At 71.0% G+C, this 55,740-nt stretch carries 50 protein-coding genes and 6 pseudogenes; 23 read left to right on the top strand and 33 right to left on the bottom strand.

The genetic code is table 11. From position 1 onward, the window contains the following. Positions 1 to 224 precede the first annotated feature (224 nt). On the bottom strand, positions 225 to 1,073 hold the full coding sequence (locus ACWDYJ_RS18625) for a helix-turn-helix transcriptional regulator (protein ID WP_451566640.1): 849 nt from the start codon (positions 1,071 to 1,073) through the stop codon (positions 225 to 227). A 138-nt stretch (positions 1,074 to 1,211) separates the two neighbouring features. Here ACWDYJ_RS18625 and ACWDYJ_RS18620 point away from each other — a divergent pair, with 138 nt between their 5' ends. Beyond that, a complete protein-coding gene (locus ACWDYJ_RS18620; RefSeq protein WP_451566639.1) occupies positions 1,212 to 1,991 on the top strand; it encodes an NAD(P)H-dependent oxidoreductase in 780 nt (259 codons plus the stop codon). A gap of 19 nt (positions 1,992 to 2,010) precedes the next feature. Here the strand turns inward: ACWDYJ_RS18620 and ACWDYJ_RS18615 are convergent. From ACWDYJ_RS18615 to ACWDYJ_RS18585, 7 genes and pseudogenes are all read right to left on the bottom strand, one after another. Next, positions 2,011 to 2,692: pseudogene (locus tag ACWDYJ_RS18615) on the bottom strand (transposase). 73 nt (positions 2,693 to 2,765) lie between these two features. Continuing rightward, complete coding sequence (locus ACWDYJ_RS18610) at positions 2,766 to 3,281, bottom strand: DinB family protein (RefSeq protein ID WP_451566638.1); 516 nt, start codon at positions 3,279 to 3,281, stop codon at positions 2,766 to 2,768. A gap of 401 nt (positions 3,282 to 3,682) precedes the next feature. Beyond that, positions 3,683 to 4,003 (bottom strand): hypothetical protein, encoded by a 321-nt coding sequence (locus ACWDYJ_RS18605; protein WP_451566637.1) that lies wholly within the window; start codon positions 4,001 to 4,003, stop codon positions 3,683 to 3,685. 11 nt (positions 4,004 to 4,014) lie between these two features. Further along, positions 4,015 to 7,986: a polymorphic toxin-type HINT domain-containing protein gene (locus ACWDYJ_RS18600; RefSeq protein ID WP_451566636.1), complete on the bottom strand. Its 3,972-nt coding sequence runs from the start codon at positions 7,984 to 7,986 to the stop codon at positions 4,015 to 4,017. 419 nt (positions 7,987 to 8,405) lie between these two features. After that, a complete protein-coding gene (locus ACWDYJ_RS18595; RefSeq protein WP_451566635.1) occupies positions 8,406 to 9,614 on the bottom strand; it encodes a trypsin-like serine protease in 1,209 nt (402 codons plus the stop codon). After that, positions 9,611 to 10,054 carry a trypsin-like serine protease gene (locus ACWDYJ_RS18590; protein WP_451566634.1) on the bottom strand — a complete coding sequence of 148 codons (444 nt, stop codon included), beginning with the start codon at positions 10,052 to 10,054 and terminating at the stop codon, positions 9,611 to 9,613. The genes ACWDYJ_RS18595 and ACWDYJ_RS18590 overlap by 4 nt, the downstream gene beginning before the upstream one ends. A gap of 46 nt (positions 10,055 to 10,100) precedes the next feature. Then, a complete protein-coding gene (locus ACWDYJ_RS18585; RefSeq protein WP_451566633.1) occupies positions 10,101 to 10,490 on the bottom strand; it encodes a hypothetical protein in 390 nt (129 codons plus the stop codon). 549 nt (positions 10,491 to 11,039) lie between these two features. On the opposite strand from ACWDYJ_RS18585, the pseudogene ACWDYJ_RS18580 reads away from it, so the two are divergent. Next, positions 11,040 to 11,783: pseudogene (locus ACWDYJ_RS18580) on the top strand (IS5 family transposase). Positions 11,784 to 11,998: 215 nt separating this feature from the next. Next, entirely contained in the window at positions 11,999 to 12,301 is a 303-nt protein-coding gene (locus tag ACWDYJ_RS18575; protein WP_451566632.1) for a hypothetical protein, read from the top strand. A 98-nt stretch (positions 12,302 to 12,399) separates the two neighbouring features. Here ACWDYJ_RS18575 and ACWDYJ_RS18570 read toward each other — a convergent pair. From ACWDYJ_RS18570 to ACWDYJ_RS18555, 4 genes and pseudogenes are all read right to left on the bottom strand, one after another. Next, positions 12,400 to 13,208 (bottom strand): IS5 family transposase gene (locus ACWDYJ_RS18570; protein WP_451566631.1). Its coding sequence is split into 2 segments (ribosomal slippage): positions 12,400 to 12,869 and positions 12,869 to 13,208, totalling 810 coding nucleotides; the frame shifts between segments, so codons are not numbered across the junction. A gap of 670 nt (positions 13,209 to 13,878) precedes the next feature. Then, positions 13,879 to 14,288 (bottom strand): annotated as a pseudogene (locus tag ACWDYJ_RS18565) (DUF4259 domain-containing protein). Continuing rightward, positions 14,285 to 15,490 (bottom strand): annotated as a pseudogene (locus tag ACWDYJ_RS18560) (IS3 family transposase). Before ACWDYJ_RS18560 ends, ACWDYJ_RS18565 begins: the two co-directional pseudogenes overlap by 4 nt. A 1,049-nt stretch (positions 15,491 to 16,539) precedes the next feature. Next, entirely contained in the window at positions 16,540 to 17,505 is a 966-nt protein-coding gene (locus tag ACWDYJ_RS18555; RefSeq protein WP_451566630.1) for a pirin family protein, read from the bottom strand. Positions 17,506 to 17,659: 154 nt separating this feature from the next. Here ACWDYJ_RS18555 and ACWDYJ_RS18550 point away from each other — a divergent pair. From ACWDYJ_RS18550 to ACWDYJ_RS18520, 7 genes and pseudogenes are all read left to right on the top strand, one after another. After that, positions 17,660 to 18,008: pseudogene (locus tag ACWDYJ_RS18550) on the top strand (tetratricopeptide repeat protein). Between the two features lie 70 nt (positions 18,009 to 18,078). Further along, positions 18,079 to 19,275, top strand: coding sequence for a methyltransferase (locus tag ACWDYJ_RS18545; protein ID WP_451566657.1), 1,197 nt, complete (start codon positions 18,079 to 18,081; stop codon positions 19,273 to 19,275). A gap of 27 nt (positions 19,276 to 19,302) precedes the next feature. Continuing rightward, positions 19,303 to 20,082, top strand: coding sequence for a MerR family transcriptional regulator (locus ACWDYJ_RS18540; RefSeq protein WP_451566629.1), 780 nt, complete (start codon positions 19,303 to 19,305; stop codon positions 20,080 to 20,082). Between the two features lie 224 nt (positions 20,083 to 20,306). Beyond that, complete coding sequence (locus tag ACWDYJ_RS18535; RefSeq protein ID WP_451566656.1) at positions 20,307 to 20,864, top strand: DUF6230 family protein; 558 nt, start codon at positions 20,307 to 20,309, stop codon at positions 20,862 to 20,864. Then, positions 20,855 to 21,298 (top strand): DUF6114 domain-containing protein, encoded by a 444-nt coding sequence (locus tag ACWDYJ_RS18530; RefSeq protein WP_451566628.1) that lies wholly within the window; start codon positions 20,855 to 20,857, stop codon positions 21,296 to 21,298. Before ACWDYJ_RS18535 ends, ACWDYJ_RS18530 begins: the two co-directional genes overlap by 10 nt. Next, on the top strand, positions 21,295 to 21,945 hold the full coding sequence (locus tag ACWDYJ_RS18525; protein ID WP_451566627.1) for a hypothetical protein: 651 nt from the start codon (positions 21,295 to 21,297) through the stop codon (positions 21,943 to 21,945). Before ACWDYJ_RS18530 ends, ACWDYJ_RS18525 begins: the two co-directional genes overlap by 4 nt. 128 nt (positions 21,946 to 22,073) lie before the next feature. Beyond that, positions 22,074 to 22,376 carry a DUF2087 domain-containing protein gene (locus ACWDYJ_RS18520; RefSeq protein ID WP_451566626.1) on the top strand — a complete coding sequence of 101 codons (303 nt, stop codon included), beginning with the start codon at positions 22,074 to 22,076 and terminating at the stop codon, positions 22,374 to 22,376. Here the strand turns inward: ACWDYJ_RS18520 and ACWDYJ_RS18515 are convergent. The 8 genes and pseudogenes from ACWDYJ_RS18515 to ACWDYJ_RS18480 all read right to left on the bottom strand — a co-directional run bounded on the left by ACWDYJ_RS18515 (position 22,349) and on the right by ACWDYJ_RS18480 (position 29,921). Then, positions 22,349 to 23,116: a metallophosphoesterase gene (locus ACWDYJ_RS18515; RefSeq protein WP_451566625.1), complete on the bottom strand. Its 768-nt coding sequence runs from the start codon at positions 23,114 to 23,116 to the stop codon at positions 22,349 to 22,351. The genes ACWDYJ_RS18520 and ACWDYJ_RS18515 overlap by 28 nt on opposite strands. Before the next feature lie 41 nt (positions 23,117 to 23,157). Then, positions 23,158 to 23,310 (bottom strand): hypothetical protein, encoded by a 153-nt coding sequence (locus tag ACWDYJ_RS18510; protein ID WP_451566624.1) that lies wholly within the window; start codon positions 23,308 to 23,310, stop codon positions 23,158 to 23,160. A 251-nt stretch (positions 23,311 to 23,561) separates the two neighbouring features. Continuing rightward, positions 23,562 to 23,935: pseudogene (locus tag ACWDYJ_RS18505) on the bottom strand (hypothetical protein); the annotation flags it as partial. A gap of 52 nt (positions 23,936 to 23,987) precedes the next feature. Continuing rightward, the gene (locus tag ACWDYJ_RS18500) at positions 23,988 to 25,418 is read right to left on the bottom strand and encodes a dihydrolipoyl dehydrogenase family protein (RefSeq protein WP_451566623.1); all 1,431 of its coding nucleotides are present in this window, start codon (positions 25,416 to 25,418) and stop codon (positions 23,988 to 23,990) included. 43 nt (positions 25,419 to 25,461) lie between these two features. Next, on the bottom strand, positions 25,462 to 25,863 hold the full coding sequence (locus tag ACWDYJ_RS18495) for a thioredoxin family protein (RefSeq protein ID WP_451566622.1): 402 nt from the start codon (positions 25,861 to 25,863) through the stop codon (positions 25,462 to 25,464). 91 nt (positions 25,864 to 25,954) lie between these two features. Next, on the bottom strand, positions 25,955 to 27,394 hold the full coding sequence (locus tag ACWDYJ_RS18490) for an aldehyde dehydrogenase family protein (protein ID WP_451566621.1): 1,440 nt from the start codon (positions 27,392 to 27,394) through the stop codon (positions 25,955 to 25,957). Positions 27,395 to 27,544: 150 nt separating this feature from the next. Next, on the bottom strand, positions 27,545 to 28,744 hold the full coding sequence (locus tag ACWDYJ_RS18485) for a thiolase family protein (protein ID WP_451566620.1): 1,200 nt from the start codon (positions 28,742 to 28,744) through the stop codon (positions 27,545 to 27,547). 157 nt (positions 28,745 to 28,901) lie between these two features. Further along, the gene (locus ACWDYJ_RS18480) at positions 28,902 to 29,921 is read right to left on the bottom strand and encodes a LacI family DNA-binding transcriptional regulator (RefSeq protein WP_451566619.1); all 1,020 of its coding nucleotides are present in this window, start codon (positions 29,919 to 29,921) and stop codon (positions 28,902 to 28,904) included. 383 nt (positions 29,922 to 30,304) lie between these two features. On the opposite strand from ACWDYJ_RS18480, the gene ACWDYJ_RS18475 reads away from it, so the two are divergent. Continuing rightward, positions 30,305 to 30,472 carry a hypothetical protein gene (locus ACWDYJ_RS18475; RefSeq protein WP_451566618.1) on the top strand — a complete coding sequence of 56 codons (168 nt, stop codon included), beginning with the start codon at positions 30,305 to 30,307 and terminating at the stop codon, positions 30,470 to 30,472. 248 nt (positions 30,473 to 30,720) lie between these two features. Here ACWDYJ_RS18475 and ACWDYJ_RS18470 read toward each other — a convergent pair whose 3' ends face one another. Continuing rightward, a complete protein-coding gene (locus ACWDYJ_RS18470; RefSeq protein ID WP_451566617.1) occupies positions 30,721 to 31,260 on the bottom strand; it encodes a DUF3887 domain-containing protein in 540 nt (179 codons plus the stop codon). A gap of 276 nt (positions 31,261 to 31,536) precedes the next feature. Here ACWDYJ_RS18470 and ACWDYJ_RS18465 point away from each other — a divergent pair, with 276 nt between their 5' ends. Beyond that, a complete protein-coding gene (locus ACWDYJ_RS18465) occupies positions 31,537 to 32,001 on the top strand; it encodes a type II toxin-antitoxin system PemK/MazF family toxin (protein ID WP_451566616.1) in 465 nt (154 codons plus the stop codon). Positions 32,002 to 32,156: 155 nt separating this feature from the next. Here the strand turns inward: ACWDYJ_RS18465 and ACWDYJ_RS18460 are convergent, their stop codons facing one another. Then, complete coding sequence (locus ACWDYJ_RS18460) at positions 32,157 to 33,005, bottom strand: TIGR02452 family protein (RefSeq protein WP_451566615.1); 849 nt, start codon at positions 33,003 to 33,005, stop codon at positions 32,157 to 32,159. Positions 33,006 to 33,111: 106 nt separating this feature from the next. On the opposite strand from ACWDYJ_RS18460, the gene egtA reads away from it, so the two are divergent. From egtA to egtD, 4 genes are read left to right on the top strand one after another with little or no spacing between them, the layout of a single operon-like run. Then, positions 33,112 to 34,458 (top strand): ergothioneine biosynthesis glutamate--cysteine ligase EgtA, encoded by a 1,347-nt coding sequence (gene egtA, locus ACWDYJ_RS18455; RefSeq protein WP_451566614.1) that lies wholly within the window; start codon positions 33,112 to 33,114, stop codon positions 34,456 to 34,458. After that, positions 34,455 to 35,789 carry an ergothioneine biosynthesis protein EgtB gene (egtB, locus tag ACWDYJ_RS18450; RefSeq protein ID WP_451566613.1) on the top strand — a complete coding sequence of 445 codons (1,335 nt, stop codon included), beginning with the start codon at positions 34,455 to 34,457 and terminating at the stop codon, positions 35,787 to 35,789. Before egtA ends, egtB begins: the two co-directional genes overlap by 4 nt. Further along, positions 35,789 to 36,547: an ergothioneine biosynthesis protein EgtC gene (gene egtC, locus ACWDYJ_RS18445; protein ID WP_451566612.1), complete on the top strand. Its 759-nt coding sequence runs from the start codon at positions 35,789 to 35,791 to the stop codon at positions 36,545 to 36,547. The genes egtB and egtC overlap by 1 nt, the downstream gene beginning before the upstream one ends. Continuing rightward, the gene (egtD, locus tag ACWDYJ_RS18440) at positions 36,544 to 37,518 is read left to right on the top strand and encodes an L-histidine N(alpha)-methyltransferase (RefSeq protein ID WP_451566611.1); all 975 of its coding nucleotides are present in this window, start codon (positions 36,544 to 36,546) and stop codon (positions 37,516 to 37,518) included. Before egtC ends, egtD begins: the two co-directional genes overlap by 4 nt. Here the strand turns inward: egtD and ACWDYJ_RS18435 are convergent. The 3 genes from ACWDYJ_RS18435 to ACWDYJ_RS18425 form a co-directional block, all read right to left on the bottom strand. After that, positions 37,401 to 38,384: a lysophospholipid acyltransferase family protein gene (locus tag ACWDYJ_RS18435; RefSeq protein WP_451566610.1), complete on the bottom strand. Its 984-nt coding sequence runs from the start codon at positions 38,382 to 38,384 to the stop codon at positions 37,401 to 37,403. The two genes, egtD and ACWDYJ_RS18435, sit on opposite strands and share 118 nt — an antisense overlap. Further along, the gene (locus ACWDYJ_RS18430) at positions 38,381 to 39,172 is read right to left on the bottom strand and encodes a GNAT family N-acetyltransferase (protein WP_451566609.1); all 792 of its coding nucleotides are present in this window, start codon (positions 39,170 to 39,172) and stop codon (positions 38,381 to 38,383) included. Before ACWDYJ_RS18430 ends, ACWDYJ_RS18435 begins: the two co-directional genes overlap by 4 nt. Positions 39,173 to 39,309: 137 nt before the next feature. Then, positions 39,310 to 40,572 carry an extracellular solute-binding protein gene (locus ACWDYJ_RS18425; protein ID WP_451566608.1) on the bottom strand — a complete coding sequence of 421 codons (1,263 nt, stop codon included), beginning with the start codon at positions 40,570 to 40,572 and terminating at the stop codon, positions 39,310 to 39,312. A 216-nt stretch (positions 40,573 to 40,788) separates the two neighbouring features. On the opposite strand from ACWDYJ_RS18425, the gene ACWDYJ_RS18420 reads away from it, so the two are divergent. Continuing rightward, positions 40,789 to 41,004 carry a dodecin gene (locus tag ACWDYJ_RS18420; RefSeq protein WP_451566607.1) on the top strand — a complete coding sequence of 72 codons (216 nt, stop codon included), beginning with the start codon at positions 40,789 to 40,791 and terminating at the stop codon, positions 41,002 to 41,004. A 36-nt stretch (positions 41,005 to 41,040) separates the two neighbouring features. Here the strand turns inward: ACWDYJ_RS18420 and ACWDYJ_RS18415 are convergent, their stop codons facing one another. After that, on the bottom strand, positions 41,041 to 41,532 hold the full coding sequence (locus ACWDYJ_RS18415; protein WP_451566606.1) for a phosphatase domain-containing protein: 492 nt from the start codon (positions 41,530 to 41,532) through the stop codon (positions 41,041 to 41,043). Between the two features lie 148 nt (positions 41,533 to 41,680). On the opposite strand from ACWDYJ_RS18415, the gene ACWDYJ_RS18410 reads away from it, so the two are divergent. Continuing rightward, positions 41,681 to 42,685, top strand: coding sequence for an MsnO8 family LLM class oxidoreductase (locus ACWDYJ_RS18410; RefSeq protein WP_451566605.1), 1,005 nt, complete (start codon positions 41,681 to 41,683; stop codon positions 42,683 to 42,685). Positions 42,686 to 42,693: 8 nt separating this feature from the next. Here ACWDYJ_RS18410 and ACWDYJ_RS18405 read toward each other — a convergent pair whose 3' ends face one another. The 4 genes from ACWDYJ_RS18405 to ACWDYJ_RS18390 all read right to left on the bottom strand — a co-directional run bounded on the left by ACWDYJ_RS18405 (position 42,694) and on the right by ACWDYJ_RS18390 (position 46,947). Next, positions 42,694 to 43,356 (bottom strand): hypothetical protein, encoded by a 663-nt coding sequence (locus ACWDYJ_RS18405; protein WP_451566604.1) that lies wholly within the window; start codon positions 43,354 to 43,356, stop codon positions 42,694 to 42,696. Between the two features lie 182 nt (positions 43,357 to 43,538). Beyond that, positions 43,539 to 44,279 (bottom strand): succinate dehydrogenase/fumarate reductase iron-sulfur subunit, encoded by a 741-nt coding sequence (locus ACWDYJ_RS18400; protein ID WP_451566603.1) that lies wholly within the window; start codon positions 44,277 to 44,279, stop codon positions 43,539 to 43,541. Continuing rightward, entirely contained in the window at positions 44,276 to 46,228 is a 1,953-nt protein-coding gene (locus ACWDYJ_RS18395) for a fumarate reductase/succinate dehydrogenase flavoprotein subunit (RefSeq protein ID WP_451566655.1), read from the bottom strand. Before ACWDYJ_RS18395 ends, ACWDYJ_RS18400 begins: the two co-directional genes overlap by 4 nt. A 14-nt stretch (positions 46,229 to 46,242) precedes the next feature. Beyond that, entirely contained in the window at positions 46,243 to 46,947 is a 705-nt protein-coding gene (locus ACWDYJ_RS18390) for a succinate dehydrogenase cytochrome b subunit (protein WP_451566602.1), read from the bottom strand. Between the two features lie 95 nt (positions 46,948 to 47,042). On the opposite strand from ACWDYJ_RS18390, the gene ACWDYJ_RS18385 reads away from it, so the two are divergent. Continuing rightward, on the top strand, positions 47,043 to 47,921 hold the full coding sequence (locus tag ACWDYJ_RS18385; RefSeq protein ID WP_451566601.1) for a LysR family transcriptional regulator: 879 nt from the start codon (positions 47,043 to 47,045) through the stop codon (positions 47,919 to 47,921). A gap of 9 nt (positions 47,922 to 47,930) precedes the next feature. Here the strand turns inward: ACWDYJ_RS18385 and ACWDYJ_RS18380 are convergent, their stop codons facing one another. Next, positions 47,931 to 48,575: a TetR/AcrR family transcriptional regulator gene (locus ACWDYJ_RS18380; RefSeq protein ID WP_451566600.1), complete on the bottom strand. Its 645-nt coding sequence runs from the start codon at positions 48,573 to 48,575 to the stop codon at positions 47,931 to 47,933. A gap of 105 nt (positions 48,576 to 48,680) precedes the next feature. Between ACWDYJ_RS18380 and ACWDYJ_RS18375 the strand changes: the two genes are divergently transcribed. Next, on the top strand, positions 48,681 to 49,757 hold the full coding sequence (locus ACWDYJ_RS18375; protein ID WP_451566599.1) for an FAD-dependent monooxygenase: 1,077 nt from the start codon (positions 48,681 to 48,683) through the stop codon (positions 49,755 to 49,757). 64 nt (positions 49,758 to 49,821) lie between these two features. On the opposite strand, the gene ACWDYJ_RS18370 is transcribed toward ACWDYJ_RS18375, so the two are convergent. Both ACWDYJ_RS18370 and ACWDYJ_RS18365 read right to left on the bottom strand, forming a co-directional pair. Further along, on the bottom strand, positions 49,822 to 51,981 hold the full coding sequence (locus ACWDYJ_RS18370) for a putative bifunctional diguanylate cyclase/phosphodiesterase (protein WP_451566654.1): 2,160 nt from the start codon (positions 51,979 to 51,981) through the stop codon (positions 49,822 to 49,824). Between the two features lie 131 nt (positions 51,982 to 52,112). Continuing rightward, complete coding sequence (locus tag ACWDYJ_RS18365) at positions 52,113 to 52,943, bottom strand: SAM-dependent methyltransferase (RefSeq protein ID WP_451566653.1); 831 nt, start codon at positions 52,941 to 52,943, stop codon at positions 52,113 to 52,115. Positions 52,944 to 53,235: 292 nt separating this feature from the next. Here ACWDYJ_RS18365 and ACWDYJ_RS18360 point away from each other — a divergent pair, with 292 nt between their 5' ends. The 3 genes from ACWDYJ_RS18360 (at position 53,236) to ACWDYJ_RS18350 (ending at position 55,655) form a co-directional block, all read left to right on the top strand. Continuing rightward, entirely contained in the window at positions 53,236 to 53,931 is a 696-nt protein-coding gene (locus ACWDYJ_RS18360; RefSeq protein WP_451566598.1) for a hypothetical protein, read from the top strand. A 46-nt stretch (positions 53,932 to 53,977) separates the two neighbouring features. After that, positions 53,978 to 54,748 carry a bestrophin-like domain gene (locus tag ACWDYJ_RS18355; protein ID WP_451566597.1) on the top strand — a complete coding sequence of 257 codons (771 nt, stop codon included), beginning with the start codon at positions 53,978 to 53,980 and terminating at the stop codon, positions 54,746 to 54,748. Between the two features lie 232 nt (positions 54,749 to 54,980). After that, positions 54,981 to 55,655 (top strand): hypothetical protein, encoded by a 675-nt coding sequence (locus tag ACWDYJ_RS18350; RefSeq protein WP_451566596.1) that lies wholly within the window; start codon positions 54,981 to 54,983, stop codon positions 55,653 to 55,655. The last annotated feature ends 85 nt before the right edge of the window (positions 55,656 to 55,740 follow it).

Genomic DNA, 55,740 nt, shown 5'->3' with positions numbered 1-55,740 from the left:
CCGGGAGCAGATCCTGGCCCGGGGCGCGGCCGACCTGGCGCTGAAGGCGACCGCGCACCGTTCGGATTCATCGACCTCTTCAATGGTGGCACCCAGGGCCAGGACGCGGCACGGGAGCAGTCCTGAGCCACACGGGTAAGAAACGTGTCACCAGCCGCAAAGTAGGCCGGGGACCGGAATGCCGTCAGTGTTGAGGCGTCCGGCGGTGGGTGGGCGTCGTTGAGTTACTCGCGGACCTGAGCGTTCACTGTGGGATACGCGGCACCGCTGTCCGCTCCAAGGCCCGCGAGCAGGCGCAGCCCGTCCTCGGCGGGGCTGCCGGGGGCCGCGGACAGCACCAGCAGCTCCATGCCCGATTCATCCGGTAGTGCGAAGTTCTCCTGGTGCAGTTCCAGCAGTCCTACCAGAGGGTGCCGATACGCCTTGCGCCCATGCGTGCGGGCGCGCACGTCCGCGCGGGCCCAGAGGCGACGGAAGCGCTCGCTGCCCATCGCCAGCTCGCCGATGAGCGAGGCCAGGCGGGGGTCCTCTGGAAATTTCCCGGCGGCCAGGCGCAGGTGCCCGACCACGTCGAGGGTGCATTTCTCCCAGTCCGCGTAAAGGCCTCGCTCAGCCTCCTCAAGGAAGATGTGCCGGGCGGTGTTCAGGCCGGGCGTCGGCCGGCCGAAGAGGAGCCCGGCGAGGCGGTTCCCGGCGATCACATCCAAGCGGTGGTCCATGATCAGCGCGGGTGCGTCGGCGACCAGGTCGAGGACGCGCAGCAGCTCCGGCCGGACCCGCCCGCCCGGCGCCTTCCCGCGGCGGCGGCGCTGCCGGGCGAGCCGGTCAAGGTGCTCGCGCTCGGTCTCGTCGAGGCCGAGGACACGGGCGAGTGCGTCGAGGACCTGCTCGGAGGGCTGGGTCGCGCGGCCCTGTTCCAGGCGTACGTAGTAGTCGACGCTGACTCCGGACAGGTGCGCGACCTCTTCGCGGCGCAGCCCTTCGACCCGGCGGCGGTTGTCGGTGGGGATGCCGACGGCCGCCGGGTCGACGCGGGAACGCCGGGTCCGCAGGAAGCCCGCAAGATCGTCCATGCCCCCAGTATCGCCTGGGTGGTGCCCGTGAAGGTGGCCCTGCCAATACCAGGAAGTCCCGTCCGACGGAAGAGGCGCCCCTGAATACCGGGCGCCGCGACGCCCAGAATCGAAGGCACCCGATCCGAAGGAGTTCCCATGAAGACGCTGATCGTCTACGCCCACCCGGAGCCGAAGTCGCTCAACAGCTCGCTGAAGGACCTCGCGGTGTCCACATTGGAGAACGCCGGGCACGAGGTACGGGTGAGCGATCTGTACGCGATGAACTGGAAGGCGGTCGTGGACGCCTCGGACTACGGCCCCGACGCCTCAAGTCCGCTGAAGGTCGCCCTGGACTCGGGCCGGGCCTTCGACGCCGGGACACTCACCCCGGACATCCTCGCCGAGCAGGAGAAGCTGCTGTGGGCCGACACGATCATCTTCCAGTTCCCGCTGTGGTGGTACACGATGCCCGCGATCCTCAAGGGCTGGGTGGACCGGGTGTTCACCTACCACTTCGCGTACGGCGTCGGCGAGCACAGCGACACCAGGTACGGCGAGCGCTTCGGCGAAGGCACCCTCGCGGGCAGGAAGGCTCTGCTGTCGGTGACCGCCGGCGGCCCGGAGTCGCATTACGCCGCTCGCGGGATCAACGGCCCCATCGACGATCTGCTGTTCCCGATCCACCACGGCATCCTCTACTACCCGGGCATCGAGGTGCTGCCGCCGTTCGTGCTGTACGGCGCCGACCGGATGACCGACGAGGACTACCCGGACGTCGCCAGGGCCTGGGAACAGCGCCTGCTCACCCTGGAGTCGACCGAGCCGATCGCGTTCCGGCGGCAGAACTTCGGTGACTACGAGATCCGCTCGCTGCACCTGAGGGAGGGACTGGAGCCCGCGGGCCGCACGGGTTTCGGGCTGCACGTGCGCTGCTAGGGCCTGTGTGATGTCGTGATCATTCGGTGGTCTTCAGTAGGTCGTCGATCCAGATCATTGCGGCGCGGAGGTGGAGGCCGGCGAGGTAGCTGTCCGGGGTCCTGTCGTATCGGGTGGCGATGCCACGCCAGGCCTTCAACTTGTCGATCAGGCGTTCGACCGTGTTCCGCTCCTTGTAAAGGTCGGCGTCGTGGCTGACGGGTCGGCCGCCCCGTGCGAGGCTTGCCTCGGGCGGAGTTTACGTCTGCGTCGGATGCGCCGACGCTCGGTCTGTCCGTTCTGTTCCTCCGGTCCGCCCTTTTTTGGCGGGCCGTTTCCTGCTCCCGCGCGGCCTCTTCCAGGGCCTCCATGAGGTGCTCGCTGACGCGCATTCCCGCCGCGTCATGGTGGGCGCGGACCGTGGTGGAATCCACGCTGACCAGCGACAAGTCGGTCCTTCCCACGCGGGCCCCCTCGGCGATCAGGCCTTCCAGCAGGGCGGTGAAAACACCGGCGTCCCGCCAGACCCGGAAGCGTCCGTAGACGGTGGCCCAGGGCCCGAACTCGGCAGGCATCTCCCGCCACTGGGCACTGGACCGGAACCGCCACATCACACCCTCGAACCGCTCCCGCAGCCGCTCCGGGTACGGGCCGTACCTACCGATCGGCAGATACGGCTCGACGAACTTCCACTGGGCATTGGTGAGTTGCCTGCGTGTCACGACCACAGTCGTACCGGATTCCACCTCGCGAAGAGGACAGAACCCAGAAACTGATCACGACATCACACAGGCCCTAGTAGTAGCCCTTCGTGCCGTCGAGTAGCTCCCGGACGATGTCCGCGTGCCCCGCGTGTCGCCCCGTCTCCTCGACGAGGTGGATCAGCATCCAGCGGAGGTTGGCGCTGCCGTCGCGGAAGTCGGGGTGGCGGCCGGCGTCGTCCAGGTCGGCCGCGGCAACGATCTCGTTGCTGCGGGCGCACTGGGCCTCGTACTCCGCGAGGAGCTCTGCGAGGGGGCGGCCGTCGGTGTGCCAGTCGGCGTGCTTGCTTGACCCGTCGAATGCGGGGTTCTGCTTCTTGTCGCCGCCGAGGAACAGCACTTCCAGCCATATGTGCTCGGTCCAGCGCATGTGGGAGATGAGACCGGCCATCGTCATGGCCGGTGAGATCGGGATGACCGGGCGGCGCGCGTCCTCGTCGCTCAGCCCTTTGCATTTCCAGCGCAGGATCTGCCGCTGCAGGTCCAGCCAGCCGATGAGCGCGGTGCGTTCGTCCGCTTGGAGCGGGGGGCGTTCCACTTCCGATGACATGCCGGCGCACGCTACCAGGGCAGTCGGGAGGGGGCACCTGGATGACGGGCTCTTCCGCGATTTACGATCCTGGTCACGGTTGGGGACATCGGGGTGTTACTGGTGATCTTCGCATGATGCCGCGGGGCCGGCCCTCCTCTTCGCAATTCAAGGCGTCGACCCAGCGACATCACGCATCAAACCTCAGTAACCGGCACCCCGCACAAGCCCTGTCTCTACATCAGCCCTCGAAGGACTTCCGGAGCCGACCACTAAGCCTGACCACGATCGGTCACGAATCACCCGGGGCACGGCACCTTCGCCCGGTGGACGGGGGTCGCGTAGGAGCGATCGAGATCTCCGGTCAAGGCCCCGAACACGAGTGGTGGGCCCGCCTTTCGGCTGAGCCCACCACGTGGTTTCTAGTCTTGCTTGCGCTGCTCGAACTCCTCCAGCAGTTGGAAGAGCTTCTCTACCGCACGAGCATCGTCGTCCGGGTTCAGTTGGTGCCAGTCGCGTCCGGCCCAGTCGTCAACTCCGGATTCCCGGAGTACTAGGTACGGCCAGAATAGAGTGGCTCCCACTGTGCCCGTTGTGCGAGCAATCCACTTACTGAAGCCGCCAAGGAATGATCCCGTCAGCCCTGTATCATATCCCACCAGGAATGCAATGTAGTCCGAGAACGAGCCGTTTAGCCCATACATTCTAGGTCGCATTGCAAGGTTTTTGATCACCAGATCCACGGCGTTCACCTTTAGTCGTCGGGGGTGAAGGTGTAGCCATCCGATTCTGGCTTATAGGTTAGCGTCCCGTAGGTACGCACATACAAATCGCGCCAATCTTCCCACTGCGCCATGTACTCGTCCATACTCTCACCGTGCCGCCCCGTCCAGGCATCAAAAACCCGGTCGTCCCTGACCACAACAAAATGCTCGTCCCACGTAACGTCCCTGCCTCGGTACCTCCACATCTGATTTCCCATCCCTGGCCTGAGGGAGATACGCATTACCCGGCCACCACCGAGCACGTCCATAATGTGGACTGCGCAGCCCTCACATCCGCCCTTGTCCGATCGGAGGTCATCGGGCTCCCTCGCCCGCCACGAGTCACCGAGATCAAGGTCGCAGTCGGCATTATGGACGAGAACCGGGGTCGCCCCGGCAAGCACGTGGTACGTGTGGAGATCGGCCACCGTCAGGTTGTACGTTCGCGCATGCTGAGCCCATGTGCGATTGGCTGTGACCCGGACCTTTTCACCACGGCTGGTCAGAAGTTCGTCGCCCGGCCAGAACTCGCGCGCTTCGAGCCACCTTTTGACAGTCGGATTCCAGAACGGGTGCTCGAACGTCGCGGTGAGCTTCTGCGGCCCTTGACCAGTCTCGACAGTCAGCTCATTGAAGTACTTATCGTCTTCGGTGACGATATGCCGGGTCACCTTCTTCGCGGCCGAATAGCCACGCACAGGGTCCGTGGCGCGAACCTTGTCTCCGACCTTGATCTCCTCGATCTTGCGGCTGGTCCCGTCGTCCATCAGGACTCTGGTGCCCGCCGGGAAACACTTGCACCCCTTCAGGGTCCTGGCAAGAAGCGCCCACCCGGCGCGCAGCGCCCGGATTTTGGAGTTCATGACGACGTCTTGGGTGAGCTCGGCGCACGACCAGAGGCCATCGAGACCCTGGCCATTGAAGCAGGCGTAGAAGTTACTGAGTCCTAGGAGCTCGTTACCGATGAAGCGGATGTCGTCGTCGTAGGGCTCGAGCGCTTCGCCGAATTCCGTCGCGAGCATGCATACGGGCTTCTTGACGCACCAGTATGCATATTGCTTGTCGGTCATGCAGTCGGTGCCGGCGAATCCGCACCTGTACTGGCGCCGCGCTTGCTCACCAGGGTCGTTGCGCCGTCGTTCTTCAGCCTCCCAGTACTTTTGGGTGTAGGCGTCGTAGGCTTCCTTCGAGGCCTGGAGCGCGGCGCCGAAGTCCTTGCCGGCGGCGAGGGCGGAGTCCTTGGCGCGGGCAGCTGCTGCCCAGGCCAGCGATGCAGAAGTGCGGGCGGACTGCGCCGATATCTCTGCGTCGGCCGCCGACCTACCGGCCTCGTCCGCGGCCTTGTTGGCACGGGCGGCGGCGTCACGGGCGACCTTCGCGGACTGCGCTGCCCGGTTGGCGGCTTCCCTGGCCTTTTCCGCGGATGCTGCCGCCTGGTCGGCGAAGGTCTTCGCGTCGGCAGCCGACTTGGCAGCCTGCTGGGCGTAGACCTCCGCTTCCTCCGACTTGTCGCGGGCCAGTGCCGCGACCTTGCCGGCTTCGGCCGCGTCCTGGTGGGCGGTCGCGGCGATCTCAGCCGATTCCGCAAGCAGGGCCAGGACGCGCTCTTGGTGGTTTGCTGCCAGCAGGTCCTTGCGCTGGGCACGGTACTGGCCGTTCTGGATGAACTGGTGAACCTCTGCATCGGAGCTGTGCACGGCGATGCGCGCGGCGGCCTTCAGCTCCGGACCGCCGACGGAGGCGAGCTCCGCGGCACGCACCCGTTCGTCTTCGCTCCGCGCCGTGTGCTGCCCGGTCTCGATGAACTGGCGGTGCTGCGCGGGGTCGCCGGACCTGAGCGCCTTGCGTCCCGCTTCTTCCAAGATCGGGCCGGCTCCGTCGATGATCTGCGCGATGTGCACGCCGAACTCGTCCGCACCCACCTGGTACTGGCCGGTGGTGAGGAAGGCGGTGACGGCCTGCGCGTTGCCCTTGAGGGCCTGCTCCGCGGCTCCACGAATGCTTGCGGCTCCGGCATCCTCGGCCATGCGCACGACGAGCGCGCGCTCGTCCTGCTGGGTAGCCTCGAGCCATCCGGTGCGGGCGTAGGCGTTGATGTCGGCGTCCGAGCCGGCGAGCGCGACCTGGGCGGAGATCTCACTCCACCCGCCCTGGGTCTGCGCGGTCTTCAGGGCCACCGTGCGCGCCTTGGCTGCGATGGCCTTGACGTCGGCTCCGGGCTGGGACGCTTCGACGGAGAGGGCCTTCGCCTGGGCCGTCAGGTCCTTGGTCTGCTGTGCGGCCTGGGCCTTGTCCTTGCGGCGCTGCTCCTCTTCCGCCCGCAGGTCACTGGCGCGCTCGAGGCCGGCGTTGGTCCGGCCGAGGAGGCGTTCGGCCTCGATCTCGCGGGCGAGCTTGTAGACGCGGTTCGCCTGCTCGACCGCGTCGCTGGCGTCCTTCGCTGCCGTGGCGGCCGCCTCGGCGTGTGCGGTGGACTTCGCTGCGGCGGTGGCGGCCTCGCCAGCGTGCTCGGCGGCCTCGTCGGCAGCCTTCGCTGCCTTCTCCGCATGGTTGGCCGCGGACTCGGCGGCAAGCCGGGAGTCGCGGGCAGCGGCTGCGGCCTTCCTCGCGAGACCAGCTGCCATGTTTGCGGCGCGCTGGGCTTCGTTGGCGTAGCGGCGGGCGCTGTTGGCGGCTGCACGAGCCTGGGCGGAGCTGGCTCCGGCGGCGTCGGAGGCGTCTCCGGCGTCGGTGGCCGCCCCTGCGGCTGCCAGCGAGTTCAGTGCGGCGCCCACTGCGGCCAGTGCGGCATCGGCGGCACCGTTGGCGGAGGCCTCGGCCTGGGCCGAGGCCTCGGCGATACCCCGTACGGCCTTGACGATGTCGCGGGCGTCCTGGGCTGCCTCGCGGGCCTTCTTGGCTCCGAACTCGTTGGTCGCGGCGTCTGCCGCCGCGTTGTTCGCGCGGGTGGCGGCCTTCGCTGCGGCGGCTGCGGCACTGGCTGCCTGGGCTGCCGCGTTGGACGCGACGCGAGCGGCGTTGGTGGCAGCACGAGCCGCGGAAATGGCCTGCTGGGAGGCGGCGGCTGCCTGACGGGCGTACTCGGCAGCCCGCGAGGCGGCCGCGCCGGCCTTCACCGCGTCGTCCTTGGCGTCCCTGGTCTCTTGCGCGGCGGTCAGTGCTGCTTCCTTGGCCCGCTCTGCCGCCTTGACGGCGCGGTCCGATTCGGCCTTGGCCTCGATGAACTCTTCCTTCGCCTGCCGGCCCGCTTCACGGACCTGCTGGGCGAGCTGAGCGATCGTGGCGTGCTCTTCGTCCGCGGCGCGCGCAGTGTGCTGTTCGACCTCCAGGAAGTCCTGGATCTCTTCGGCGGAGCCGCGCAGGGCGATACGGCCGGCCGTCCGGACGTTCTCGCCGCCCACACTCAGGATCTGGGCAACCTGGACACGCTGGTCTTCCTCGCGCCAGGTGTGACGGCCCTCTCGGAGGAAGGCTTCGACTTCGTGCTGGGAGCCCTGGAGCGCGGCCCGGCCCTTCGCCTGTTCCATCGGGCCCGCGGTATCGATGATCTGGGCGACCTTGAGCCGCTGGTCCTCGTCGAAGGGGGCCTTCCACCCCTCGGCCAAGAACGCCTTCGCGTCGGCAGGCGTACCCGTGTACGCCTTGTGCGCGGCTTCCTGGAGGTTGGGGCCGCCGACGCTGCCCATCTGAGAGGAGGCGACGCGGTCGTCTTCGACCGCGATCCCGGCGGCCTGTTCGAGGAACCGCCTGACGTCGTCGTCGCCGCCGGTCAGGGCCACCTCTGCGGCTGCCTTGATGCCCGGGCCGCCGTCCTTCCACAGCTGCACCACGCGTCCCCGGTCAGTGGGCGGAATGACGTAGCCGGCCGTCGGAGCCGGATCCGGGACCGACGAGGCCTCCGTGGCGTTCGCCGGCGTCGCCAGGAGGCCGGACACCAGTGCGAGGGGCAGCACGGTGCTCACAAGCACCCGTATCGCGCTATGGACGAGGCCTGGTGGCCTGGTACGCAGCAGTCTTCGTTTGGATGTCATCTCAACTCATCGTGGAGCGGTCTGGTGGGTGGGTTCCTTGGCCAAGGAGGCGACGGATGTGTCGATCACCAGCCCGTCGGCTCCCTCATCCGGGACCTGGGCCGCCGGTTGACCGGACTGACGACTTCTGAAGTCACAGAACTGCCATCTGGCGGACAGCATGTCGCGAGAGTGCTCGCGGTGCGGCTGCGGCCCAGGCGCTCAGAACGTCGCGTGCCTGATCACATCGTTGGGAAGCACGCCGGCCGGTAGTCCCGCTGACGGCCCAAGCGCGGCAGAGAGGGCTTGTGAGGTGCCTGGCCGGCGTGCCACGGTGCCCTGCAGGCACCGTGGCGGCGAGCTATCCGGGGTCAGCCGTTCCAGGTGCCGGTGAGGGCGAGGTGGCCGGGAGCGGCCGACAGGCCCGGGGCCGGGACGGTGACGGTGGTGGCCCAGGTGCGGTCGGTGCGGCGGGTGGTGTGGAGGAGCTTGTTGTCGGCGGTGGTGACGGCTACCTGGACCTCGCCGGCGATGTTCGCGGTGGCCACGGAATTGGCGGTCACCGTGCCGAGGATGTCCTTGAGCTGAGTCAGAGGCGTCCACGTTCCGTTGAAGTTGCGCACCGCGTGGTACTGGCGGGCGCCGTTGTCCGTGGCGATGACGATGTGGGTCTCGTCTCCGGCGCCGATCGTGCTGATCGAGGTGATGGGGCCGGTGGCGCCCGCAGCACCGGCGACGTCGCCCCAGGCGAGCCAGTTGCCGTTGCCCTGCCGGATCGAGTGGTACGCCTTGCCGCCGCTGACGGTGGTGACATGGAGCTCGCCGCGCACGACTGCAGTGGCAGCGGCCGTCACGTTGGCGACCTTGCCGGAGGTGATGTCACGGAATGGGGTCCAGTGACCGGTGGCGTTGCGGACGGTGTGGAGCGCCTTGCCGTCGGCTACGGCGACGACGTGCAGATCCCAGCCGATGTTCATGGCCGTGACGCTGGTGAGGCTGCCGAGGGTGCCGGCCACACCGAAGACGTCGCCGAACTTGCCCCAGGTGCCGTCCTGCTTGCGGATGGTGTGGAACAGCCCACCGCTGTTGCTGACCGCCAGGACGTGGGTGTCGCCGTTCATACCGACGGCCGCCGAGTTGCGGATGCCGCCAATGCTCCCGGCGGCGGCCTGGGCCTGGACGTCGTTGAAACCGGTCCAGGAACCGTCGGCCAGACGGATGCCCTGGTAGAGGCTGCTGCCCGACTGGACCAGGGCCTGGGTCCGCCAGCCCGGGGACAGCGCCCGCACACGCTGGACCCAGTCGTGCAGGTCATCGACACGGGCGGCGATGGCGCCGGTGCGGGTCTCGTTGGCCGGGGCGCCGAGGCAGCCACCCTGCCAGGAACGGCTGTTGACACCGACCAGTTCACCGGCCGCGTTCAGCAGCGGGCCACCGGTGTCGCCCTTGCAGATGACATCCGTGCCCTTGCCCGTGATCGTCAGAGTGGTGACATCAGAGGCGTTGACGGTAAAGGTGCCGGTGTGAAGCTTGCCCGGCGCCCACTCGGACTTCGTCCGCCCGAAACCGGCCGCCGTCACATCCGCGCCCCCGCGGGCGCAGCGCCGGCGCGCTTGACACCGGCGATACCGGCAACCGGTGCGGCCAGGCGTGCCATCACCACGTCGCGGTCAGTACGCGGGACGATCTCGGCGACCTCGACGGTCTTCTGGTCGCTCAGGGTGGCAGTCGTCTTCACGGCAGGCTTCCCGGCCGGGACCTCAGCACCAGGAGTGGCCGCGAAACAGCTCGAGGCGGTCAGGACCCACAAGTCGTCGACCAGGGCGCCGGAGCAGGCCTTGCTGGATTCCAGATCGCCGATGGTGAGCTTGACGGCGTAGCCGTGCGAGCCGTCTGCAGCCGGAGAACCCCCCACAGCGTGGGAGTTGCCCGCGAGCAGAAGTGCGGAGGCCACGGCGGCCGCAGTCGCGGTGGCCAGGCCGGCGTTCATCCGCACGGAAAGCGGACGTATGTCAGACATGATGATCCTTCAGGAGGGCGCGAGTGTGTAGTCGTCGGGGCAGGAGTCAGCCCGTGATGCGGATCTCAACTAGCACACTGCGGGCGCCACCGACGACCCCCTCGCCGACGCTGGCATAGCCGTCCTTGGCGATGTCCACCGTCTCGGTCGCCCCGTTGGCCGTGAGCTGCGCCCTGATCGGGTGGTCCGCGGCGTCGATGGCGTAGACACGGTCGAGCTGGAGGGCGAGGTGACCGGTGCTGGCGTGGGCGGTGAAGCAGTAGAACCGCTGCCGGTTCACGGTCGGGTCCGCGACTGCGATGACACGGATCTGCTTCTTGGTGTCGTCGCAGTCGGCCAGCGTGATGTTCCCGTCACCGCGGACGAGCTTGATGCCCTTGTCCGCCAGGATCTTGTCGGCATTCGGGTAGGCACCGTCCTCTACGGCGTACGGCATCTCAGGCTCCGGAGCGGGCGGAGTGTCAGCAGCCGACGCGTGAGCGCCAAACGCACCAAGCGAGGTAAGTGCTAGGGCGGCAACGATGAGTCGGCGGGCGCGAGAAAGCACCAGCAATCCTTCCGATGGGTGAAGTGGGACAACGCGGCAGAGTCCTGAGTCCCCGCCATATGCGCGTCGACGGCGCACGCCGTGCGGATGGTCGGCCTGGCGCGGGACACGGCCACGGCACAGCTAGGGTCTACGCCAGCAGCCGGTGCCACAGCCAGCGTTCCGGAAGTGACCGAAATGTCCAATGCGCATGAAGAGTTGATGGTCTCCGACAGGCCAGCCGAGATAGATCCGCCTGGCTTGAGGACCGTATGCGGGAACCCGTCGATACGTCAACTGGCATTGAAGCCAGCCCATCTCCAGTTGATAAAAGTGCCGTAAAGGGCTCATACCACGATCTTGATGAGATGCTCTGGTCAGCCGTGACCAGTGTGACGATTCGGCCGTTCGTGGTGGGGTGAGTATTGGCCGTGGATCGTGGACGACGGCTTGTAGGCACTGATCGAGCCGCTACTGCCGCCCTGGCCGACAAGGTCACCAGGGCCGCGACCGGTAGCTGACCGGGCTGTGCCTGCAGGGCATCTTGTACGTGCTCTGCAACGACATCGCCTGGCAACTCCTGCCCCCTGAGCTGCGGTTCGGCTCCGGGCAGACATGTTGGCGCAGGCTGGAGCGGTGGCAGCAGGCAGGGGTCTTCGACCAGCTGCACCGCATCCTGCTCGCCGAGCTGAACGCAGCCGGCCGGCTCGACTGGTCCAGGGCGTGCGTGGACGGCTCGCATATCCGGGCGAAAGGAAGGGCGCCGACACCGGTCCATCGCCGGTCGACCGGCGGAAGACGGGCAGCAAACACCACCTGATCTGCGACGGACGCGGCACCCCGCTCAAGGTCATCATGACCGCGGCGAACGTCAACGACGTCACCCAGACCCTCGCGCTGGTCGACGGCATCCCACCGGTGGCAGGTCGTCCCGGCCGACCCCGCCGACGTCCCGAGGCTTTGCTCGGGGACAAGGGCTACGACTCCAACCCCAACCGCGATGAACTGCGTAAACGCCGAATCCTGCCCGTCATCTCCCGCAAAGGAGCCCCGGACACCAAGGACATGGGCAAGCTCCGCTACGTCGTGGGGCAGACCTTCGCCCTGCTCCACCAGTTCAAACGACTCGCCGTCCGATGGGAACGCTGCACCGAGCTCCACGACGCCTTCGTCTCCCTCGCTTGCAGCCTCATCTGCTGGTGACGCCTCAACAAGCCCGACTCGTGATCGTGTTACGAGCTCTAACTGATGGTTTCAAAATGAGATCCGGAGGCAGCGAAGGCATATGCGGTGCAGCCGGTTGAGGCGAGGGGACCCGCCCGGCCTGCCCCATACGGCTCTGTCTCACAGCCTGACCCACGCGGCCGGCAGCCGCACAGACTCGCCCGTCCGGCCTGGGCACCGTGCATAGTGTGCTCATGGATCGATTCGTGGGTCAGGCCCGCCTCGAATGGTGGGCCAATCACGCGACGTGCCTTGAGAAGTACGACATCGACATCACCGTCACTGTCGACGCGGTCGGCACGTGGCGGGCAACCGGTCGGCATGCCAATGCCCTCGACACGACCCAGCGCGAGGGCTGGGACTTCCTCATGGAGATGGACCCCCACTTCTCCATTGTGTTTCCCGGCGAGGAGAACGGCGGGATCTTGGTGAGAGTCTTCGAGGTAGAGGATGGAACTCTCATGCTCACGGAGGCGCCGGACGGGACGGTTCGGTGAACATCACCTTCGACCTCCCCTGAGTTCAGCCCCCCAAGGGCAGGAACCGACTCTGCCGCCCTGCCACCGCCTCCGGCATGTCGCCCCTCACTGATCTTTCAGAATGAAGTTCGGAGACGGCGAAGGCATATGAGGCTGCAGGCCAGTTCGAGCAGGCCCTGGTGCAGATCCGCGTGTCGTTCGTAGCGGATGCGGAGCCGCTTGAACTGGTGCAGCCAGGCGAAGGCACGCTCGACGACCCAGCGCACCTTTCCCAGTCCGGAGCCGTGTGCGACCCCGCGTCGGGCGATCATCGGCTTGATGCCGCGCTTCCACAGCAGACGGCGGGATTTGTCGAAGTCGTAGCCCCGATCGGCATACAGACGCCGGGGCTTGCGGCGGGGGCGTCCTCGCAGGCCCCGAATCGTTGGGACGGCGTCCAGCAGCGGCAGCAACTGGGTGACGTCATGTCGGTTCCCACCGGTGAGCGTGACAGCAAGCGGTGTGCCGTGGCGGTCGACGATCAGATGGTGTTTGGAGCCGGGACGGGCACGGTCGACGGGCGAGGGACCGACGTGATCCCCCCTTTCAGGGCCCGGACACGCGACCCGTCCACGGCGCAGTCGTCCAGGCCCAGAAGGTCAGCGCGGCGCAGTTCGGCCAGCAGGGCGGCATGCAGACGCGGCCAGACGCCGGTCTCGGTCCAGTCCCGCAGCCGGCGCCAGGCCGTCACCCCGGAGCAGCCCACAGTCTCGGCCGGAACATCGCGCCAGGCGACACCGGTCCGCAGCACGTACATGACGCCCGCGAGGGCTGCCCGGTCCGGAACCCGAAGTCGACCCGGGTAGCGACGGCGCCGTTCGGGAGCGGACGGCAGCAGCGGACCCACCCGCTCCCACAGGTCATCCGGAACAAGATCAGCACGCACTCGGAACACCCTGCCGACCAAGATCACCGAGCGCAAGACCCACAGCTCAACTCATTCTGAAACGATCAGTAAGCCACAAGGGCTGTCGATCTCCGTCGCCTTCATCGGATGTGACCATCCGACCGGGCGGAAGCAGGCCATCAAGGCTCGATCGGGATTCAGGGTGCATGGGCCGGATGCTAGTGCTGCGACCAGGGGGTATCACTGAGAGGGTCCGAGCGCTCGATCCCCGTACTCCTGGAATTCCTCCCAGCCCGACGTATGCCCAGGGGTTCAGGTCCCCATTCGCACAGTCGAGCATTTTGCACCGCAGAGCCTCGGCAAGACGGAAGACGTCCGTCAGCACGTCGCCGCCGGAGCCCCGGATGTGGAGCATGATCGAGTCCACCGGATCTTCCGACCCGATGTTGAGTTCGACGGACCAAGTCGGGCCGGAAAGCTCGCCCCAGGCTGGGTCCGAGAGGTCAGCTTCGGGGCAAGTCTGAGTGACAGCTGCGCGTATGTCGTCGCGCCGGCCGAGCGGGTCCGGGGTGTAGTCGGTGGGGATCTCGTGCACAGAGGTGACGTCGGCGGGTAGACGCATGAGAAGGACGTCCCAGCTCATAGTGACCTTCCGGGTAGGACGGGTGCGGGTCGGGGTGGGTCAGATCAGGCTGAGCTGTTCTCCCGATCACTGTGGCAGGAGCACGTTCCGCAGGCGGCGGATGCTCGCGCGCCAGGGCCCGCCATCCGACTCTGCCCATAGGTCCATCGGTTCGGACGGTTCGGACGGTTCGGTCATGATGCGGTCGAGGGCCTGAAGGGCGAGATCGCGCAGGCCAGTGAGATCCGGGAGGGGCTCTTCCGGCCCACGGGGCACTGCGCCGCGACGAGCGCGGCCGCGGCTACGGCTACCTCGGATTCGGGTACTTCGAGGTAAGCCGCGGTGTCGATCACACGTGTGAGAGCACTCCGGACGATGCCCTCACGTTCGCCTGCAGCTACCTCATCAAGGTCACCGCCAAAGTCCGCTGCGGTGTCGTTGGCGAAGGGGCCGACGTCCCATGAGGTGACCCCCGGAGTGTGGACACAGGGGTTCATGCTGCGAGTTGGAGTTTAGCTGTCTTGTGGTGCTGCTGTTCGAATTCCATCGGGGAGAGGTAGCCGAGCGCGCTGTGGCGTCGGCGAGCGTTGTAGTAGGTGAGCCACTGGAAGATCTCCAGCCTCGCCTGTCGCATCGTCGCGAAGGGCTTCCCGTGCATCGTTTCTCGCTTCAGTCCCTGCCAGAAGCTCTCGGCCAGGGCATTGTCGTAACTCGAGCCGACCCGGCCCATGCTCCTGCGGATGGCATGCCGGTCGCAGGCCTGGGCGAACGCTGCCGAGGTGTACTGGGACCCCGCGGTCCGCGTGGAAGAGCACTCCGATGACGTTGCCGCCCCGGGCCGCGACTGCGGCCTGGAGCGCGTCGATGACGAGTTCGGCCCGCATGTGCGGGGCCATTGACCAGCCGAGTACCCGGCGGGAGCGGATGTCGATGACGCAGGCGAGGTAGAGCCACGTGGCTCCCACCTGCACGTATGTGATGTCGCCGCACCACTTCTCGTCGAGAGGGCCGGCGGTGAAGTCCCGCTGGACGAGGTCGGGCACTGGCGGCGCGAGGCGGTCCGGGACCGTGGTTCGCTTCTTCTTCCGCAGATGTCGGCCGATGATGCCGTGCTTGCGCATCAGCCTGGCCACCCGCTTGCGGTTGACCGTTTGGCCGAAGCCTCGCAGTTCGGCATGTACTCGGAGCGCGCCGTAGTTGCCGAGGTGTTCGGCATGGATCTCGCGTATCTCAGCGACCAGAGCGTCCTCCGCTTCCTGCCGCCCCTCCCGGGCCGGGGCGCCGGCGATCCACCGGTAGTAGCCCGAGCGGGAGACTTCCAGCACCCGGCATATCCGCTTGATACCGAACATCTCGGCGTGGGTGGAGACGAAGTCCCAGGCGGCGGTCTTCACTTCATCTCCCGGGCAAAATACGCCGCTGCCCGGCGCAGGATCTCCCGCTCAAGCTGCCATTCCTTTTCCGCCTTGGCCAGCCTGGCGTTCTCCGCCCGCAGCCGGGTCAGCTCGGCCGCAGTGTCCTGCGAAGTACCGGAGGCGACCGGGCGGTCGTCGACATCGCGCACCCAGGTCCGCAGCGTCTCGGGGTTGACGTTCAGATCGGCCGCAACGTCCCTAAATATCCGCCTACCGGCCGAAGTCCGCCACAACGCGATCGCATCGGACCGGAACTCTGCACTGTACTTCGAGGGCCTTGCCACGTGGATTACACCTTCCAGGATCACCAAGATCCATTGTCAGGCGTGTCCACACCACGGGGATCACCTCACAACGTACCGACCCCCGCCGCGCCGAACCGCACCTTCGCCTCCCGGGCGTGGCGAATGCAGTCGCCCTGGCGCAGGGCGGGCTCGACAGGGTCACCCGAGCGACCGGGCAGCAGGCCGGCTCCCTAACGCCTGCGCGGCGTTCGCCACCGCGTATGGACCCATCAGGGGCGTACCACTGAGCCGAACCGCCGACCCTGTCGCGAGGCGTCCCACCACTGGAATCACCAGTCGGCAAGCGTCCTACACGGCCTGCGAAGTGGTCGGCGGGGCTGCGCACGTGGCGGACGCTGACGAAATCGCTGAGGTCGCGTGGGTGACCCTGTCGGAGATCCCGCAGTACATCCCGTACGGCCTCTTCAAGCCGGTCCAGCAACGCCTGGACGTTGTCCTTCGATCTTGACCACGGCAACCAGGACGAGAATGCCTCGGCACCCCGCAGCAGCAGTCCATGGGCGTGGCGCCCTCTCATGGCGGCCCACACCCCGGTGGGTTCCAGGTTCTCTGGACGCGGCCACCCGATTCCTCAGAGAGGGCACGCCGCTGGAGCATCCGGTCACCTCAGAGCCGTAGACCGCCGGCGCGCGCACGACGTCCGTCACAGCCTGGCGGAGGGGACTGAACAGGCGAGGGCGCTGTCACTTGTGCACAAGATCCGCCACGCACACTCCATCCACGGATCGCACGCCCCGGCCGGGCCCGAAGGCACGATCGTCGGAGCCGGCGGCACAGCGGCGACCACCACTGTCCTTCGCAGGCAAGAGGACTCGACCGCCAGCGGTCAGATCTAACTACTCGTCAGTAAAGTCAGCAAAAGGTCAGCATTCGTTCGACCAAACTTGGTAACAGCCTGCAACACATGAGACTCGACCGTCGGCGCCGAAGGCTCTCGCACCGTGCCCGGCGGCCTCCCCTGCGAAGTCAAAAACGGAGGGCCGGGAGCGAGCACCGCACCCGACCCTCGTCCCACACAAACAAGCAGGTCAACGCACTCTTCCTCTGGCCTTCAGGTGCGTCGGCGGGAGCTCGGGGGCCGGAAGCGGAGGGCCGTCGTAGCCCTTCACCTCGCCGAAGCGGGAACCGCTCGTCCAGTCCTCGCGGGCCTGCGCGATATCATCGTGTGACCGTCCGATCCAGTTCCAGAACATCACGATCTCCTCCTCGAACGGCTCGCCTCCCAGCAGCATCAGGCCCGCGTCCGAGGTGGCGCGCAGGGGGAGGTCCGTGCGGCCGCAGCCGAGGTAGAGCATCGAGCCCGGCAGCAGGGGGACGCCGTCGACGTGGGCCTCGCCGGACATCGACAGGACCGCGTACTCGAAGTCGGGGTCGAGCGGGAGGCGGGCCTCGGCGCCCGCCGTCAGCGTGAGGTCCGCCCCGACGATCGGGCTGTACGCCGTGCCGGGCGAGGTCGCCGTGTCCAGGGTGCCGAGGATGACCGTCGCGGTCAGACCCGGGGCCGTGACCTGCGGGAGTTCGATGTGGTGCTGGAAGTGGGGTGCCACGTCGCGGTGGGCGTCGGGAAGGGCCACCCACAGCTGGGCTCCGTGCAGGAAGCGGGCGTGCGGGCGCGGGCTCTCCTCGGAGTGGCTGATGCCCCGGCCGGAGGTCATCAGGCCCAGCTCGCGCGGGCGGACCGTGACGAGGCTGCCGACGCTGTCGCGGTGCAGGACCTCGCCCTCGTGCAGCCAGCTCACGGTCTGCAGGCCGGAGTGCGGGTGGGGTGGCACCTGCATGCCGGGCTCGTCGGCGATGTCGTCGGGGCCGTAGTGGTCCACGAAGCACCAGGCGCCGACCATGCGGCGGCCGAGGTTCGGCAGGAGGCGGCGGACCTCGGTGGATTCCCCGAGCTTGACGGTGCGCGGGCTGAGGAGCTCGCGTACGGGCTCCGCCACGACGAAGCCGCGGCCGCCACAGGCGGAGACAGCGGGCCGGCGATCGAGATTGCTCATGGGGCACAACTTAGTCCCGCCGGGCCTCGCCGCCGCTTCGTCGCCTGGAATGTTGCGGAAGAGGCAGGGGTCGGAGACAGGAGTGGGAGGCAGGAGTGGGAGGCAGGTGTTGGAGGACTGTCACAGCGCGCGAAAGGTCTGTGGAAGGGACGCGATGAGCACGCCGCGGGCGTCCTGCGAGCACGGGACGGCAGCCGAGCGCTGGGCGCGGGGCCGGCTCTTCTTCGAAGCGAGGGAGTACGCGACCGCCGCACGCGTCCTGGACGGCCTCACGCCGGGCCCCCGAGCAGCGCGCGCCCCAGCTGCTGCCCGCGCGCGCCTGCTACCACTGCGCTCAGCTGTCCCGAGCGGAGCGGGAGCCGCGGGTCATCCTGGAGCGCCGGCCGGTGGAGGACTGCGCGCGGCTGATGCTCGGCCGCACCCTGGAGCGCCTGGGCCGGGCCGCCGAGGCGGGGCCGCACCCGCGGCTCGCGGCCGCGATGGCGGGCACGTTCCCCGGGTAGCGGGGCTTCCGGCCCCGCGTATGCGGGGCCGGGCGGCCGCCTCGGATAGCCTGGGGTGCATATGAACCGCCTGACCACGCCTTTCGGCTCCTACGAACTCACCCGCTTCCCCGCGGACCCGCGCGACCGGCTCCGTGCCTGGGACGCCGCCGACGAGTACCTGCTGCACCATCTCGAGGCCGGTACCGGCGAGCGCGGCCCGGTGGACCTCTCCGGCGACCGGCAGATCACCGTGATCGGCGACCGCTGGGGCGCTCTGACGACGGCCCTGGCCGCGTACCACCCGACGCAGATCACCGACTCCTCGCTGACCCGGGCCGCCACCGAGGCGAACCTGGACCGGGCGGGCATCGGGACCTCCAAGTCGACGGTGACCCTGCTGACCACCCAGGACCCGCCGCCGGAGCGGATCGACGTACTGCTCGTACGGGTGCCCAAGAGCCTGGCGCTGCTGGAGGACCAGCTGTACCGGCTGGCGCCGCACGTGCACGCGGGCACCGTGGTCGTGGGCGCCGGCATGGTCAAGGAGATCCACACCTCCACGCTGCGCCTCTTCGAGAAGATCCTCGGGCCGACGAAGACCTCCCTCGCGGAGAAGAAGGCCCGGCTGATCTTCTGCACGCCGGGCACTCCGGGGGCCACCCGGCCGGCGTCCGCCGGGCCGTGGCCGCTGACGTACACCGTGGACGAGGACGGGGGTTCGGGCACCGGGCTGACCGTGGTCAACCACGCCGGGATCTTCTGCGCGGACCGCCTCGACGTCGGCACCCGCTTCTTCCTCCAGAACATCCCGACCAACACCGACGGGGCCCGGGTGGTGGACCTGGGCTGCGGCAACGGTGTCGTGGGTACGGCGGTCGCGGTCGCCGACCCGGACGCGGAAGTGGTGTTCACGGACGAGTCGTACCAGGCGATGGCCTCGGCGAAGGCCACGTACGAAGCCAATGTCCCCGCGGGCCGGCGGACGGCGGAGTTCCTGGTCGGCGACGGGGTGGCCATGCTGCCGCCCGCGTCGGTGGACCTCGTGCTGTGCAATCCGCCCTTCCACTCCCACCAGGCGACGACGGACGCGACGGCGCTGCGGATGTTCGCGCAGTCGCGCAAGGTGCTGCGGCCGGGCGGTGAGCTGTGGGTGGTCGCCAATCGCCACATGGGCTATCACACGCACCTGCGCCGGCTCTTCGGCAACAGTGAAGTCGCCGCGAGCGAGCCGAAGTTCGTCGTCCTGCGGGCGGTCAAGCGCATGGAGCGGCCGCGCCCCATGTGACCTGCCGGTACGTCCTACACTCGGCCGGTGAGCAGCAGCAGGAGCGGCAGCGGCGGTCAGGTGCGGAGCGGGGAGACGGGCGGCGCGGGACGCTACCGCCGGGAGGACGTGGCCCGGGCGGCGGGGGTCAAGGTGCGCAACCTGCGCTACTACCAGGAGCGCGGGCTGCTGCCGCCGCCGCGCCGGGAGGGCCGGATCGCCTGGTACTCCGACGACCACCTGACCCGGCTGCGGCTGATCAGCGACCTGCTGGGGCGCGGCTACACCGTCAACGGCATCGGCGAGCTGCTGGACGCCTGGGAGCGGGGCGGCGGACTGTCCCAACTGCTGGGGCTGGAGCGGGAGATGACCCGCGACTGGGTGCAGGAGGAGCCGGTCACGATGACCCGGGCGGAGCTGCGCGAGCTGTTCGGCCCGGCGGCGACGGCCGAGCACACCCGGCGGGCCGCGGAGCTGGGGTACGTACGGGTCGAGGGGGATCTGGTCACGTACCCGAACCGGCGGCTGCTGGAGGCGACGCTGGCGCTGGTGCGCCAGGGCGTGCCGCTGGCGGAGATCCTGGACGCGGGGGACTTCGTACAGGTCCAGGCTGCCGCGCTCGCGGACCGGTTCGTCGGCCTGTTCCGGCGGCATGTCATCGGCACCGAAGGGCTGGAGCAGCTTTCGGCCGCCCACTTGGATCACATCAAGGGTGCGGTGGCCGCGCTGCGGCCGGTGGCCGGTGAGGTCGTGGCCACGGAGTTCGCGCGGGCGATGGCCCGGCGGGTGGAGGCGGAGGTCGCCGAACTGCTGCGTACGGAGCAGTAGGAGTCGGCCGAAAGGGTGCGCTCGCACAACCTTGCCAACCACCATTGGCACTCTTACATTCAACTCGTCGGTAACAAAGCTGCACGGCCGAGATGAGGGACGATCTCATGGCAGATTCAGCGCACTTATCCGAACCACCGGCAGACGACAGCACCGGTGGTGGCGGCGACGGGGGCGGCGGCCGATTGGGCGGCGGCCGAGTGCGCTGGCGCCGGTTCGCGCTCCTGACCGTGCCCGCCGTGGCCGTGACGGCGGGGCTCGGCATCGCCCTCGCGCAGGGTGCGCTCGCCGCCTCCTTCGCGGTGTCGGGACAACAGTTCAAGGTGTCCGCGAAGAGCCTGGAGGGCGAGGGTTTCGCCCAGTACGGCAGCGTCGACGTCAACGCCCGCGAGGAGCTGATCCCGGTGGCGGTCACCGCCATCAGGGAGGCGAAGCTGCACAGCCTCTGCCAGTCGGTGGTTACCACGCTTCCTGTCATCGGTGACATATCACTGAATCTGACCGCCGGTCAGAAGAGGCCCGTCGAGGCGAGCAACCTGTTCGTCGACGCCACCCAGCTCTCCGGCGACGCCGTCTTCACCAACATCGAGATCGGGCGCGACGCCTCGACCCTCGACAAGGGGCCGGCGGAGGCACAGGGCATGCAGGACCTGTTCGCCCAGCAGGCGGACACGGTCAGCATCACCGACCTCCAGCAGACGGCGTGGGCCACCAACGCCGGCACCTTCAAGCTCTCCGGGCTGAGCATGCACGTCAGCAAGGGCAAGAAGGAATGCTTCTGAGCCGCTGGCGGCGGTGGCGGCGCGGCAGACCGTTCTGGGGCGGGCTCTGCGCCGTCCTGGCCGGGGCCTGGATCTGCGTACTGCCGCTGGCACCGCTGAAGATCATGCTCCAGCAGGGGGTGGCGGGCATCCCGTCCGTCCTGATGGGGATCGTCATGATCGTCCTCGGGCTCGCCGCCTGGTTCTCCCCCGGGCAGCGCGCCCTCGCCGGGGTCCTCACCACGCTCATCGCCACCGCCGCGCTGGTCCTGTCGAACCTCGGCGGGTTCCTGATCGGCACCCTGCTCGGCATCCTGGGCGGCGGGCTGATGTTCGCCTGGCAGCCGTACGCCGCCCAGCGCGCCGGGGGCTCCGCCGCCCCCACCGTGGCCGCCGAGCCGGAACCTTCCCCTCCCCCCACCCCGCACCACGATCCCCAAGGAGCACAGCCATGAGCCGTACGCGCACCGCGCTCGCCCTCGGGATGGCGGCCGCCGCCGCCCTGACGGTGGCCACCGCCACCGCCACCGCCGCCCCCTTACCGGTGGCCGGGTCGACCACCGTCACCCCGGCCGGGCACGCCTTCAAGGCCACCCTCAGCGGCAAGGCCACGTTCAAGGCCGGTTCGGTCACGGTGACCTGCACGGTCTCCGTCGCCACCGGAACGGTGCCGGCCGCCCCCGGCAACCACAACGCGGCAGGGCCCGTCTCCTCGCCCATCTCGCCGCCGACGTACAGCTCCTGCACCTCCAGCATGGCGGGCGTGACCCCGACGGTCACCACCAGCGGCGCCTGGTCGGTGTCGATGCAGAACGGATCCCCGGCCACCGCCACCATGACCGTGCCGGCCGGCGGGCTCGTCGTCCGCACGACGGGCCTGGCCAACTGCACCGTCACGGCGGCCCCCACGGCCGCGGCCAACGTCGGCGGGGCCTGGGTGAACGGCGCCCCGCCCACCCTGACCTTCACCAACGCCTCCGTGCCGGTCAAGGTCACCGGCGGCTTCGGCTGCCCGACGAGCGCGACCTTCTCCGTCTTCAACGCCATCTACAAGGTGACCGACACCACCGACCCGGCGCAGCAGATCACCGTCGGCGCCTGATCCGGCCGATGGGCGGCGCCGTACGGGAAACCCCGGCGCCGTACCGGAGACCCCGGCGCGGACGGGGCAGCCCGGCTGTCCATGAAAATCCGTTGCCGGGGTGGAGGGGAGGGGCGAAGCTCGGTGACATGTCACAGATCACCGAGCAACATGACCCCGCAGTACGAGCCCCGCGAGGCGTCGACGACCTCTTCTCCGGTGGACGGCTCATCGCCATCCCGCGCAAGGCGGCCCGGCGCGAGCAGTTGCTCGTCCACCTCGCCGAGACCCTGTTCGCCGTGGACCGGGACTACACGGAGTCCGAGGTGAACGATGCCCTGCACACCGTGCACGAGGACAGTTCGGCACTGCGGCGGTACCTGATCACCTCGGGCCTGCTCACCCGGACCCGCGACGGCAGCAGCTACCGCCGGCCGGTGACGACCCGGTAGTGCGTCGTCAACCGCCCGTCGTCGCCCAGCACGTGGAAGGCGACGGCGGGCGGCTCGTCGAGGTGGACGTGGGGATCGGCTCCCGTCGCAGGTTCCCACGGCAGCCGGAGGGTGGACACCACCCCGGGCGCCACGAGCAGCGGCCGCCCCGCGAAGGTGGTCACGGCCGCGGTGTGGGCGTGACCGCACAGGAAGGCGAGCAGATGCGGGTGCCGGCCGGCCAGCGCCGCGAGGCGCTCCTCGCCGAACTGCCTGATCGCGTCGACGTACGGTGTCCGCAGCGGGACCGGCGGATGGTGGAAGGCGACCAGGACCGGTACGTCGCGCGGGGTGGCGGTGAGGACACCGTCGAGCCAGGCGAGCGTGGACTCCTCCAGGAACCCGTGGTGCTTACCGGGCACGGAGGAGTCGCAGACGGCCAGCACGAAGCCCTCGCCGCGCAGCACCTGGTCGACCGGCTCCGCGGACGGGGTCTCCTCGCCCAGCAGGAACTGACGGAAGGCGACGCGCTCGTCGTGGTTGCCGGGGCAGACGATCGTCCGGTGCCGGGATCCGAGCAGCAGTTTGCGGGCTTCCCCGTACTCGGCGGCCGTGCCGTGATCGGCTATGTCCCCGCTCACCAGGACGGCGTCCAGGTCGTACGGCAGGCCGTCCAGGTACTCCATGACGGCGCGGGTACGGTCGGCGGCCCGGGGGTCGCCGTCGAGGTGGACATCGCTGAGATGGGCGATCACGATCACGGGTGACTCCTTCGTCGAAGCGGCTCGACCACCTTACGATCTCAGGCTGTTGGGACGGGGCGGCTGCGCCGGATCAGCATCCAGCCGGTCAGGGTGAGCGCGACCGCTCCCCCGCTGAGGACCGTCACACCGGCGCCGGTGGAGGCGAGCGGGGCACCGTCGCCGTGGGGGTGGAGCCCGTACCGCCGGCCCATCCGCCGGAACCGGCCGAACCGTTGGATCCGTTGGATCCGCCGGACGCGGCGACGCTGCCGCCCGTGGCACCGGACCCGCCGGAACCGCCGGAACCGTCAGGGCCACCGGAACCACCCGTGGCTCCCCCGCTCGTACCTCCGCCGGTGACACCCCCCTGACCGCAGGAGCCACCGGTCGTCGGGGGCTCGGCCGCGGCGACGGTGAGCGCGCCCGCCCGGCCGGGGGTGAGGGGGTGGTGGGGTGTCATGCCCTAGCGGCCCTGGTCGAAGGTGACCGGGACGTGGACGTCGTACGTGCGGGTGGCCGAGTTGAAGTGGTCGGCGCGCGTGACGATGGCGCACTCGACGGTGTCTCCGCAGATCTGGCCGTTGCCCAGGTCGGCCTTGACGTGGATGGTGGCGCTGAAGGTGCCGCCCGCGCCGAAGGCGGAGGTGTTGGGCAGGGTCCCGCCGCAGGTGTTGTGGACCCAGTGGCAGGCGCCCGTGGTGCCCGACTGGTCCGAACCGCCCAGGCAGGGCGTGGGCTTGCCCGCGCCCTGCGCCCCGTTCACCGCGCAGAGGCCTACGTATATGCCTGGCCGGAGTTGAAACCGCTGCCGGTGACCGTGACGTTCTCCTGGCCGGCCTGTGGCCGGTTCCCGCCGCTTCGGCCGCTGCGCCGCCGTGGCGGTCCAGCGTTACCCCCGATAGGTCTCCAGCAGCCGGAGCCAGATCTCGCTGATCGTCGGAAAGGCCGGAACCGCGTGCCACAACCGGTCGATCGGGACCTCCCCCACCACCGCGATGGTCGCCGCGTGCACGAGCTCGGCGGCGCCGGGCCCCACGAAGGTGGCCCCCAGCAGCACCTCCCGGTCGAGGTCGACGACCATCCTGGCCCGGCCCCGGTATCCGTCGGCGTACAGGCCCGCGCCCGAGACCTTGCCGAGGTCGTAGTCGACCGCGCGTACGCGGTGGCCGGCCCGCTCCGCCTCGGCCAGGGTGAGACCGACGGCTGCCGCCTCCGGGTCGGTGAACACCGCCTGCGGAAGGGCCTGGGTGTCGGCGGTGGCCGCGTGTGCGCCCCAGCGTGCGGTGTCGAGGGCGGGGGCGCCCGCCGCGCGGGCGGCGATGGCCGCGCCCGCGATCCGCGCCTGGTACTTGCCCTGGTGGGTGACGAGCGCGCGGTGGTTCACGTCTCCGACGGCGTACAGCCAGTCGTGCCCGGGGACCCGGCAGCTCTCGTCGACCTCGATCCAGTCGCCGGGCATCAGGCCGACCGTGTCCAGTCCGATGTCGTCGGTCTGCGGCGCGCGGCCGGTCGCCATCAGCAGTTCGTCGCCCTCCAGGGTTTCGCCGCCCTCCAGCACCACGGTGACGGGGCCGGTCGAACCGTCCCGTACGACGGCCTCGACCGACACGCCGGTACGCACCACCGCGCCGGCGTCGGCGAGTGCCTCGGCGACCAGCTCGCCCGCGAAGGGTTCCATGCGCGACAGCAGCCGTGATCCGCGTGCGAGCACGGTGACATGTGATCCCAAGGACTGCCATGCCGTGGCCATCTCGGCGGCCACGACAGAGCCGCCGACGATCAGCAGCCGGCCGGGCGCCTCCTGCGCGGAGGTGGCTTCGCGGCTGGTCCACGGCCGGGCCCCGGCGATCCCGGGAACGTGCGGGATCATGGCCCGGCTGCCGGTGGCGACCACCACCGCGTGCCGGGCGGCGAGCACGTGGTGCTCCCCCTCGGGGCTGGTGACGGCCACCTTGCGGATTCCGTAGAGCCGCCCGTGACCCCGGTACAGATGGGCTCCGATGGACTCCAGCCAGTCGAGCTGGCCGTCGTCCTTCCAGTGCCCCGTCCAGTAGTCGCGGTGCTCGAACACCGCCTCCACGTCGAGCGGCCACTCGACGGATCCGGCCAGCCCCGGCACCTTGCGCGCGTCGGCCCGGGCCAGCACCGGGCGCAGCAGCGCCTTGCTCGGCACACAGGCCCAGTACGAGCATTCGCCGCCGACGAGCTCGCTCTCCACCAGGGCCGTAGTGAGCCCGGCGGCGCGAGTCCGGTCGGCGACGTTCTCGCCGGCCGGACCTCCGCCGAGCACCACGACGTCGTACTCCACCGCACCAGTCATGCGGTCCAGTGTCACCGCAGCCCAGGGGCCGGGTCCGGCAATCTCAGGCCTCCGGCGCGCCGGGGGCCTCCCCCTCCGCCTTCGGCTGCTGCGACTCGGCGATCTGGGCCCGGACCTGGTCCATGTCGAGCGCGCGAGCCTGCCCGATGAGGTCGGTGAGCGCGGCCTCCGGCAGCGCTCCGGGCTGCGCGAACACGGCCACCTGGTCGCGGACGATCATCAGCGTCGGGATCGAGGTGATCTGGAAGGCCGATGCCAGCTCCTGCTGCGCCTCGGTGTCCACCTTGGCGAAGACCAGGTCGGGATTGGCCTGCGCGGCCTTCTCGTAGACCGGGGCGAACTGCAGGCAGGGCCGGCACCAGCCCGCCCAGAAGTCGATCAGCACGAACGGGTTCTCGCTGACCGTCTGGTCGAAGTTCTCCTTGGTGAGCTCGACTGTAGCCACGGTGTCCAGACCTCCTGTTTGCTGCGTGTCCTGCTTGAACGATCGAGCCGCCCGCCGAATTCCGCGCACTGCCGCGTCATATCCGGAGGGGTCAGAACGGGTGGCCGGGCGGGGTGGTGCGGGCCGTGGTCCAGCGCAGTTCCGTGAAGGCGTCGAGGTTCGCCTCGCCTCCGAACCGGGCACCCGTACCGGAGACGCCCACTCCGCCGAAAGGGGCCACCGCCTCGTCGTTCACCGTCTGGTCGTTGATGTGGGCGATCCCGGTCGGGATGCGTTCGGCCAGCTCCAGCCCCTGCGCCACGTCGCGGGTGACGATGCCCAGCGAGAGCCCGTACGGGCCCGCCGAGGCCAGTTCCACCGCTTCGTCCCGCGTCGCGAAGGACCGTACGGGCGCCACCGGGCCGAAGACCTCCTCCGCGTAGGCGGGGGTGTCGTCGGACACCCCGGCCAGTACGGTCGGCCGGTAGAAGAGGCCCCGGTGGGTGCCTCCGGCGATGAGTTTGGCGCCCTGCGCGGTGCTCGCCTCCACCAGCGCGTGGACCCGCTCCAACTGGGCGTCGTCGAGCAGCGGGCCGAGGTGCACCCGCTCCCGGTACGGGTCCCCGACGGCGAGGTCCTCGGCCCGGGCGGCGAGCCGCTCCACGTACTCGTCGTAGAGCGAGGCGTGGACGAGGTGCCGTCCGGCGGTCATGCAGATCTGGCCCTGGTGGAAGAAGGAGCCCCAGGAGGCCTGGGCGACGGCGGCCTCGATGTCGGCGTCGGCGAGCACGACGAGCGCCGAGTTGCCACCCAACTCCAGGTGTGCGCGCTTGATATGGCGGCCCGCCAGCTCGCCGACGGCCCGGCCGGCGGCGGTGGATCCGGTGAAGGAGATCACCCGCACGCGCGGGTCGGCGACCACCGCGGCCCCCGTCGCGGCGTCCCCCGGCAGTACGTGCAGCAGCCCGGCCGGAAGTCCGGCGGCCGCCAGGACGGCGGCCAGGGCCAGCCCGCCGCAGACGGCGGTGCGCCGGTCCGGCTTGAGGAGCACCGCGTTGCCGAGCGCGAGCGCCGGGGCGACGGAGCGGATCGACAGGATCAGCGGCGCGTTGAAGGGGGCGACGACCCCGACCACCCCCGCCGGGATCCGGCGGGTGAAGGACAGCCGGGGCGCCTCGCTGGGCAGCACCTGTCCGGTCGGCCGGGAGGCCAGCGCGGCGGCCTCGTAGCACTCCTGCGCGGCGACGTGCAGCTCGAAGTCGGCCTTGCCGGGTATGGATCCCGACTCCCGCACGAGCCAGTCCCGCAGCTCGTCGGCGTGGGCGGCGAACAGGTCCCCGGCCCGGCGCAGCACGGCCGCCCGCTCCAGGTGCGTGGCGCGCGCCCAGTCCCGCTGCGCCGCCTGGGCCCGTACGGCGGCCACCGCGACGTCGGCGGGCGCGGCGAGGTCGATGGTGGCGAGGGTGCGTCCGGTCGCGGGTTCGACGACCGGGGCCGTACCGCCGGTGAGCGTGGGTCCGTCCTGCCAGAGCGTCGGGTCGAGGAGCGGCATGGCGCGGGGCCTCCGGGGGGACTGGGCGGGGCGGTGGGGCGGCAGCACGCGCCATCGTGCCAGACCGGAGGCACCACTTCTGTTCAGTTATAGGGCAGTTGAGGATGTCCGTGACCGGAAATGATCGACAGCCGCGCGGCGCCCGCGAGTTCAACGCTCCAGGACGAGCGCGATGCCCTGCCCGACGCCGATGCACAGCGCCGCCATGCCCGTACCCGAACCGGCCGCCGCCAGCTGGTGGGCGACCGAGCCGGCCAGCCGGGCGCCCGAGGCGCCGAGCGGATGGCCGATCGCGATGGCCCCGCCGCGCGGGTTGACCACGGCCGGGTCCAGCTCCGGCCAGGCCGCGAGGCAGCCCAACGCCTGTGCGGCGAAAGCCTCGTTGAGTTCGAAGGCGGTCAGGTCCGGGAGTCGGCGGCCCGCCTTGGCGAGCGCCCGCTCGACTGCTTCCACCGGTCCCAGGCCGAAGAGTTGCGGCTCGATCCCGGTGACGGCGGAGGCGCTGATCCGGGCGAGCGGCTCCCGGCCCGTGGCGGCCAGCCCGACCTCGTCGGTCAGCAGCAGGGCGGCGGCGCCGTCGTTGAGCGGGGAGGCGTTCGCGGCCGTGACCGTACCGGAACCGTCCGTGCGGAAGGCGGGCTTGAGGCGGGCCAGGGACTGCGGGGTGGATCCCTCGCGGATGCACTCGTCCCGTACGAGGTCCACCCCGGCGTACGGGACGACCTCGGCGGCGTAGTGCCCGGCGGACCAGGCGGCAGCGGCCTTGCGGTGACTGTCCAGGGCGAAGGCGTCCTGCGCCTCGCGGGTGATGCCGTGCTTGTCCGCGACGAGTTCGGCGCCCTCGCCGAGGGAAGCCGTCCACTCCGCCGGCATCCTCGGGTTGGTCATCCGCCAGCCGAGGGTGGTGGACCACATCTGCTGGTGGCCGGCGGGGAAGGCCCGCTCGGGCTTCTGCATCACCCAGGGGGCGCGGCTCATCGACTCGACGCCGCCCGCGATGGCGACGGAGGCGTCGCCGAGCGCGATGGCGCGGGCGGCCTGGATCACGGCTTCGAGGCCGGAACCGCAGAGCCGGTTGACGGTGACCCCGGGGACGGTCACGGGCAGGCCGGCGAGCAGCACCGCCATGCGCGCGACGTCCCGGTTGTCCTCGCCCGCGCCGTTGGCGTCGCCGAAGACGACGTCGTCGATCCGGGCCGGGTCGAGGCCGGGCGTACGGTCCACCAGGGCGCGCACCACATGGGCGGCCAGGTCGTCCGGCCGGACTCCGGCGAAGGCCCCGCCGAACTTGCCGATCGGGGTGCGGACGGCGTCGACGACGTACACGTCGCGGACGGTGCGGATGCTCATGGCGGCTCTCCTGGGCGGATCCGTACGGGCGGGGGCGCACCGGTGCCATTTTTGTGGGCACTGTGACACGCCACCGTGCACGCCCGGTGGGGCGCGCCCGCAGTCTCCGTCCGCAGGTCACCGCCTGTCAACGGCCTCCTGCGGCGGGGGCCGGCCGTCAGGTCGATTCGCGGTGGACCGCCAGCGCAGCCATCAGGTCGTGCCGTTCGGTGATCTCGGACGGCTCGCGCACCGCCCGGTCCACCAGCGACGCCAGATGGTCCCCCGTCGGCATCTCGATCCGGACCGTGCTCAGCCGGGGCCGCAGCAGCCGGCCGATGAGCAGGTCGTCGGCGCCCATGACGGCCACGTCCTCCGGGATGCGCAGGCCCTCGTCCTGGAGGGCGCGCATCAGCAGCATCGCGTACTCGTCGTTGTACGCGAAGGCCGCGTCCAGGCCGAGGAGACGCCAGCGGGCGGCGAGGGCGGCGGCCGACTCCTCGGTGTAGGCCATCGGGAGCGCCTCGATACCGGCGCCCGCGACCGCGCGGGCCCCGGCCAGACGGGGGGCGGAGAACAACTCCAGCCCCTCCTCGCGCGGGACGATCACGCCGATGCGGCGGCGACCGCGCTCGACGAGGTGGGCGGCGGCCCGGGCCCCGACCTCGGCCTGGTCCATGACCAGCGCGTGCGCGCCCGGCACGCCGACCGGGCCCAGCGTGATCACCGCGCGGGCGCCGGCCCGCTTGAGGGTGGCGACGTTGTGCGGGGACAGGGTGATCTCCCCCAGCGAGATCACCGCGACGGGCCGCAGCTCGGCCCAGGCGCGGGCGGCCTCGTCCCCGCTCAGGCCGAGGCTGCCGTACTGCACGACGGTGTAGTCGAGGCGGCGCAGCGCCCACTGGAGCTCGTTGAGGAAGGTGCTGTAGAGCGGGCCGACCGGCACGTGGGAGGTGGGCAGCAGCACGATCCGGGTGTGCCCGGCGCGCAGACTGCGGGCGGCGGCGTGCGGAACGTAGCCGAGTTCCTCGGCGGCCTCGCGGACCTTGCGGCGCGTCGGCTCACTGATGCGTACGGCCTTGGCGTTGTTGAGGACGTACGAGACCGTCGCGCGCGAAACGCCCGCGAGGCGGGCCACATCGGCGCTGGTCGGCACGGGAGCAGCGGGCGGGTTGGGCGACTTCGGTGAGTGAGACATTGCGGTGGCATCCTTCCAGACCGGTTGTGCCCAGGGGCTGGCGGATGGCCGGAATCGGATGCTCCATACGGTTGCACGATTCAGTGACACGTGCCACTGCCCGGTGTCACGTCTGATACCGCAATGTGCCGCATCACGTTTCACGCCGTGCCGTCACCTGTGGTGCTCCTCGCACCCCGCCCTCGCGACATCCGCCGCACCCCCGCCCGGGCGCGGCCCGCTCCCACTGCTGCTCGTCGGCAACACCGCCGTGTACGCCCTCCAGGTCGAACACATCGACCCGGCGGACCGGTCTCCAACTTCGGCCTGATCGCTGGGGTCTCGGCGATCTTCGCGACCATCTTCAACCCGGCCGCCAACGCCCTGTCCGACCACAGCGGACGGTGCCGCCCTGGATCCTGGTCGGCGAGCTCGCCGCGATACCGGCGATGCTGCCGCTCGGCTTCGCCGACACGATCCTGCTCATCACCGTCGTCGTCGCCGCACTGTCCGTGGCGGGAGTTTCACCCCACTCCGCCTGGCCCGCCATCTCTTCCCGTAGAGACCCGTAGGCGCCGGGTCGGCCCCGCGCGCGACGACCTCCGGTACCGCGTGATCGTCGTCGACCTACGGGGGCACGGCGCCAGCTGGGGAAGAGGCCACCGCCCTGGGGCCTGGCCCCGGTTGCTCGGCCCGGACCCCCACTGCCGGCGGCGCCAGTGGTCCCCTCGCTCGTACAGCTCGCCGACCCGAACTTCCTGATCACACGGGAGCGGGCGGTGCTCCTCAAGGAGCACGGCTTCGAGGTCCGTGGGTTGGTCTACGAGGTCGGCACTCCTGGCTCGAGGAACCACAGACCGGCGATGCTTCCGTCCTCGTGGAAGCTCACGCGGAACTCCCCGGGCTGGCGTTCCATGCGCAGCGGCACGTTGACCACGGTGAACTCGCCGACTGCGACGTCCTTGGGAGCCCCGTGTGACTGATAGCGTCCGAACTTGTCCTGGTATGCCTCCCAGGCCGCCGCGAGGGCGTCTGGGGGCAGCAGCTTGCGTAGCGTCGCATCAAAGTTCGCGGTGGCGGCGGTGAAGTCGCCGTTCACGATGTCGTTGAGCGTCTGAGTGGCGATCCGGTCGTATCGAGTCTGAGCCGGGGGTGCTGCCGCGGCCGGGCCCGCGACCGTCGTGGTGGCGTGGACCTGCATCGCGGCCAGCGCGAAACCGTTGGCCGGCAACAGCGTGCAGGCGGCCAGCGTGACAGTGGCTACCACCTGCGCCAGTTGCCGCTTGCCGCTGAGCGGTGTGTCTTTGTCAGGCATCAGGACCACGGCTTTCTCGAGCTTGGTGGGTCTGAATACGTCCATCTTGCTCCGCTCCCCCTCCCCTCGCATGTCTGGGAGCAGGTCCCTCCAGCCGTCCGCTTCAGTGGCGCCGGCCAGCACTTGGCGAGCGTGTGCGCGGACGAGCACGAGTCGGCGACGACGTGGTGTTCCCAGCAGCATGTCGAGGGCAACGCCCACCGCGGGAACGGAAGTCGTAGCCGCGGTGGCGGAGCCCGAGGAAGTACGCGACGAGCCGGGGAGAAGCCGCTGATCCAGGCAGTGCGACAGGGACCGTAAGAGCCCAGTAATCTCCCCTGGATGACGGCACTTTCGCATCAGAGCAGCGGTTACATCGAGCAGCCCGGACGGGACGGGAACGGCGCCACCACCGAGGCGGATCCGCACGCCATCGGCCGGGTGCGGACCTCGTACGCCCCGGATCACGACGGGGATCCCGACCCCGGTGAGATCGTATGGACCTGGGTCCCGTTCGAGGAGAACGACGGCAGGGGCAAGGACCGTCCCGTGCTGGTCGTCGCGCGGGAAGCGACGGGGAGCACGCTGCTCGCCGTACAGCTGTCCAGCAAGCGGCACGACTCCGACCGGGAGTGGGTGCCGATCGGTTCCGGGCCGTGGGACAGCGCGGGGCGCGAGTCCTGGGTGGACCTGGACCGGGTGCTGCGGCTGTGTGAGTCCGGGATGCGGCGGGAGGCGTGCGCGCTGGACCGGGGGCGGTTCCAGTTGGTGGTCGACCGGTTGCGGGAGCGCTACGGCTGGCACTGACGGCCCCGCTCGCGGCCCGGCCCTCCCCCTTACGGCGGCCCGGCCGGCGGACCCGCAAGGCGCCCGGCACGCCCGGCACGCCCGGTCGGGCCGCCGGGCCGCCCGACCCGGCCGGCCTCGCCCTGTCGGGCCGCCCGACCGCCGGAGGCGCCCGATCAGGCCGCCGGACCGGCGGACGCGCCCGCGTCAAAGGCGCGGGCGAAGGCCTCGCGCGTCTGCGGATCGCGGTCCAGTACCCCGAACACGACCCGCTCGAACGCCCCCGCGAAGCGTCCCGCGAGCAGGGCCCGGAAGGCCTCCGCCACCTGTGCCGGGTCGTTCTGGAACACGCCGCACCCCCACGCCCCCAGCACTACCCGCCGGTACCCGTGCAGCGCCGCGACCTCCAGGACGAGCTCCGCCCGCCGGGCGAGGGCGGCGGGGATCTCGTGCACGCGCTGCGGCTCCTGGCGGCGGATGGTGCCGGCGTTCGGGGCCGGGGAGGTGAGGAAGCCGGCCCGGAAGGGCGTTTCCAGCAGCTCCCCGCGGTCGTCGCGGAAGACCGGGACCCCGGGCGAGTGAATCACCCGGTCGGTGTAGAAGGTGCTCTTCTCCGCGCGGTGGACCTCGTAGTACTCCGGCGCCTCCAGCAGCGTCTCGTACAGCGCCGAGGCGCGGCACAGCGCCTCCTCCTGGGCCTTGGCCCCGCGTACGTAGCCGCCCCCGGGGTTTCGGGCCGAGGCGAAGTTCAGCACCGCCACCGGTTCGGCTCCCGCGCCGTCCTCCGCGAGGCGGCGCGCGGCGACCGTGCTGCTCTCCCCCGTGACCTCGAACGCGGTCCCGCCGCCCCCACCTACAGGCGCTTCGCCTGGAATAGCCCGGTTCGGCCCATATATCCTGGTTCCGGCCTTGGCTTCCGCCAGGGCGGCGGCGAGGGAGATCCGCCGTCCCGACCGCGTCCGGTACTCGCCGGCCGCCAGGATCTGCGCGTTCTCCCGCGCCACCTCACGCAATCTGCTGCTCACGCCGCCATCCTGCGGCGCGGGTTCCGGAACGGCAAAGGTATTTGTGCCCGAGGACGGGTAGGGACGGGTGACATCACGGCCGACGACACGAGACGAGGAACCGGTCATGTCTCAGGACGCACCCGCTCCGTCCGCCCCGGACCGCGAGCCCGCACTCCTCACCGAGGCGACCGCCGAGGAGTTGATCCACGGCATCTGCTTCAAGACCGGCCCGCCCCGGCTGGTCGGCGCCGAGCTGGAATGGCTGGTGCTGGACGCCGAGCGGCCCTGGCTGCCGCCCGCCCCCGAGCGGCTGACGGCCGCCTACGACACCGTCCGCGCCCTGCCGCTGCGCTCCCGCGTCACCGTCGAGCCGGGAGGCCAGCTGGAGTTCAGCTCCGAGCCGGCCCCCTCCCTGACCGGGTGCGTGGACGGCCTCCAGGCCGACCTCGCGGCCGCCCGCGGCGCCCTGCGCGCCCAGGGCCTCGTCCTGCGGGGCGCCGGTGAGGATGCGCGCCGCCCGCTGCGCCGGCTGCTGGACAGCCCGCGCTATGAGGCGATGGAACGTTACTTCGACCGTACCGGCCCGGCCGGTCGCGCCATGATGCGCTCCTCCGCCTCCGTACAGGTCTGCGTGGACGCGGGCCACGAGGAACCGGGCGCGCTCGGTCACGGCCGGCGCTGGCGGATGGCGCACCTGCTGGGCGCGGTGCTGGTGGCCGCCTTCGCCAACTCCCCCGGCCACGCGGGACCGTACCAGGGCTGGCGGTGCGCGCGGCAGGGGATCTGGAGCGACCTCGACGCGCGGCGCGCGCTCGCCCCACCGCTGGACGGTGAGCCCCGGGCCGCCTGGACCCGCCACGCGCTCGACACCGAGGTGATGTGCGTACGGCCGCACGGGGACGGCGCCGGACCCTGGGCCGTGCCGCGCGGGCTGACCTTCCGGCGCTGGCTGCGCGCGTCCAGACGCCCAGGACTCCCAGGACTCCCCGGGCTCCCCGGCCTGCGGCCGCCCACCACGGAGGACCTGGAGTACCACCTCACCACCCTCTTCCCGCCGATCCGGCCGCGCGGCCACCTGGAGCTGCGGATGATCGACGCGCAGCCCGGCGAGGACGGTTGGCTGGTCCCGACGGCGGTCGTGCACGCGTTGTTCGACGACGCGGAGGCCGCCGAGACCGCCTACCGGGTGGCGAAGGCGCTGGCCGACGCCTACGGAGCCACGGGCGCCCCGCGCAATCCGCTGTGGCGCTCCGCCGCCCGGGCGGGGCTCGCCGATCCGGATCTGCGTACGGCCGCCGCCGACTGCTTCCGGGCGGCAGGCGAGGCGCTGCCACGGCTCGGGGCGAGCACGCACGTCCGGGACACCGTCGGCTCCTTCACCGAGCGCTACGTCCTGCGCGGCCGCTGCCCGGCCGACGACATCGGGGCATCCGACCTGCGACAGACCACCGGGAAGGGGCCCTGCCCGTGACCACCGAGTTCCGTCCGGAGATCCATCCCGACATCCATCCCGAGCTGCTGCGCGAGCGCGCCTACGCCGCCCTGACCGCTGCCCGCGCCCGCACCGCCGCGCTGACCGATCCCGTGAGCGACCGGGATCTGACCGCGCAGCACTCCCCTCTGATGTCGCCGCTGGTCTGGGACCTCGCGCACATCGGGAACATGGAGGAGCTCTGGCTGCTGCGCGAGGTGGCGGGCCGGCCGTCCATGCGTCCCGAGATCGATCCGCTCTACGACGCCTTCGAGCACCCGCGCTCCGAGCGGCCGAAGCTGCCGCTGCTGGGGCCGCAGGAGGCCCGGCGCTACACGGCCGAAGTGCGCGGCCGGGTCTTCGACCTGCTGGAGCGCATCCCGCTGGAGGGCACCGGCCTGCTGACCGACGGCTACGTCTTCGGCATGATCGCCCAGCACGAGCAGCAGCACGACGAAACGATGCTGATCACCCATCAGCTCCGGCAGGGCGCCCCGGTGCTGACCGCGCCGGACCCGGATCCGCCCCAGGGACCCGCCCTCGTCACGTCCGAAGTCCTGGTGCCCGGCGGCCCCTTCACCATGGGCACCTCCGCCGAGCCGTGGTCGCTGGACAACGAACGGCCCGCGCACATCCGGGACATCGCACCGTTCCTGATCGACACGGCTCCGGTGACCAACGCCGCGTACGAGGCCTTCATCGCGGACGGCGGCTACCACGAGCCCCGCTGGTGGGCGGCGGCCGGCTGGAACCAGATCCGCGAACACGGCATCGAGGCCCCGCTGTTCTGGCGCCGCGAGGCCGGCCAATGGCTGCGTCGCCGGTTCGGGGTGAGCGAGCCGGTGCCGGGCGACGAGCCGGTGCTGCACGTGAGCTGGTACGAGGCGGACGCCTACGCCCGCTGGGCGGGCCGCCGGCTGCCGACCGAGGCCGAGTGGGAGAAGGCCGCCCGGTACGACCCGGCGACCGGCCGCTCCCGCCGCTACCCCTGGGGCGACGGCGACCCGACCCCCGCGCACGCCAATCTGGGCCAGCGCCACCTGCGCCCGGCCCGCGCGGGCTCCTACCCGGCCGGGGCCTCCCCGCTCGGGGTGCGCCAGCTGATCGGCGACGTGTGGGAGTGGACCGCCTCCGACTTCCTGCCGTATCCCGGCTTCAGGGCCTTCCCGTACCGCGAGTACTCGGAAGTCTTCTTCAGCCCGGAGCACAAGGTGCTGCGCGGCGGCTCCTTCGCGGTGGATCCGGTGGCCTGCCGGGGCACCTTCCGCAACTGGGACCTGCCGGTGCGGCGGCAGATCTTCTCCGGCTTCCGCACCGCGAGGGACATCTGATGTGCCGTCATCTCGCCTACGTGGGGCCGCCGCTGGCGCTCGGGCGGCTGCTGAGCGAGCCCGAGCACTCGCTGGTGCACCAGGCCTGGGATCCGCACCATCAGCGCAGCGGCACGGTCAACGCCGACGGTTTCGGTGTCGGCTGGTACGCGCAGGGCGATCCGGTCCCCGCCCGCTACCGCCGCTCCGGGCCGATCTGGAGCGACCCGGGCTTCGCCGATCTCGCCCGCGTGGTGCGCAGCGACGCCGTGCTGGCGGCCGTACGGGACTCCACCCTGCCGGGGGCTGACGGGGAGGCAGCGGCGGCGCCGTTCGCGGAGGGACCGTGGCTGTTCAGTCACAACGGCGCCCTCAGGGACTGGCCGGACGCGGCGGCTCCGCTGGCGGCCACCCTGCCGCCCGAGGAACTGCTCCAGTTGGCCGCGCGCACCGACTCGGCGCTGGTCTGGGCGCTGGTCCTGCACCGGCTGCGCGCAGGCGCCTCGCTGGGCGCGGCCCTCGCGGAACCGGTCCGTGAGCTGGCCGCCGCCTCTCCGGGCTCCCGGCTGAACCTGCTGGTGACCGACGGCGCGGCCGTCGCCGCCACCGCGTGGGGCGACTCGCTCTGGTATCTGGCAGACCCGCGGGCCGGGAGCACGGTCGTGGCGTCCGAGCCGTACGACGGGGACGCCCGATGGAGCGAAGTGCCCGACCGGACCCTGCTGACCGCAACCCGTACACGGGTCGAACTGACCCCCCTCAAGGAGATCTCCCTGTGAGCGACTTCCAGTTGACCCGGGCACTCGACGAGCACGCCGCCGACAGGGCGCTTCGTACGGATGTCCTGCGCGGGCTGACCGCCTCTCCCAAGGAGCTGCCGCCCAAGTGGTTCTACGACGCCCGCGGCAGTGAACTCTTCGAGGAGATCACGCGGTTGCCCGAGTACTATCCGACGCGCGCCGAGCGGGAGATCCTGCTGGAGCGGGCCCAGGAGATCGCGGCGGTGAGCGGCGCGCGCACGCTGGTGGAGCTGGGCTCCGGCTCCTCCGAGAAGACCCGGCACCTGATAGAGGCGATGCCCGCGCTGGAGACGTACATCCCCGTGGATGTCAGCGAGAGCGCGCTGACGGGGGCGGCCGAGACCCTCCTCGCGGCGCATCCGGGGCTGAAGGTCCACGCGCTGCTGGCCGATTTCACCCGTCCGCTGCGTCTGCCCGACTCCTCAGGGCCCCGGCTGGTGGTGTTCCTGGGCGGCACGATCGGGAATCTGCTGCCGCCGGAGCGCGCCCGGTTCCTGGCCTCCGTACGGGCGATGCTGTCGCCGGGGGACGCGCTGCTGATGGGGACGGACCTGGTGAAGGACGAGGCCGTGCTGGTGGCGGCGTACGACGACGCGCAGGGAGTGACGGCCGAGTTCAACAAGAACGTACTGGCGGTGATCGACCGGGAGTTGGGGGCGGATTTCCACACCGCCGACTTCGCGCACGTGGCGCTGTGGAACCGGGAGCACGAGTGGATCGAGATGCGGTTGCGGGCGCGGTCGGCGGTGGTGGTGAAGATCCGGGCGCTGGATCTGGTGGTGCCGTTCGAGGCCGGTGAGGAGATCCTCACGGAGGTGTCTGCGAAGTTCCGTCAGGACGGCGTGCGCCGCGAACTGGCGGAGGCCGGGCTGGGGTTGAGCCACTGGTGGACGGATGCGGAGGGTCGTTTCGCGCTGTCCCTGTCGGTGGCCGACGGCGCGGGGCACTGACCCGGTACGCCCGCGGGGGCGTGTGACGGATGCGGCTGCCGCTGTACGGGTACGCCCGCCGGCAGCGGCCGCCCGGTCTCGCCGAGTACGGCCCGCCACGCCGCCGCCGCGAGGTCCCGCCGGTCCGCGTACCGGCCCGGCGGGATCCGCGGCAGCAGCCACACCTCGGCCCGGACGCCGCGCGCCCGGGCGATCCGCCACAGCGAGGCGGTCAGCGGATCGTCCCCGACGAAGGCGGGCGCCCCGGCGAGCTGCCCGTCCGCCAGCCGGTAATCGAGCCGTACGGGCTGTACGGGTGTCCGCGCGTCCAGCGCCGACTGGAACACGGCGCGCCGGAAGGGCCCTTGGGCGCGCCCGCACCAGGTGGAGCCCTCCGGGAAGACGGTGACCCGGTCGCCGGCCAGCAGCGCCCGGGTGAGGGCCCCGACGGTGGCGGGCAGGGCCCGGATCCGGTCGCGCTCGATGAACAGCGTGCCGGCCCGTGCGGCGAGCCGGCCGAGCACCGGCCAGGCGCCGATCTCGCTCTTGGCCAGCATCCGGCAGGGCAGGACGGCGGTGACGAGCGGGATGTCGAGCCAGGAGATGTGGTTGGCGACGATCAGCCGGCCCCCCTCCGGGCCGGAGCTGCCGTGCACGGTGATCCGTATTCCCAAGGCCCGGAGCAGCGCGGCCGACCAAGCGCGGACCAGCGCGTGCCGGGGACGGGCGGGCAGCAGCCGCACCGGCGGGGCGGTCAGGACGGCGAGCACGATCAGGGCGAGGGCGGTGGCGAGCCGGAGCACCGCGCGCGGGACGCCCGCGACCCGCCCCGTGTGAGCGGCGCAGGCCTCGGGGGTGCAGGGCGCGGTCGGCAGCCAGACGCTCATGCGCCCGGGGCGAGCGAGAGGAAGTGGCCCAGGTAGCGCGGGTTGGTGCGGCGCAGGGAGAGCAGGACGTACAGGTCGGCGCAGCCGAACTCGGCGTCGAGGGCGGGCTCTCCGCAGACCCAGGCGCCGAGGCGCAGGTATCCGCGCAGCAGGGGCGGCAGTTCCATGCGGCCGGGGAAGGTGACGCCTTCGGGGTTCCAGGGCAGGTGCGGGGTGACCCGGTACTCCTCGGGCGCGAGGTTGCGGGCCAGCACGGTCTCCCGGGTGGCGGCGGCCAGCACCCCGCCGTCGGCGAGCGGGATCGAGCAGCAGCCGGCCAGCCAGTTGTGGCCGGAGCGGTCCATGTAGCGGGCGAGTCCGGCCCAGATGAGGGCGATGACGGCGCCGTTGCGGTGGTCGGGGTGGACGCAGGAGCGGCCGACTTCGACCAGGTCGGGGCGGATGGGTGCGAGGGCGGAGAGGTCGAACTCGCTCTCGGAGTAGAGGCGTCCGGCGACGGCGGCGCGCTCCGGGGGAAGCAGCCGGTAGGTGCCGACGACCTGCCCGCTCTCCTCGTCGAGGACCAGGAGGTGGTCGCAGTAGGCGTCGAAGGCGTCGGCGTCCAGGCCCGGCTCGGGTCCGTCCAGGCGGGCGCCGAGCTCTCCGGCGAAGACCTGGTGACGCAGCCGCTGGGCGGCGCGGACCTCGTCCTCGTCACGGGCGAGGCGGACGGCGTACCTGGGGCCGACGGACGCCGCCGCGGGGCTGGGGGGAGCGAGGGGGGACGGGGACAGGGGGGCGATGGTCATGGCTGCTCCTGATCCGGGCACGGGGAGCCGGGCCGCGGGTGCGGGCCTGGCTCCTTTACTTCTTCCGTGACCGGCTGGATTCGACATGACCGCCCAGCGGCCCTTGGATGTGCGGACGCTGAACTCGACGGGCCGACTCAGCGGTCGGAGCTGAGGACCTTGCTGATCGTGTCGGAGGCCGTCCTGGCGGCCTGCCGGGGGTCCTGACCGCCCAGCACGGCCGTCATGTACGGCTTGATGGGGTTCTGGGCCTCGACCTCGGCCCAGCGCGCGGACTTCGGGGTGGCCCGGCCCTGGGCGGCGCCGGGAGCCATGGCGGCGGCCCCTTCGTTGCCCTCGACGACGTGCGCGAGGGTGGTCTTGTTGGGGACGTAGCTCATGGTGCCGGCGAGTTCGGTCTGCCACTTCTCGCTGACCAGGGCCGTGATCACGTCCACGGCGTGGCTCCGCCGCTTGGTCTTCGCCGGGATGATCAGGTCGGATCCGCCGGTGAAGACGGCCCCGGCCTTCTCGGAGCTCTTGCCGGGGATGGGGAAGAAGCCCAGCTTGCCCTTGAGCGCGGGGTTGGCCGCCTCGATCTCGGCGGCCTGGCCGGGCGGGGCGATGATCTGGGCGACCTGGCCGCGGGCGAAGACCTCGGACTGCGGGGGCGTCTCCTCGTCGGCGTCCTTGGGTCCGTCACCGAGGCCCTGGAGCTGCTTGTAGAAGTCCATCGCGGCCAGCGCCTTCTCGTCGTCCAGGGTGCCGACCCACTGACCGCTGGCCTCGACGGCGAGTTCGCCGCCCTCGTCCCAGATGAACCCGGCGAGGACGTACCAGTTCTGCCCGGCGAGGTAGATGCCCTGCTGGTCGCCCTTGTCGAGCTTCTGGGTGGCCGAGATCCACTCCTGGCGGTTCTTGGGCGTGGCCTTGATCCCGGCGTTCGCGAACAGCTCCTTGTGGTAGATCACCACTCGGTTGGCGGCGTACCACGGGACTCCGTACTGGGCCCCGTTGACGCTTCCCGGGTCGGAGAGGCCCTTGAGCCAGTCCTTGCCGCCCCATGTGCGCAGGCCCTCCAGGGTGAGCTCTTCGACGCCGCCGGTCTCGACGTACTGCGCGACCTGGGTGTTGCCGACCTCGATGACGTCGGCGCTCTCCCCGCTCGTGCCGGCGAGGACGGCGTTGACCTTGTCGCCGATGCCGGTCCACTCCTGGATCTTCACGTCGAGGTCGATGCCGGGGTGTTCCTTCTCGAAGTCGGCGGTGAACTCGGCTATGAAGTCCTCCGACGCGCTGCCCTTCATCAGCCAGAGCGTCACCTTCTCGGAACCTCCTGCCGATCCGGCCCATCGGCCGCAGCCGGTCAGGGCGGTCGCGGCCGCGAGGGCGGTGCACACGGCGAGGAAGCGCATCTTCACGAGGGTCACCTTCTGGGGATGGATCTCCGACGGTCTCCGACGGATCTCCGACGATTTCAGTCGGATCCCAGTCGGATCTCAGATGGCTTGAAATTGGCATAGACCAATGGGCGGGTCAAGAGCCTTCGGCCCTCGATTGTTCACGCATAGTTCGCGGACCCGCCCTTACTGGGGCACCGTGGAACAAGGCAACAGCGACGACTGGCGGGAGATCCCATGTCCCATCACACCTACCGCGTGACCGAGATCGTCGGCACCTCCCACGAGGGAATCGATCAGGCCATCCGGAACGGTATCGCCCGCGCGGGCCAAACCCTTCGCAACCTCGACTGGTTCGAGGTCACCCAGATGCGCGGGCACATCGAGAACGGTGAGGTCGCGCACTACCAGGTGGGCCTGAAAGTGGGCTTCCGCCTCGACGGCGAGGAATGACGGCCCGCGCGGTGACGGCCGGGGACGTGTCGGCGTTCAGGTGCGGCCCTCGCCCTCCTGGGCGGCCTTGAGCTCCGGCGCCTCGGCCGCCCAGTTCGCCAGCACCACATGAAAGCCGGCGGCGCGGGCGGCCTGGCAGACGAGTTCGTCGTCGTCGACCAGTACGCGCACCTCGCGGCCCCGGGCGATCCGCTGGAGCACGTCCAGCTTGGTCAGCCGGGCCGGGCGGCGGTCCTGGTTGCCGCGCATCCACACGCGGCCCTCGGGCAGTCCGTAGCGGGTCAGCCATGCGACGGTGTCGGCCCGGCACCGCTCCGGGCGGCCGGTCAGGTACACCACCTCACAGTCCGCCGCGCTCTCCACCGCCATCGCCACCCCGCGCGCGAGCGGGGGATCGGACAGGGCCGCACCGAAGAAGCCGTCCCAGTCCCGAGGCCGACCCTCGAGGAAATGCTGCCGGTGAGCGGTGTCGGCCAGGGTGTTGTCGATGTCGAAGACGGCCAGCGGCCGGGATGCGGTCTCGGTCATGGCGGCAGCCTAGGCCGTCGTGCGCGGGCCGGGCCGTGCCGGGCACCCGCCGTGCCCCTGCCGTGCCGTGCCGGAGCGGGGCTGGCCGTGCGGGGGCAGGGCGCGGCGGTGCGGGGAATCCCTGGCGTGCCCACGCGTTGAGACCTGTGTGATCCGAAAAATCTCGATACTCGACCGGTCCCGCACCCGCGAGGGGCACACCGCCCCCGAGGCCCTGCGTGACACCGTGGAGCTGGCCCGTGCGGCTGAGGACCTCGGCTACCACCGCTTCTGGGTGTCGGAGCACCACAGCGTGCCCGGAGTCGCGGGCTCGGCGCCCGCCGTCCTCGCCGCCGCCGTGGCGGCCTCCACCCGGCGGATCCGGGTCGGCACGGGCGGCGTGATGCTGCCCAACCACCAGCCGCTGGTGGTCGCCGAGCAGTTCGGGGTGCTGGAAGCGCTGTTCCCCGGCCGGATCGACATGGGGCTCGGCCGCTCGGTCGGCTTCACCAACGGGATCCGCCGGGCGCTGGGCCGCGACACCGTGGACGCCGACCGCTTCGAGGAGCAACTGGCCGAACTGCTGGGCTGGATCGACGGCACCCAGCGGGCGCACCCCGAGGTGCACGCCCGTCCGGCGGAGGGGCTGCGGATTCCGCCCTTCGTCCTGGCCACCGGTGAGGGCGCCGGGATCGCGGCGCGGGCCGGACTGCCGCTGGTGGTGGGGGATCTGCGGGCCCGCGCCCGGGTCGCCGACGTCGTCGAGGCGTACCGCACGGAGTTCCGGCCCTCGGCCTGGGGCGCCGACCCCTACGTCGTCGTCTCCGGGACGGTCGCGGTCGCCGCCACCGAGGAGGCCGCCCGGCGGATCCTGATCCCGGAGGCCTGGTCCCTGGCCCACTCCCGCACCCGCGGCAGTTTCCCGCCCCTGCGTCCGGCCGAGGAGATCGAGGCGCTGGAGATGACGGCCAAGGAGCGCGAGCTCTACGAGGGCGCCCTCGCCGGGCACATCGTCGGGACGCGGGAGCAGGTCGCGGCGGAGCTGGCCCGGGTCGGCGAGGACACGGGGGCGGACGAACTGCTGGTCACCACTTCCACGTACGACCGCACCGCCCTGCTGGACACCTTCGGCAGGCTGGCCCGGATCGCGGGCCTGCGGGCCGCTTCCGCCTGACGGCCCGCCTACACATCTCCCGCGAGCAGTTGCTGCGGGAGTTCGCGGAAACTCCAACGGCCCTGGGCGCGGGTGAACATCCAGACGAGGTCGTAGCGGTCGGGCCAGGCCGCGGGGAGGTCCAGGAGCTGGTGGGCGCCGAGGGCCCGGATCAGGCGGGGGACGCCGGTGTGCTCCCAGCAGACGAGTACGGGCATCGGGGCGGCCAGGGCGGCGCGCGCCAGGGCCGCTTCGGCGCCGAGCGCGAACTCGGCTCGTACAGGCGTCCGCAGGGCGGTGGCCAGCGGTTCCAGGGTCTGCCGGCAGCGGGCGGGAGCGGTCGCCGGCCCGCCGGTCGCGAAGAGCGCGGCGGGGCGGGGCAGAGGGGCGCCGCGGGAGGGCGGGAAGAGGCGGGGCAGTTCCTCGGCCCGGCGCCGGCCGCGTCCGGCGAGGAACCCGGGGTCCTCGTTGCCCTCGTCGTCCTCGCCGGTGCCTCCGGCGTACGGCTTCTCCGCGTGCCGGATCACCATGACGAGGGCGTCCCTGACGGGCGCGGCCGAAGGCCCGGGCGCCGGGGTGCGGGGCCGTTCCTCCGCGGTGCAGCCGCTCGCCGCGGCCACCGCCATCGGGGCGAGGGCGGCGGCCAGCACGGTGCGGCGGCGCGGTCCGGGCCGGGCGGGGGGCTGTGGCATGGGCCCACTGTCCCCCAGGCCCCGGACCGGCCGGCGCACGGCGCGGCGCAGCGCCCGTACGTGCGCCCGGTCGGCGGATCGGGTCAGCCGATCGGACCAGGCGGTCCGGGGGAACCGGGCGGTCCGGCCGGAGGGGCGCTCGTACGAGGCTCTCGTCCGGTGTGCGAGGCGGGTGCGCCGGGTCAGGACTTGCGGACCGCGCGCAGCCACTCCTTGTTCATCGCGGCGATCGACGGCAGCGGGATGCCCTTGGGGCAGGCCGTGGCGCATTCGCCGGTCAGGGTGCAGCCGCCGAAGCCCTCGCCGTCCATCTGGGCCACCATGTCCAGCACCCGGGTCTCGCGCTCCGGCGAGCCCTGCGGCAACACGTTCAGGTGGTTGACCTTGGCGGAGGTGAAGAGCATCGCGGAGCCGTTGGGACAGGCCGCCACGCAGGCGCCGCATCCGATGCACTCGGCGTGCTCGAAGGCGAAGTCGGCGTCGGGCTTGGGCACGGCGGTGGCGTGGGCCTCCGGCGCGGCCCCGGTCGGCGCGGTGATGTAGCCGCCGGCCTGGATGATGCGGTCGAAGGCGCTGCGGTCGACGACGAGGTCCTTGACCACGGGGAAGGCGGAGGCCCGCCACGGTTCGACGTCGATGGTGTCGCCGTCGGCGAAGGACCGCATGTGGAGCTGGCAGGTGGTGGTGCGCTCGGGGCCGTGGGCGTCGCCGTTGATGACGAGGCTGCACGCGCCGCAGATGCCCTCGCGGCAGTCGTGGTCGAAGGCGACCGGATCCTCGCCCCGCAGGATGAGGTCCTCGTTGAGGGTGTCGAGCATCTCCAGGAAGGACATGTCCTTCGAGATGCCGTCGACCTCGTAGGAGGCCATGGCGCCGGGGGCGTCGGTGTTCCGCTGGCGCCAGACGCGCAGGGTGAGCTTCATGCGTAGCTCCGCTGGGTGGGGTGGACGTACTCGAAGACGAGGTCTTCCTTGTGCAGGACGGGGGCGGCGCCGGTGTGGCGCCCGTACTCCCAGGCGGCGACGTAGCCGAACTCCTCGTCGCGGCGGGCCGCTTCGCCGTCCGGGGTCTGGGACTCCTCGCGGAAGTGGCCGCCGCAGGACTCGGCCCGGTGGAGGGCGTCGAGGCACATCAGCTCGGCGAGTTCCAGGTAGTCGACGACACGGTTCGCCTTCTCCAGGGACTGGTTGAACTCCTCGCCGGTGCCCGGCACCCTGACGCGTCGCCAGAACTCCTCCCGGATCTCCGGAATGCGGGCAAGCGCCTTGCGCAGTCCCTCCTCGGTACGGGCCATCCCGCAGTACTCCCACATGAGTTCACCGATCTCGCGGTGGAAGGAGTCGGGGGTGCGGTCGCCGTCGACGCTCAACAGCCGCTCAAGGCGCTCGCGCGTCTCGCGTACGGCTGCCCGTGCCTCGGGGTGGGTGTCGTCGACGCCTGCCGCGTGGGGATGACGGGCCAGGTAGTCGTTGATGGTGGAGGGGAGTACGAAGTAACCGTCGCCGAGGCCCTGCATGAGGGCGGAGGCTCCGAGGCGGTTGGCTCCGTGGTCGGAGAAGTTGGCCTCGCCGATGGCGAACAGGCCGGGGACGGTGGTCTGGAGGTCGTAGTCGACCCACAGGCCTCCCATCGTGTAGTGGACGGCCGGGTAGATCCGCATGGGGACCTCGTACGGGTTCTCGGCGGTGATCCGCTCGTACATCTCGAAGAGGTTCCCGTACTTCTCGGCGACCTTGTCCTGGCCCATGCGGCGGATCGCGTCGGCGAAGTCGAGGTAGACGCCCTGGCCTCCGGGGCCGACGCCGCGGCCCTCGTCGCAGACGTTCTTCGCGGCGCGGGAGGCGATGTCGCGCGGGACGAGGTTGCCGAAGGAGGGGTAGATCCGCTCGAGGTAGTAGTCGCGCTCGGCCTCCGGGATGTCGGCCGCGGGGCGGGTGTCGCCCTTGGCCTTGGGGACCCAGATGCGGCCGTCGTTGCGCAGGGACTCGCTCATCAGCGTGAGCTTGGACTGGTGGTCGCCGGTGCGCGGGATGCAGGTGGGGTGGATCTGGGTGAAGCACGGGTTGGCGAAGTACGCGCCGCGCCGGTGCGCCCGCCAGACGGCGGTCGCGTTGGAGTTCATGGCGTTGGTGGAGAGGTAGAAGACGTTGCCGTAGCCGCCGCTCGCCAGTACCACCGCGTCGGCGTAGTACGTTGCAATGTCACCTGTGATGAGGTCGCGTGCCACGATCCCGCGCGCCACTCCGTCGACCGTGATCAGGTCGAGCATTTCGGTGCGGGCGTGCATCTCGACGTTGCCCGCGGCGATCTGCCGGGAGAGCGCCTGGTAGGCGCCGAGCAGCAGCTGCTGCCCCGTCTGGCCGCGGGCGTAGAAGGTACGCGAGACCTGGACCCCGCCGAAGGAGCGGGTGTCGAGGAGGCCGCCGTACTCGCGGGCGAAGGGGACGCCCTGGGCGACGCACTGGTCGATGATCTCGACGGAGATCTGCGCGAGGCGGTGGACGTTCGACTCGCGGGCGCGGAAGTCGCCGCCCTTGACGGTGTCGTAGAAGAGGCGGTGCACCGAGTCGCCGTCGTTGCGGTAGTTCTTGGCGGCGTTGATGCCGCCCTGGGCGGCGATGGAGTGGGCGCGGCGCGGGGAGTCGGAGAAACAGAACTGGACGACGTGGTATCCCTGTTCGGCGAGGGTCGCGCCGGCCGCGCCGCCGGCCAGGCCCGTGCCGACGACGATGACGGTGTGCTTGCGGCGGTTGGCCGGGTTGACCAGCTTGGCCTCGAAGCGGCGGCGGTCCCAGCGCTCGGCGATCGGGCCCTCGGGGGCCTTGGTGTCGGTGAGGGGCACACCGGTGGTGTAACGGGTGTAGTCGTTCACGAGGTCGCTCACGTTCAGTTCACCACTCCGGTCATGACGGCTACGGGGACGGACACGAAGCCGGCGAAGAGGACGAGGGCCAGGGCGTTGGCCAGGACCTTCAGCGTCCGGTCCCGGCGGGCGTTGCCCGCGCCGAGGGTCTGGGCCGCGCTCCAGAAGCCGTGGCGGACGTGGAGGCCGAGGGCGGCCATGGCCACGAGGTAGATGGTGTTGCCGTACCAGGTGGAGAAGGTGGCGAGGACGTTCTCGTACGGGTGTCCGACCCAGGCGCGCTCGTTGACGGTGAGCGTGGTGAGGTCGAGGAGGTGCCAGACGATGAAGAGGGCGAGGATGACGCCGCCCCAGCGCATCGTGCGGGTGGCGTAGCTCGCGCGGCGGCGCTTGTGGGCGTACTTCACGGGCCGCGCCTTGATGTCGCGCCGGCTGAGCTGGTAGGCGGCCACGGCGTGGGCGACGACGGCGGCGACGAGGACCACGCGGACGATCCACAGGGCCCACTCGTGGTGCAGGAAGGGAGAGCCGAGGGTACGCAGCCAGTGGGCGTAGCCGTTGAACTCGTCCGCCCCGAAGAAGATCTTGAGGTTGCCGAGCATGTGCACGACGAGGTAGCCGAGCATGATCAGGCCGGAGACGGCCATCACGGACTTCTTGCCGACGGTGGAGTCCCAGAGCGTGCGCGTGATGGACGGCCGTCGATCCGTCCGCGTTGCCAGAGCCATGAGACCGACCGTAGGGACGAAGGCCCCGAAAGGTCCAAGACATGCTGAGGCTGATGTCGATAGGCATCTCCTATGGAGGTGGGTAGCCTGGGGCCATGCAGTTCCAGCAGCTCGTCTATTTCGTGGCCGTCGCCGAGACCCGGCACTTCACCCGCGCCGCCGAGCGCGAGCACGTGGCCCAGCCGTCACTGTCCCAGCAGATCAAGGCGCTCGAACGGGAGCTGGGGGCCGAGCTCTTCAGCCGCGCGCGGGGGAACATCGCGCTCACCGACGCGGGCGAGACCCTGCTGCCGCTGGCCCGGCGGATCCTGGCGGACGCGGACACGGCCCGGCTGGAGGTGCAGGAGCTGGCGCAGCTGCGGCGGGGCCGGGTGCGGCTGGGGGCGACGCCGAGCGTGTGCACGGGCCTGCTGCCTGCCGTACTGCGCGCCTTCCACACCGCGCACCCGGGGATCGAGCTGCTGATCGAGGAGAGCGGCTCCCTCGACCTCGTACGGGAACTCGCGCGCGGAGCTCTGGACCTGGCCCTGATCGCGCTGCCGCTCCCGCCCTCGGCCCCGGCACTGACCACGGTGGAGTTGCTGACGGAGGACCTGGTGGTGGTCTCCTCGGCGGACCTCCCACCCCCGGCGGGAGGCGGGGAGCTGACCATCGCCGATCTGCGCGACGAGCCGATGGTGATGTTCCGCCACGGCTACGACCTGCGCGACCTGACGGTGGCGGCCTGCCGGGCGGCGGGCTTCGAGCCGGTGTTCACCGTGGAGGGCGGCGAGATGGACGCGATCCTGGGCTTCGTACGGGCGGGACTCGGCCTCGCGGTGGTCCCGGCCATGGTCGTCGACCACGCGGGCCCGGGCCTGCGCGCGACGCCCCTCGCGGGCTCCCCGCTGCGCCGCACGATCGCCCTGGCCCACCGCACGGACGCGGCACCCCCGCGCGCGGCCCGCGAACTGAAGCGGATCCTGGTGGGCTGACGCACCACCTCAGGCGGGGCGTATGGGCAGGACCCGGTCGAGGCCACCGGCCAGCATCCCGAAGGCCTGCTCGGCGTCGACCACGGCCGCCGGGTGGGCCTCGTCGGCACTCTGCCCGGCATCGAGGCGGCGCCAGTTCTCCCGGCCCAGCTCATGACGGACCGTCACCAGGTGCAGGGCCGCGAGTCGGGCCGAGAAGGGCTGGACGGACTCGGCCTCGAGGACGGCCGCGAGCAGGTCCACCTCGCGCGCGGTGTAGTGGGCCATGCGGGCCTCCAGGCCCACGGTGGAATAGAGCAGCCTCTGGAAAGCCAGGACGTCCGGGTGGTCGCAGAGCCCGGTGATCGGATCCCGCTCGGCGAGGGCGGCGGCGAAGTGCCCGCGCAGAGCCTCGACAGGGCCTTGCCCGGCGGGCCGGTCACGGACGATGCGCGCCGCCTCGTCCTGGTGGTCGGCGAAGCGGTCCAGGACCAGGTCCTCCTTGCTGGGGAAGTACCGGAAGAGCGTGGGCTTGGAGACCTCCGCCGCGGCGGCGACGTCGGCCACCGAGACGGCGTCGAAGCCGCGCTCCAGGAAGAGTTCCAGCGCCGTTGCCGCCAGCTGGCGACGCGTACGGAGCTTCTTGTTCTCACGCAGACCTGTCGTGTTTTCCATGCGCCCACCCTACCACAATCACGTAACCGAGTTATTTTTGTAACCGGGTTGCTTTTTGGAGCGGAAGCCGCTTTCCTTGAGACATCGACGAGGAGAGGACTTCCGATGACCGACGTACTGATCGCGGGCTCCGGCCCCACCGGACTCACCTTGGCCTGTGACCTGGCCCGCCGCGGGATCGGCGTACGGGTCCTCGAGCAGCGCCTCGCTCCGCACCGGGAATCCCGGGGCAAGACGCTGAACCGGGACAGCCTCGACGCCTTCGAGCGGTTGGGGGTCGCGGAGCGGATGAAGGCCGTCGGCAGCGCCGGCCTGGTCTTCCGCAAGTACTTCGACGGCGACCACGTCAACGACACGCACTACGGCGACGCCCTGTTCGTGGGCCAGTGGCAGATCGAGGAGGAGCTGCGCGCACGGCTGTCGGAGTTCGGCGTGCGGGTCGAGTACGGGTCCCGCCTCACGGGGATCGTCCAGGACGCGGGCGCAGTGACCGCGGAGCTGGCGGACGGCTCGGTCATCTCCAGCGGCTACCTCGCCGGATGCGACGGCGGCCGGAGCACCACGCGCCGGCTTCTCGGGATCCCCTTCGAGGGCAGCACCGGGAAGGAGGAGACCATGGTGCTGGGCGATGTGACGGCTCCCGGGCTGAGCCGCGCGTACTGGCACCAGTGGTTCACCTCGGACGGGGACGCCATGCTGCTCTGCCCGATACCCGGTACCGAGACGTTCCAGTTGCAGGCATCGCGCGAGTTGGACGAGCACGGCGATCCGGTGCCGCCCTCTCTGGAGAGTTTTCAGCGCCTCTTCGACCGCCATGCCCGGATGCCGGGGATCCGGCTGGCGGAGCCGACGTGGCTCTCGGCCTGGCGGGTCAACGTCCGCATGGCCTCCCGGATACGCCAGGGCCGGGTCTTCCTCGCGGGGGACGCGGCGCACGTCCACCCCATAGCCGGCGGCCTGGGCATGAATGCCGGGATCCAGGACGCGACCGCCCTGGGCGAGACGCTGGCCGCCGCTCCCACCGGGCCGGCCGGGCCCGCCGGGGAGGAGGTGCTCGGCGGGTACGAGAGGGAGCGGCTGCCCGTGGCCGCCGCGCTGCTGGCCGACACGAGCCGACGGCTGGAGCGGGTGCTGGCGGCCGTCCGGGAGCCGGGCAACGGGACGGAGGCGGGGCTCGGCTGACCGGCGGGCCCGGATGACCGGGCCCGGGGGCGGCGGGGCGGCGGGGCGGGGCGACCGGCGGGCGTCAGGAGGGCGTGGGGACCGCGTCCGAGAGGGAGAGGGTGTGGATGCGGTCCGGGGCGCCGGGGCGGGCGTAGTACCAGCCCTGCGCGGTGTCGCAGCCGAGGTCGCGGAGCTGGGCCGCCTGGACGCCGGTCTCCACGCCCTCGACGGTCACCGCGAGTTCGAGGCTGTGGGCCAGGGCGACGATGCCTTCCACGATCTTGACGTCGACGGGGTTGGCCGGCTGCTGCTGCATCCCCTGGGTGAAGGAGCGGTCCAGCTTCAGGACACTGACCGGCAGGCGGCGCAGGTTGGCCAGGTTCGAGTAGCCCGTGCCGAAGTCGTCGAGGGCGATGTCCACGCCCAGGGCGGCGAGTCGGCGCAGCGGTTCGAGGAGTTCGTCGTCGGCCCCGATCAGAGCGGACTCGGTGACCTCCAGGCACAGCGCGCCGGGAGCCAGGCCCGAGGCCTCCAGTACGCGCACCGTGTCGGCGACCAGGCCGGGGTGGTGAAGCTGGGTCGGCGAGAGGTTGACGTTGATCCGCAGGGCCGAACCACCGTACTGGCGCTGCCACTTGCAGGCCTGGCGGACGGACTCCTCCAGGACCCAGCGGCCTAGCGGCACGATCAGGCCGGTCCGCTCGGCGAGCGGGATGAAGCGGTCCGGGCCGAGCACCCCGTACTGGGGGTGGGACCAGCGCACCAGCGCCTCCGCGCCGTGCAAGCTGCCGTCGTGCATGTGCACCAGCGGCTGGTACTCGATGAAGAACTCACCGCGCTCCAGCGCCGCCGGCAGGGCGTTGGTCAGGCCGTGCCGGGTGATGGCGCGGGCATCGGCCGCCGCGTCGGCGAACTCGAAGCGGTTTCCGCCGGCCGCCTTGGCCCGGTACATGGTGATGTCGGCGCTGCGCAGCACCTCCGCCGGGGTGCGTTCGCCCGCCCGGCCCTCGACGATGCCGATGCTGCCGCGCACCGTCAGCTCCCGGCCCTCCAGGCGGATCGGGGTGGACAGCGCGGAGAGGATGCGCATCGCCAGGTCCGTCACCTTCTCCCCGGAGCCGGCCGCGGGGCCGGTGGTCAGGGCCACGAACTCGTCGCCGCCGAGGCGCGCGACCACCTCGCCCGGTCCGGTCGCGCAGCTCTGGAGCCGGTCGGCGACCTCCACCAGCAGCCGGTCCCCCGCCGAGTGGCCGAGGCTGTCATTGACCGCCTTGAACCCGTCGAGGTCCAGGTAGCACAGGCCGAAGCGGCTGCCGCCGGCCCCGTTCAGGGCCTTCTCCAGCCGTTCGAAGAACAGGGTGCGGTTGGGCAGCCCGGTCAGTGCGTCATGGGTGGCCTCGTAGCGCAGCCGCAGATTGAGCAGGCGGCGTTCGGTGGTGTCCTCCATCAGGGCCAGCTGGTACTGCGGCACCCCGTCGGCGTCGCGCAGCAGGGACACCGTCAGGTTGGTCCACAGCACGGTCCCGTCATGCCGGTAGTAGGGCTTCTCCACCCGGTAGTGCTCGCGCTCCCCGCGCACCAGCTCGCCGTACATCCGCCAGACGTGCGGGGTGTCGTCGGGGTGGCCCCATTCGCTGACGTTGCGGCCCCGGACGTGCCCTTCCAGGCCGCCGAACATCTGCAGCAGCGCGTCGTTGACCTCCAGCACGTTGCCCTCCAGGTCGGCGATGCCGATCCCGATGGCCGCCCCCTCGAAGACCGCCCGGAAGCGTTCCTCGCTGGCGTGCAGGGCCTGTTGCGCGTCGATGCGGGCCGTCAGCGCGGAGCGGGCGATGGCCTCCTGCTCCTTGAGGGTCCGCTCCCGCAGCGCGCGGGCGAAGCCGGCGGCGATGCCGTGCTGGAGCCGGGCGCAGCGCGAGCGGTACTCCTCGGTGCCCTCCGTGCCGGAGCCGTCCGGGCCGCAGTACAGCACCAGGTACGACTCGACCACGCCGAGCGTGCCGGCGAGGGCCTCGGGGTCGGTGCAGTGCGCGGCGACGAGTTCGGCGCCCACGTGCTGGGCGGCGCCGGCGTCGAAGGGCCGTGCGTGCAGGGCCTCGGTGAGGGCGCGGGTGAGGCGGATGAGGTGCTGCTCGAACTCGGGGCGGGTCAGCGAGGTCGCGGTGACCGGGAAGATGGCTCGGCCCCAGATGGTCGCGAAGCGCGCGATCCGGTCCTCCAGCCCGCTCCGCAGCTCGCGCAGCGGCGCCGGCCCCGGGCGGGGGGCCGGCGGCTGGTCGGACGTCGCGGGATCCGGCGGGGGCGTCACTTCCCGGGCGGCCGCTGGGAGGGGCCGGCTCGGGGTGGCTGATGACGGTGTGGGAGCGGGGAGTCTCACGCCTTGCGTCCCACGCCGCCGAAGCCCGAGAAGGCGTAGGGGTCCTCCGGAGCCTCGCCGTCCGCGAGCGGCTCGGTCCGGTCCGGGCGCCAGTCCGGCATCGAGACGAGACCCGGCTCCAGCAGCTCGAAACCGTCGAAGAAGCCGGTGATCTGCTCGCGGGTGCGCATGACGAGCGGGTTGCGGATGTCCCGGTAGACGCCGACGGTGCCGCTCGCGACCTCCTGCGTGAGGGGGATCCCCTCGTACGAGGCGTGCGTGAGGATCAGCAGGCTGCCCGGGGCCAGCGCCTCGCGCAGTTCGGCGACGGCGGCGTACGGCTCGTCCGTGTCCTCCAGGAAGTGCAGTACGGCGACCAGCAGCAGCGCGACGGGGCGGTTGAGGTCCAGCAGCCCGCCGACCTCGGGCGCGGCCAGGATGTCCTGCGGTTTGCGCAGGTCGGCGGCGACGACGCCGGTGCGCTCGTCACCGGCCAGGACGGCCTGGCTGTGCGCCACGGCGACCGGGTCGTGGTCGACGTAGACCACGCGCGCCTCGGGGTTCGCCGCGTGGGCGACCTCGTGGACATTGCCGAAGGTGGGGATGCCCGACCCGATGTCGAGGAACTGCGTGACGCCCTCGGCGACGGCGTGCCGGACGGCGCGGCGCATGAACGCCCGGTTGGCCTGCATGATCTTGGGCAGTCCCGGCATGAATTCCATGGCGCGGCGGGCGGCCTGGCGGTCGACCTCGAAATTGTGGGAGCCGCCCAGGTAGTAATCGTAGATGCGGGACACGCTCGGCACCGATATGTCGATGCCTGGCGGGGCCCAGGCGGGGCGCTCCATCGGGGTCTCCAAGCCGTCGTCGGACTCCTGTCCGAGCCGAATGTACTGATCATTTCCCAACAGGGCGAGCGAAAGCGGAAATTGGCGGTCCGTTCTTGGTCACACACCAAAGGCACGTGCGGGCCCGGACGCGGGTGACGAAGAAACCGACACATACCTTTTGGTAATTGACAGGTGATCGATCGGACGCGATCAAATCTGGCTCAAACCCCTATGGTCCGAACTCCGCCCGTTCGGACGAACTGGAGCCACGCCACGCGTGCGCGGGCGCGCGCGAGCCCATGCTCCCCGGGTGAACAGAGCCTGTACCCGACGCCTGCTGGCGGTCCCGGTCCTGCTGTGGGCGGCGCTGTCCGTCACGCCGGCCGTGGCCGATAGCTGCGCCTACGCGACGATCGACGCCGGCGACGGCGGACCCGCCATCACCGCATGGGCGGCCGCCGGCCAGGGCGGCGCCACGGCCGGCCGGGGTGGCGGACATCACGGCAACGGCCGGGGCCACGAGCACGGCAAAGGCCACTGCGGCCACCGCGGCGAGGGACATCACGGGGGCCATCACGGCAGGCCCCACTGCCCGCCTCCGCCGCCCCCGCCCTGCCCGCCGAAGCCCACCCCGACCCCCACTCCGACGCCCACGCCCACGCCGACCCCGCCGAAACCGACCCCGCCGCCGAAGCCCACACCGCCACCCCCGACCCCACCCGCCCCGCCGACACCCGCACCGCCGGCGCCCGCCCCGAAGCCGGCCGAACCGGCTCCGCCCGCGCCCCCGGTGGCCAAGGCACCCGCGCCGCCACCGCCGAAGCCCGTGCCGGAGCCGGCGCCCACCCCCGCGGTGACCCCGGCGCCCGCGCCGCGGCCGGTGGCCCGCCCCTCGTACCACGCCACGACCCGCAAACCGGCCGAGCGTCACCTCTCCCCCGTCACCTTCACCCTCATGACCGCGGCCCCCGCCGTGCTCGCGATCGCCGCGCTCCGCCCGCGCTAGGCCCCTCCCCCACCCCGTCCCGCCCACTCACCGATCGGGAGTCGTCTTGTCGGAATGGCTCGTCCTGTCCCTCGCGATGGCCGCGGCCTGCGCCGTCGTGCTGTCCATCGCCTTCTTCAACCACCGCAGGATCGGCGAGGACGACGATCCGAACGAAACCCCGGACGTCATCGAGTACATGACGATGATGATCGGCGTGATCTACGCGATCGTGCTGGGCCTGGCGATCGCCGGCGTGTGGGAGGCCCGCGGGGCCGCCCAGGAACACGTACGCCAGGAGGCCCAGGCCCTGCACGAGATCAGCGTCCGCTCCGAGGTCTACCCCGCCGACGTCCGCAAGAAGATCCGCTCCGACGTCGACGCGTACGTGACCCACGTGGTGGACACGGAGTGGAAGCGGATGGCCGAGCACGGCAGCCTCACGGACCGCGGGGGGCAGCTGCTGGAACGTATCCGCCGGGACGTGACGGACTACGAGCCCCGGACCGACCACGAGGGGCAGGCGTACCAACCGCTTGTGGACCAGGCCGCCATGGCGGACGACGCCCGCAGCGCACGCGGCCAGAGCGCGGGGGCCACCATGCCGGGGGTGGTGTGGTTCGGGCTGATCGCCGGGGCCCTGGTGACGGTAGGTCTGATCTTCACGCTGCAGATCAGGCGCTCGTTCCGGGAACTGCTGCTCGCGGGCCTCTTCAGTGCGCTGATCGCCTTCCTGCTGTTCCTGATCTGGGACTTCGACGCACCGTTCGGCCGGGGCATCGCGGCTACCGCCGAGCCGTTCCTCGCACAGTTCCCGCACCTGCGGCTGGGGGACTGATCCCGCGCCGCCGCCGGGCGGCCGCCGACGCCCCTCAGCGGCGGACACCAGCGGCACCGGTAAACCGGGGACGGGCCATCCGTCCCCGGTTCGGCCTACCGCCATGCCCCATTTGCCCGTTCCTGATCGCGGGCCACCGTACCCGCGCCTAGCGTGGCGGACATCGAGGTGCACCACCCCCCGCGTGCGGAAATTCCGCGCGACTGCTCCTCGGAGATCCGGAGAATCAACCATGGGTGCGATACGCAGCTCCGCCACAGCCCTGCTGAGTGCCGGCGCCACGGGCGCGGTCCTCGCCCTCGGCGCCTTCGGCGCGCCCGCCGCCGTCGCGGCCGAGGCGGCGCCCATCACCTCGTTCGCCTTCGCCGTCACCCCCTCGACGGTCGCGCCCGGCGGCCAGGTGGTGCTCTCCGTCAGCGAATGCGACGCCGCGTTCGCCACCGCTTCCTCCGGGGTCTTCGACACCGTGAGCATCACCCGCGGACAGACCGTCCGGGTCACGGTGGACCGCGACGCCCGGCTCGGAGCCCAGTATTCCGTCTCCTTCACCTGCAACGGGGAGACCGGCTCCGCCGACCTCACGATCGCGGGCGCCACGTCCAGTCCCACCATCAGCTCGACCATCGGCGCCTCGCGCGCTCCCCTCGCGAGCCCCTCGCCCACCGCGACCGCCGCCACCCCTCCCGCCGTGATAGCCACCCCCACTGCCGTGGCGACCGCCTTCCCCCCTCGGGTGGCGACCACCAGCGCCACGCCCGGTGCCAGCCTCGGCGTCCGGGGCGGGCTGGGAGGCAGCGTGGCCGGCATGGACCCGCTGGAACTCGGCGTGGGCGCCGGCCTCGCGCTCTTGGCGCTGGGCGGTACGGCGTACGCGGTCCGGCGCCGGTCCGCCCGCCGCGCGCACTAGGGAGTGTCGTCAAAGTAGCTCCGGCCGCCCGAAGGGCGGGGCCGGTGGGGCCTGGTGCGTGCGAAGATCGGAAGAGCGGCGGGTT

It is taken from the genome of Streptomyces sp. NPDC003042 (genome assembly GCF_053591315.1).
The sequence above is the reverse complement of the archived record's forward strand: the minus strand, read 5'-3'. Positions and strand labels throughout refer to the sequence as shown.

Bases quoted from the DNA above. Each gene is read 5' to 3' on its own strand.
- ACWDYJ_RS18400 (WP_451566603.1), bottom strand. From the start codon at position 44,279: ATGAAGCTCACCCTGCGCGTCTGGCGCCAGCGGAACACCGACGCCCCC.
- ACWDYJ_RS18610 (WP_451566638.1), bottom strand. From the start codon at position 3,281: ATGTCATCGGAAGTGGAACGCCCCCCGCTCCAAGCGGACGAACGCACC.
- ACWDYJ_RS18480 (WP_451566619.1), bottom strand. From the start codon at position 29,921: ATGTCTCACTCACCGAAGTCGCCCAACCCGCCCGCTGCTCCCGTGCCG.
- ACWDYJ_RS18525 (WP_451566627.1), top strand. From the start codon at position 21,295: ATGAGCCGTACGCGCACCGCGCTCGCCCTCGGGATGGCGGCCGCCGCC.
- ACWDYJ_RS18490 (WP_451566621.1), bottom strand. From the start codon at position 27,394: ATGCCGCTCCTCGACCCGACGCTCTGGCAGGACGGACCCACGCTCACC.
- ACWDYJ_RS18415 (WP_451566606.1), bottom strand. From the start codon at position 41,532: ATGACCGAGACCGCATCCCGGCCGCTGGCCGTCTTCGACATCGACAAC.
- ACWDYJ_RS18365 (WP_451566653.1), bottom strand. From the start codon at position 52,943: ATGGAGCGCCCCGCCTGGGCCCCGCCAGGCATCGACATATCGGTGCCG.
- egtC (WP_451566612.1), top strand. From the start codon at position 35,789: ATGTGCCGTCATCTCGCCTACGTGGGGCCGCCGCTGGCGCTCGGGCGG.
- ACWDYJ_RS18485 (WP_451566620.1), bottom strand. From the start codon at position 28,744: ATGAGCATCCGCACCGTCCGCGACGTGTACGTCGTCGACGCCGTCCGC.
- ACWDYJ_RS18510 (WP_451566624.1), bottom strand. From the start codon at position 23,310: ATGGGCCGGCGGTACGGGCTCCACCCCCACGGCGACGGTGCCCCGCTC.
- ACWDYJ_RS18585 (WP_451566633.1), bottom strand. From the start codon at position 10,490: ATGCCGTACGCCGTAGAGGACGGTGCCTACCCGAATGCCGACAAGATC.
- ACWDYJ_RS18620 (WP_451566639.1), top strand. From the start codon at position 1,212: ATGAAGACGCTGATCGTCTACGCCCACCCGGAGCCGAAGTCGCTCAAC.
- ACWDYJ_RS18435 (WP_451566610.1), bottom strand. From the start codon at position 38,384: ATGAGCGTCTGGCTGCCGACCGCGCCCTGCACCCCCGAGGCCTGCGCC.
- ACWDYJ_RS18390 (WP_451566602.1), bottom strand. From the start codon at position 46,947: ATGGCTCTGGCAACGCGGACGGATCGACGGCCGTCCATCACGCGCACG.
- egtA (WP_451566614.1), top strand. From the start codon at position 33,112: ATGTCTCAGGACGCACCCGCTCCGTCCGCCCCGGACCGCGAGCCCGCA.
- ACWDYJ_RS18530 (WP_451566628.1), top strand. From the start codon at position 20,855: ATGCTTCTGAGCCGCTGGCGGCGGTGGCGGCGCGGCAGACCGTTCTGG.
- ACWDYJ_RS18420 (WP_451566607.1), top strand. From the start codon at position 40,789: ATGTCCCATCACACCTACCGCGTGACCGAGATCGTCGGCACCTCCCAC.
- ACWDYJ_RS18375 (WP_451566599.1), top strand. From the start codon at position 48,681: ATGACCGACGTACTGATCGCGGGCTCCGGCCCCACCGGACTCACCTTG.
- ACWDYJ_RS18625 (WP_451566640.1), bottom strand. From the start codon at position 1,073: ATGGACGATCTTGCGGGCTTCCTGCGGACCCGGCGTTCCCGCGTCGAC.
- ACWDYJ_RS18385 (WP_451566601.1), top strand. From the start codon at position 47,043: ATGCAGTTCCAGCAGCTCGTCTATTTCGTGGCCGTCGCCGAGACCCGG.
- ACWDYJ_RS18465 (WP_451566616.1), top strand. From the start codon at position 31,537: ATGACGGCACTTTCGCATCAGAGCAGCGGTTACATCGAGCAGCCCGGA.
- ACWDYJ_RS18520 (WP_451566626.1), top strand. From the start codon at position 22,074: ATGTCACAGATCACCGAGCAACATGACCCCGCAGTACGAGCCCCGCGA.
- ACWDYJ_RS18470 (WP_451566617.1), bottom strand. From the start codon at position 31,260: ATGGACGTATTCAGACCCACCAAGCTCGAGAAAGCCGTGGTCCTGATG.
- ACWDYJ_RS18430 (WP_451566609.1), bottom strand. From the start codon at position 39,172: ATGACCATCGCCCCCCTGTCCCCGTCCCCCCTCGCTCCCCCCAGCCCC.
- ACWDYJ_RS18380 (WP_451566600.1), bottom strand. From the start codon at position 48,575: ATGGAAAACACGACAGGTCTGCGTGAGAACAAGAAGCTCCGTACGCGT.
- ACWDYJ_RS18500 (WP_451566623.1), bottom strand. From the start codon at position 25,418: ATGACTGGTGCGGTGGAGTACGACGTCGTGGTGCTCGGCGGAGGTCCG.
- ACWDYJ_RS18350 (WP_451566596.1), top strand. From the start codon at position 54,981: ATGGGTGCGATACGCAGCTCCGCCACAGCCCTGCTGAGTGCCGGCGCC.
- ACWDYJ_RS18590 (WP_451566634.1), bottom strand. From the start codon at position 10,054: ATGTCTGACATACGTCCGCTTTCCGTGCGGATGAACGCCGGCCTGGCC.
- ACWDYJ_RS18575 (WP_451566632.1), top strand. From the start codon at position 11,999: ATGGATCGATTCGTGGGTCAGGCCCGCCTCGAATGGTGGGCCAATCAC.
- ACWDYJ_RS18405 (WP_451566604.1), bottom strand. From the start codon at position 43,356: ATGCCACAGCCCCCCGCCCGGCCCGGACCGCGCCGCCGCACCGTGCTG.
- ACWDYJ_RS18555 (WP_451566630.1), bottom strand. From the start codon at position 17,505: ATGAGCAATCTCGATCGCCGGCCCGCTGTCTCCGCCTGTGGCGGCCGC.